Source organism: Xenorhabdus thuongxuanensis (genome assembly GCF_001908095.1).
In the GTDB taxonomy this organism is placed as follows: domain Bacteria; phylum Pseudomonadota; class Gammaproteobacteria; order Enterobacterales; family Enterobacteriaceae; genus Xenorhabdus; species Xenorhabdus thuongxuanensis.
The window spans coordinates 1-54,153 of sequence record NZ_MKGR01000020.1 but is presented as its reverse complement, the minus strand read 5'-3'; the positions used below and the strand labels follow the sequence as shown (position 1 = coordinate 54,153).

Here is a 54,153-nt window from a genome sequence, read left to right as displayed (position 1 = left end):
TTAGCTTGAACGAAGAGAAAGCCGCGTCATTTAGGCGCAGTCGGTAACATGCCCTTATAGGGCTAGAGCAAACCACCCGCTATGCGGGTGGTTCTGATTTACCAATTACTTATTCTACTCTGTTTTCCCGAAATGGTACGTTTTTTGCATGATTTTTGGGTGATTAGATGCGTTTTTCTTAACTAAACGTTTTATAATTATGAGTCAGGATGTCTTGTTTTGTTAACATGAAGCTTATGGATTTGGTGTCAAGTGGGACATCCATAAGTATATGAATAATAGATGCCCCATCATTATTTTGATAGAGAGTTGTTATTGTGAATATTCCCAGTATGAGTGTCGAAATTTTTTACGTATTTATATTCTCATTTGTGTTTTTGTTTGTAGCTCGTAAAGCAGCAAAAAAAATCGGTCTGGTTGATAAACCTAATTACCGTAAACGTCATCATGGCTTAGTTCCTTTGGTGGGGGGGATATCTGTTTTTTTTGGTGTTTGTTTCGCATTTGTTATTACAAAAGAGTTTATACCTCATAAGTGGTTGTATTTAGCTTGTGCAGGAATATTAGTTCTTATCGGAGCTTTAGATGACCGTTTTGATATCAGTGTGAAGATTCGGGCAACCATCCAAGCTTTGGTTGGTATCAGCATGATCTATTTTGCTGGCTTGAAGCTTGATAGCTTGGGGCATGCATTCGGACCGTGGGAAATGACACTCGGGCCCTTCAGCTACATTGTGACGTTATTCGCTGTCTGGGCCGCTATCAACGCTTTCAATATGGTGGATGGTATTGATGGGTTGTTGGGCGGTTTATCTTGTGTTTCTTTCGGTGCGTTGGGTATTTTGTTGTACGAAAGTGGCAATACGGCATTAGCGTTTTGGTGTTTTGCGTTTATAGCAGGGATCTTGCCTTATATCCTCCTTAATCTTGGCATATTAGGGAAACGTTTTAAGGTATTTATGGGGGATGCGGGAAGTACCTTAATCGGCTTTACCATTATTTGGTTATTGACTGAAGCGACGCAAGGTGAAAATGCGTCTATTAGTCCTGTGACAGCACTATGGGTTATTGCGATCCCTCTGATGGATATGGTTGCTATTATGTACCGTCGATTGCGTAAGGGGATGAGCCCGTTTTCTCCAGATCGCCAGCATATTCATCATTTGATTATGCGTGCTGGATTTACTTCTCGTCAGGCATTTATTTTGATCACTTTGGCTGCTGCTTTGTTGGCATCGATCGGAATCATTGCTGACCGATTGATTTTTATTCCTGAATGGGTGATGTTGGCATTATTTTTGCTTGCATTTATGTTGTATGGCTATTGCATCAAAAGAGCGTGGAAAGTAGCCCGTTTTATCAAGCGGTGTAAGCGCCGCATGCGTCGGGCATCAAGCCATAATTAAAAAAATCGATAATCAAAGGGGTTTTGTGCAGTGATAAATTCAGAAACGAAATCTAAACAGGATCAGCCTGCTATAGAGCATGAACTGGATATTCGGGCACTGTGTTATGCTTTGTGGCATGGAAAGATATGGATTATCGCACTGGCAATAATTTTCGCTGCCGCCGCTCTGGGAGCATCTTATTTGATGCAGCAAAAATGGAGCGCAACCGCTATTGTGAACTTACCGACAACGAATAATTTGGGTAGCTACTATTCGCAACAACAATTCCTGCGTAATTTGGATACCCATATCAATGCTTCGCCAGAAGCGCAATTACCGACCATTCCAGACGGTGCATACAAAGAATTCATGACACAGGTCTCTGCGTATGATACCCGCCGTGAATTTTGGCTTCATTCTGAGTATTACAAACAACGCAAGGAAGGGAATGCCAAAGCGAATGCTGTATTGTTGGATAAATTGATCAACGATATTAAAATCACACGTATTGATGATAGAACATCATCAAATGACAGTATCAAATTGACAGCAGAAACCGCCGTTGATGCTAACCAACTTCTACGTCAGTATATTGCATTTGCCAACCAACGGGCGAGTTCTCACCTGAACAACGAAATTAAAGGGGCATGGGCGACACGTACCCAGTCAATGAGAGCGTTGGTGAAACGTCAAGAGATGGTGGCAAAGGCGATATATAACCGTGAATTGAATGTATTGCAGCAGTCACTGAAAGTGGCTGAGAAACAAGGTATTCACCGTAATCAAACAAATATCCCTATCGAAGAATTGTCTGAATCCAAAATGTTTATGCTGGGTACGTCATTGTTGCAGGCTCAAATTGAAACGTTGGAAGCTACAGGCCCCAACTACAGCATTGATTATGATCAAAATATCGCGATGCTGGCTACATTGAATGTCGGTCCGACTTTGCAGGACTCTTTCCTGACTTATCGCTATCTCAGAACACCGGAGGAACCCGTTAACCGAGACAGTCCTCGCCGTGCTTTCATGATGATTTTATGGGGAGCCGTAGGCATGTTGGTTGGTGCAGGTGTCGCTTTAGTAAGACGTCCTCGTTCTGACAGTTCATATTAAGTAACAGTATGTAAATATAAACGATAGGTTTTTGATCCCCCCATTCTTGGAACTATCTGCAATGATTGACAAAATAAGAGAGTCACTGTGAAAGTGTTGACTGTGTTTGGTACCCGGCCGGAGGCCATTAAAATGGCTCCGTTGGTACATGCGTTGGCTATGGATACTGCCTTTGAAGCAAAAGTGTGTGTCACAGCTCAGCATAGGGAAATGCTGGATCAGGTATTGCATCTGTTTGGGATAACGCCAGATTTTGATCTGAATATCATGCAAAAAGGACAGGATCTGACGGATATCACATGTCGTATCCTGCAAGGTATAAAGCCTGTATTAGAAGAATTCAAACCAGATGTGGTATTGGTGCACGGTGACACAACAACAACCATGGCAACGAGTCTGGCTGCTTTCTATCAGCATATTCCGGTAGGCCATGTTGAAGCTGGCTTAAGAACAGGGGATCTTTATTCACCATGGCCGGAAGAAGCCAACCGTAAGATTGCCGGACATCTGGCCATGTACCATTTTGCACCGACGGAAAATTCCCGGAATAACCTCTTAAAAGAATCCATTGCGGAAGACCACATTTTTGTTACAGGTAATACGGTGATTGATGCTCTGCTATCAGTGCGTGATCGCATTATGAATGATGAAGCCATGTATGGGCAGTTTGCTGAGCTTTATCCTTTCCTTAACCTAAATAAAAAAATGATCTTGGTGACAGGCCATCGCCGTGAAAATTTTGGTAAAGGGTTTGAGCGTATTTGTGAAGCCTTGGCACAGATTGCCAAGGCGCATCCTGATGTTCAGATAGTTTATCCGGTTCATTTGAACCCGAATGTCAGTGAACCCGTTAAGCGCATTTTGCATGACATTGATAACGTTATCCTTATCAAACCACAGGATTATCTGCCATTCGTCTATTTGATGAATCATGCCTATTTAATCTTGACCGATTCAGGGGGAATTCAGGAAGAAGCGCCTTCTCTGGGAAAACCGGTTTTGGTCATGCGAGATACTACTGAGCGACCTGAAGCGGTTGATGCAGGGACAGTACGGCTGGTTGGAACAGAAACACAAACTATCGTTGCGGAAGTTACGCGTTTATTGACGGATGTTAACGCCTACCAACAAATGAGCCATGCCCATAACCCTTATGGTGATGGTCGGGCTTGTCAGCGTATTCTTGAAGTATTAAGAAAAAATCAGGTGACATTATGAGTTTTGAAACAATTTCTGTTATCGGCCTGGGTTATATCGGTTTGCCCACCGCAGCGGCATTTGCCTCCTGTCAAAAGAGGGTTATTGGCGTGGATGTTAATCAACATGCGGTAGAAACGATTAACCGTGGTTCGATTCATATCGTTGAACCTGATTTAGATAAGGTAGTAAAAGTTGCGGTAGAAGAGGGCTTTTTGAACGCCGTGACTGTTCCACAAACTGCAGATGCTTTCTTGATTGCTGTTCCGACGCCTTTCAAAGGGGAACATGAACCCGACATGGCTTATGTGCGTTCTGCAGCAGAATCAATAGCACCTGTTCTGAAAAAAGGCGATTTGGTTATTTTGGAATCCACTTCTCCTGTTGGTGCGACAGAGCAGATGGCAGCATGGTTGGCCGCAGTACGCCCTGACCTCTCATTCCCTCAACACGAGGGTGAAAACTCAGATATCGATATCGCCTATTGTCCTGAGCGTGTTTTGCCCGGGCAAGTTATGGTGGAATTGATCAAAAATGATCGGGTTGTAGGAGGCATGACAGCTAAATCCTCTCGTAGGGCAAGCGAGTTGTACAACATTTTCCTTGAAGGTGAATGTGTTATCACCAATGCCAGAACAGCGGAAATGTGCAAGCTGACAGAGAACAGTTTCCGTGATGTTAATATCGCTTTTGCCAACGAACTTTCCTTGATCTGTGCCGAACAGGGGATCAATGTGTGGGAACTGATTAGTCTGGCAAACCGTCATCCACGTGTAAATATTCTGCAACCCGGTCCTGGTGTAGGAGGGCATTGTATTGCCGTCGATCCATGGTTCATTGTATCCCAGAATCCTGAGCAGTCCCGTTTAATTCATACTGCGCGTTTGGTAAATGATGGCAAACCTCTGTGGGTAGTGGATCAAGTGAAAGCCGCAGTCGCTGATTGTTTGGCTGAGAGTGGTAAACGGGCAAATGAGATTAAAATTGCCTGTTTTGGCTTGGCTTTCAAACCGAACATTGATGATTTGCGGGAAAGCCCTGCCGTTTATATTACAAAAATGGTTGCACAGTGGCATGCAGGGCAAACCATTGCGGTTGAACCCAATGTACATGAATTGCCTGATTCACTGAAAGATATGGTGGAATTGATAGATGTCAGCAGGGCATTAGAGCAGGCTGACGTGGTATTGATGTTGGTGGATCATAGCCAGTTTAAAGCCATTAACGGTTCCGCAATAAAACAAAAATGGGTTGTTGATACAAAAGGAGTTTGGCGTTGAAACGTATTCTTATTACAGGTGGTGCAGGTTTTATCGGTTCTGCGGTTGTTCGCCATATTATTAATCAGACTGAAGATAGTATCGTTGTCGTTGATAGCTTAACTTATGCCGGTAACCTTGAATCACTGGCTTCGGTTGCTAACCATCCCCGCTATGCGTTTGAACAGGTTGATATCCGCCTGCGTGATGCCTTAGATCGCGTATTCCAACAATATCAACCTGATGCTGTTATGCATTTGGCCGCAGAAAGTCATGTTGACCGCTCCATTGATGGGCCAGCAGCTTTTATCGAAACCAATATCATCGGCACTTATACTTTGTTGGAAGCAGCTCGTGCATTTTGGCAACAGTTGGATCAGGAAAAACAGAGCCAATTCCGCTTCCACCATATTTCAACAGACGAAGTATATGGCGATCTGCATGGTGAAGATGGTTTCTTTACTGAAACCACACCTTACGCGCCAAGTAGCCCCTATTCTGCATCAAAAGCGTCCAGTGATCATTTGGTCAGGGCATGGCACCGTACTTATGGCTTACCGACCGTGATCACCAATTGTTCGAATAACTATGGTCCTTATCATTTCCCTGAGAAACTGATCCCATTGATGATCCTGAATGGGCTGGCAGGCAAGCCTTTGCCGGTCTATGGCAAAGGAGAGCAAATCCGTGACTGGCTCTATGTGGAAGATCATGCGCGGGCGTTGTATTTGGTGGTAACCCAGGCGAAGTCCGGCAAAACTTACAATATCGGTGGACATAATGAGCGCCGAAATATCGAAGTTGTGGAAACGATTTGTGAATTGCTGGAGGAGCTGTGCCCCGAAAAACCGGCTGGGGTAGGGCATTATCGTGATCTTATTACCCATGTAACGGATCGCCCAGGACATGATATGCGTTATGCGATTGATGCGGCGAAAATTGAGCGTGAATTGGGGTGGGTCCCCGAGGAAACGTTCGAATCCGGCATTCGCAAGACTGTGCAATGGTATCTAGAAAATGAGAGTTGGTGGAGAAGAGTTCAGGATGGCTCTTATACAGGGGAACGACTTGGGTTAGGAAATGAATAAGCCCATCAGGGGGAGCAGATGAAAGGAATTATACTGGCTGGGGGCTCTGGCACCCGTTTGTATCCAATAACACGTGGCGTATCAAAGCAGTTATTACCGATTTATGACAAGCCGATGATTTACTATCCGCTGTCAGTTTTAATGCTGTCGGGCATACGCGATATCCTGATCATCTCTACACCGGAAGATTTACCTGCTTTTAAACGATTACTAGGCAGTGGTGAACAATTTGGTATCCAACTTAGCTATGCCGGACAGCCTTCACCTGATGGTCTGGCGCAGGCATTTCTGATTGGCGAAGAATTTATCGGCAATGATGTGTGTTGTCTGGTTCTGGGGGATAATATTTTCTTTGGCCAAGCATTTAGCCCAAAACTACAACATGTTGCTGGCCGAACAACAGGAGCGACAGTATTTGGTTACCAAGTAATGGACCCTGAACGATTTGGCGTAGTGGAATTTGACGAGCAGTATCGAGTACTTTCCATAGAAGAAAAACCTGTACAGCCTAAATCCAATTGGGCGGTAACGGGTCTCTATTTTTACGACAACAAAGTCGTGGATTTCGCCAAACTAGTGAAACCTTCTGTGCGTGGTGAACTGGAAATCACCAGTATCAACCAGATGTATCTGGAATGTGGTGAATTAAACGTTGAATTATTGGGGCGTGGCTTTGCTTGGTTAGATACAGGGACTCATGACAGCCTGATTGAAGCCAGTACTTTTGTCCAGACCGTCGAAAAACGGCAAGGTTTCAAGATTGCCTGTCTGGAAGAGATCGCATGGCGTAACGGTTGGCTCAGTGATGAACAATTGAAAGCGGCGGCCATGGATTTGGCGAAAACAGGTTACGGCAACTATCTGATGGACTTGCTCAATGTCTATTCACGCCAACCTTGAACCCTTGTCTTGGGATAGTCAGTTCTTTGGTTTGTCCACAGCTCGTCTGAATTTTTCGCCAGAAGCGGCAGCGTTGACGGCTGCTGATTTGGATCGATATGAATTGGTGCAGGCTAAGGTTGCTACCCAGCAAACGGGCATTATCGATGAACTTTCTGTCTTGGGCTTTTCTTTGGTTGAAGGTGAGGTAGATTTACGGTTATCGATTGAGACAGAGGATATTTCTGGCATTCATACGGAAAAGGAACTAATTTCTGCAAAACAAGAAGATATCCCCGTATTGAAGGAGGTGTCAGCCCGTGTATTTACGTCTAGCCGTTTCCGTGCACCTTGGTATCAACCGGATGACAGTGGAAAATTCTATGCTGCCTGGGTTGAAAAAGCCGTTTTGGGTACATTTGATCACCAATGCCTGCTTATCAATAATGAACGTGGTCAAATAGCGGGCTTTGTCACCTTAAGGGACATGGGTAACAATGAAGCTCGTATTGGCTTATTGGCTGCTGTACCAGGCAATCATCATCAAGGGATTGGAAAAAAATTAATGTCGGCGGCGCAACAGTGGTGCCATAACCATCAGATACAATGGCTGAGAGTGGCTACGCAAATCAGCAACATCGCTGCGTTGCGTCTTTATACACGTCGTGGTGCCATCATTGAAAGCACCGCATATTGGTTATACAGAGGACGAAATGATTCCATTTAATAAACCACCGGTAGTCGGCTCTGAACTTGAATACATGCAACAGGCGATGGCTAGCGGTAAGTTGTGTGGTGATGGAGAATTTACCAAACGTTGTGAAGCGTGGATGGAACAGCGCTTTAATTGCCCGAAGGTATTGTTGACACCATCTTGTACAGCTTCACTGGAAATGGCGGCAATGTTGTTGGATATCCAGCAGGGTGATGAAGTCATTATGCCGAGCTATACCTTTGTTTCGACCTCTAATGCCTTTGTTCTGCGTGGTGCTACCATTGTGTTCGTGGATATTCGTCCTGATACCATGAACATTGATGAGAACAAGATTGAAGCAGCTATTACGGAGAAAACCCGTGCTATTGTGCCGGTGCATTATGCGGGCGTGGCCTGTGAAATGGATACCATCATGGCACTGGCGAAAAAATATAACCTGTATGTGGTGGAAGATGCCGCACAGGGCGTCATGTCCACCTATAAAGGCCGTGCATTGGGCACAATTGGGCATATTGGTTGTTTCAGCTTTCATGAAACCAAAAATTACTCTGCCGGTGGTGAAGGAGGGGCAACATTAATCAATGATAAATCTATGATTGCCCGTGCCGAAATCATTCGAGAGAAAGGCACTAACCGCAGTCAATTCTTCCGTGGACAAGTAGACAAATACACATGGCGTGATATCGGTTCCAGCTATCTGCTATCTGATCTGCAAGCGGCTTACCTGTGGGCACAACTGGAACTTGCTGAAAAAATTAACCAATGCCGCCTGACATTGTGGGAGAACTACTATCAAGCCCTGAAACCGTTAGCAGACGCTGGACATTTAGTTTTACCCATTGTCCCAGAAGGTTTAGAACACAATGCCCACATGTTTTATATCAAGCTCAAGGATGTGGAAGCGCGTAGCGCATTCAATAGTTACATGAAAGAGAACGGTATCCTTAGTGTATTCCACTATGTGGCATTGCATACCAGTCCAGCAGGTGAGAAATGTGGCCGTTTCCACGGAGAAGATCGCTTTACCACCCGCGAAAGTGACCGCTTAGTTCGCTTACCGATGTTCTACAACATCACTGATACAGAACAGCAAATCGTTATCGATCGTATCAAGGAATTTTTCGCCTGATATGTCACTTGCTAAAGCTTCTGTTTGGACAGCAGGCTCCACACTGATCAAGATCGGTGTGGGGTTGCTGATCATTAAACTTTTGGCGGTATCTTTTGGCCCAACAGGTGTTGGGCAAGCAGGTAATTTTCGCCAACTCATTACTGTATTAGGTGTACTCTCTGGGGCAGGGATTTTTAATGGTGTCACAAAATATGTAGCGGAACATCATCAACAACCGGAAAAGCTTAGGGCGATATTGGGTACATCTTCCTTGATAATTCTGGGGTTTTCGACCTTATTGGCAGTGATCTTCCTTTTGTTCAGTGAAATCATCAGTATTAACCTATTTGGTCACACCCATTACAAAACTGTTGTGCAGGCGCTCGCATTTATTCAAATGGGTATCGCTTATGCCAACTATTTTCTGGCAATCTTGAAAGGGTTTAGTGATGCTAAGGGAAACGCGTTAGCCATTATTTTGGGTAGTCTGACAGGCATGTTGGCTTATGGCCTCTGCTATTGGTTAGGAGGCTATGAAGGGGCATTGGCAGGCTTGGCATTAGTACCGGCATTGGTGGTTTTACCTGCCGGTTTGCTGATACTGCATCGCAAGGTTATTACATTTTCTGTCTTGAAGCCTATGTGGGATCGTGCAATTGCCAGCAATCTGGGCAAATTTACCCTTATGGCGTTGCTGACTTCCATTACATTGCCCGTTGCTTATGTCATGATGCGAAATTTACTGGCAACGCGTTATAGCTGGGAAGAGGTCGGGATTTGGCAGGGGGTAAGCAGTATTTCGGATGCTTATTTACAATTTATCACCGCTTCTTTCACTGTCTATCTATTGCCGATTCTTTCTCGTCTGAAGAATAAGCAAGAAATTACTCGCGAAATTGTGAAGGCTTTGAAATTTGTCTTGCCTGCTGTAGCTGCTGCCAGTTTCTCTGTCTGGTTGTTGCGTGATTTCGTGATTTGGCTGTTGTTTTCAGACAAATTTATCGCTATGCGGGAGCTGTTTGCGTGGCAGTTAGTGGGTGACGTGTTGAAAGTTGGCGCTTATGTTTTTGGTTATCTGGTGATAGCGAAAGCTGCACTGCGTTTTTATATATTGACTGAAGTGAGCCAATTCCTTTTACTGACGGGTTTTTCCCATTGGCTGATACCGGCAAATGGGGCATTGGGGGCTGCCCAGTCATATATGGTAACTTACATTGTTTATTTCATTCTTTGTTGTAGCGTATTTATTATTTACCGCAGGCGAGCATGACAACCCTAATTCACGTTTTGGGATCGGATATCCCACATCACAATCAAACGTTACTGCATTTCTTTAATGACGTCTTGGCACAGGAAATACATTTCTCCGCCAAACCGTGTTTTATGGTGGTGTCTAAAGACCACACATGGTTATCAAATTACCCTAACTTGACTATTTCTCTTTATCACAGCAAATCTGCCTTATCGCAGGCAGTAATAGAGAAAGCGAAGGCAAACAAAACAGTCCGCTTCTTTTTCCACGGTCAGTTTAATGCTGCTTTGTGGTTGGCTTTATTAATGGGAAAAATTAAGCGGCACCAATTCTTCTGGCATGTTTGGGGAGCCGATCTCTATGAAGAATCCCGCCAACTGAAATTCCGTTTGTTCTATCTGATTCGTCGTTTGGCACAGAAGCGGGTGGGGCATATTTTTGCCACGCATGGTGATCTCCGGTACTTTTTCCAGAAGGGTTCCCAATATGGTGCCTTGTGTTCAAATCCGGCCAAACCCGATGTGCCATCATCACTGCTCTATTTCCCTACTCGGATGGAGCCTGCGCTGACGGTGACGGAGAAAAAATTCTCATCGGAAGGAATTACCATCTTACTGGGGAATTCGGGGGATCAATCAAACCGTCATATTGAAGCCTTGCAGAATATCCACAACCAATTTGGCGATGAGGCAAGGGTGCTAATTCCAATGGGCTATCCTGATAATAATCAAGCCTATATCCAGAGCGTGGAGCAAACTGCCTTGTCGTTATTTCCAGCGCAAAATGTTCGTATCTTAAAAGATCAAATAGCCTTTGATGAATACTTATCATTGTTGCGCCAATGCGATTTGGGTTATTTCATTTTCAATCGTCAGCAGGGTATTGGAACACTCTGTCTGCTGATTCAATTTGGTATTCCATTTGTTCTGAGCCGTCAAAATCCATTCTGGCATGATTTAACGGAACAGCAGATCCCTGTTCTGTTTGACGGTGATGAGCTTAATAAACACTGGGTGCAGGAAGCACAGCGCCAGATGCTGTCCCTCGATAAAAAGGCGATTGCTTTTTTTGATCCCAATTTCATGGAGGGGTGGAAAACCGCCCTGTCGGAAGCATCTGGAGAGTAGCAATGACCTTGACACAATTCGGTGGGCTTTTTGTTGTTTACGTGATTTCGGTGGCTTTTATCCTGGCCTTGACGTATCAGGAATTTCGACGTGTCCGCTTTAACTTTAATGTCTTTTTCTCATTGTTGTATCTGCTGACATTCTATTTTGGTTTTCCATTGACCAGCCTGCTGGTATTTCAGTTTGATGTGGCAGTGGTGCCTGTAGATTCATTGTTACATGCGATGTTGGCGTCTGGCTGTTTTTATGCCATTTACTATGTGGCTTATAAAACACGACTTACTTACAAAATACGGTCCAACGATAATATAAGACGTGAAAACTTAACGGTGACTGCGCCGCGTAAGCCCCTATTTACGATGAATCGGGTGGAAACTAATCTGACATGGTTACTGCTTGCCGGCATTGCTATTGTTACGGTAGGTTCGTTCTTTATGCAGAACGGATTTTTGCTGTTTAAATTACAGTCTTATAACCAGATATTTTCCAGCCAGGTTTCCGGTGTGGCGCTCAAGCGATTTTTCTATTTCTTTATTCCTGCCATGCTGGTCGTTTTTTTCTTAAAACCGACCAAAGTACGATGGTTGTGCTTTTTGGTAGGAACGGTGGGATTTGGCATCCTGACGTATGTGATCGTTGGGGGAACGCGAGCTAATATCATTATCGCATTTGCATTGTTCCTGTTTATCGGGATTGTTCGTGGTTGGATCACGCTGTGGGTGTTGTTTATTGCGGGTGCGATGGGAATTGTCGGCATGTTCTGGCTAGCGTTGAAGCGCTATAGTCTGGAAGTCAGTGGGGCAGAAGCATTTTATACTTTCCTGTATCTCACGCGGGATACTTTCTCGCCGTGGGAAAATTTGGCTCTGCTGTTGGATAATTACAGCAAAATAGATTTTCAGGGTCTGGCGCCGATTATCCGTGATTTTTATGTTTTCATTCCTGGTTGGGTATGGCCGGACAGACCCAACTTCGTCTGGAATACAGCTAACTATTTCACCTGGGATGTACTGAATAACCGCTCTGGTCTTGCGATTTCCCCAACACTGATTGGCTCTCTTGTGGTGATGGGGGGGGTATTCTTTATCCCTCTGGGGGCGATTGCAGTCGGTTTTATTATTAAGTGGTTTGACTGGATTTATGAAGCAGGAAAACAGGAAAGCAATCGCTATAAAGCAGCAATTTTGCAGGCTTTCTGCTTTGGCGCCATTTTTAACATGATTGTGCTTGCCCGTGAAGGTGTAGATTCTTTTGTTTCTAGGGTGGTGTTCTTTTGTATTGTCTTTGGTCTATGTCTGGTTGCGGCGAAATTGCTGTATTGGCTGTTTGAAAGTGCTGGGCTGATTCGAAAGCTTGTGGTCAGTAATTTGCCTACTTCGCGAAAAACATCTGTTATTTTGGATGTAAGGAAAAAAAATGGTGTTGAATAACATTCCCAAATACCATATTCGTGGTTTCGATATCTGGGGATTCCGCGGTATGTCGCATTTCCTCGACCACCTTTTCCTGAATGGACAGGTAAAAGTAGGTACGTTGGTTGCGATTAACGCAGAAAAAGTACTCACGGCAGAGAAAGACAATACACTGAATACATTGCTGGGTGAGGCTGAATATTTATACGCAGATGGTATTAGTATCGTACGTGCCATTCGCCGTAAGTACCCTGATGCGGATGTATCGCGTATTGCGGGAGCTGATTTGTGGGAAGCCTTGATGGAACGGGCTGGGCGTGAGGGTACTCCGGTCTTTTTAATCGGCGGAAAACCCGATATCTTGACTCAGACTGAGAACAAACTACGTATCCAGTGGAATGTCAATATCGTGGGCAGCCAAGATGGGTATTTTACACCAGAAACGCGTGATGATGTATTTGAGCGGATTCATGCCAGTGGTGCGGCAATTATTACTGTAGCAATGGGATCGCCTAAACAGGAAGTTTTTATGCGTGACTGCCGTAAGGTACATCCAGATGCACTGTATATGGGCGTTGGAGGAACCTATGATGCCTTTACTGGTCATGTTAAACGAGCACCAAAAGTCTGGCAGGATCTAGGGTTGGAGTGGTTGTATCGCTTGCTCTCTCAGCCAAGCCGTATCCGTAGGCAAATAAAGCTATTGAAATTCCTTGGCTATTATTACGGTGGCAAACTTTAGTCCCGAAATTTCTCTGTTTCTACCTGTTGCATTGAGCATATGCAGCAGGTTTTTGCTTTATTTTATTTCTGTCTTTAGGTTTACCAATAGCTTGTTGTTTGAGCTGCTTATTTTCAAATCCACTCTTGCAAGCCTTATTTTTATAATTTTTTTATTTCACTGATCGGCAAAACGTGTTTTGATCCCAGCCTTTTTTACAACGATTGATTATCAATTCCTGTATTTTTCTGTTTGCAAGTATAGACATCATAAAAGTGGATAGGGAGTTTTATGAGTGATTCAAAACAGAGCCTGCAAAGGGGACTTGAGGCACGTCATATTGAGCTGATTGCGCTAGGTGGCACAATCGGCGTAGGGTTGTTCATGGGATCAGCCAGTACCTTGAAATGGGCCGGTCCTTCTGTTCTGCTGGCTTACATTATTGCTGGGCTTTTTGTTTTTTTCATTATGCGTTCCATGGGAGAAATGTTGTTCCTTGAACCTGTAACAGGTTCATTTGCTGCTTTTGGGCATAAGTACCTAAGTCCTTATTGGGGGTGCCTGACCGCATGGGGTTATTGGTTCATGTGGGTTTCTGTCGGGATCTCAGAGATTACTGCTGTTGGCGTCTATGCTGAATTCTGGTTTCCGGAATTGCCTCAATGGGTTTCGGCACTGGTAGCGGTTGGATTGGTTGCCTTAGCTAACTTGGCGGCAGTGAGGCTGTATGGTGAGCTGGAGTTTTGGTTTGCCATGATCAAAGTCACAACGATTATTGTGATGATCCTGATTGGCGTTGGTTTGATTTTCTTCGGTTTGGGCAATGACTGGCAACCTATTGGTTTGGATAACCTGACCTCACATGGTGGTTTCTTCTCCGGTGGATGGAAAGGCTTCTTATTTGCCCTTTGTATTGTGGTCGCTTCCTATCAGGGGGTAGAGCTGGTTGGTATTACTGCCGGTGAAGCAAAAAAACCACAAGTAACCCTTAAAAAAGCGATCAACAATATCTTGTGGCGTATCCTGATTTTTTATGTTGGTGCCATTTTTATTGTTGTAACGTTGTTCCCGTGGACAGAAGTTGGTGCACATGGTAGCCCGTTTGTGATGACTTTTTCTAAAGTTGGTATTGCTTCCGCGGCCGCGGTGATTAACTTTGTTGTGCTAACTGCTGCGTTATCAGGATGTAATAGCGGAATGTACAGCGGTGGCAGAATGCTGTATGCCTTGGCGCAAAACCGTCAATTGCCTGCTTCATTGCTGAAGCTGTCGAAAAATGGTGTGCCGGTAAGATGTATTGCAATTACAATTGGTTGCTTGATTGCAGGTTCCAGCCTGAATTATATGATACCAAATCCGCAGTCAGTATTTGTTTACGTTTATAGTGCCAGTGTATTGCCTGGCATGGTTCCATGGTTTGTGATTCTAGTCAGCCAATTGCGTTTCCGTAAGCATCATGAGGAAGCCATAAAACAGCATCGGTTTAAATCGATTCTGTTCCCTTATGTCAATTACCTGACATTGATTTTCCTGTGCTGTGTATTAGTGGGGATGGCAATTAACACGGATACACGTTTCTCACTGATAGTGGGGGGAATATTTTTGTCGGTAGTGTCATTAATTTATTGGTTGATGAAATTTTATTCATCTAAAAAATCGATATAATTTTATCGATTGGTTTTTAATTTAAAAAACGATTTATGGTAATACTGCGGTGGGAAAGTGCTGGCTTTATCAGCTAAATGAGCAAAGCATAATCAAACGCATCATTTCTTTTAAAAAAGCACTGGACAGTACGACGTTAAATCCGTACTATCCTCCACCGCAACGGCGTTAAGCGCCCGTAGCTCAGCTGGATAGAGCGCTGCCCTCCGGAGGCAGAGGTCTCAGGTTCGAATCCTGTCGGGCGCGCCATTTAAAGCGTGCAAGAGCAGTGGTAATGGGTTATCGTGGTTTGGCGTTTGTTGTAATGTAGCGCTGTATGAATTAGCGCTATGTAAAAAGATAGCTGTTATGGTGGCTATAGCTCAGTTGGTAGAGCCCTGGATTGTGATTCCAGTTGTCGCGAGTTCGAGTCTCGTTAGCCACCCCATCTTTTTTATGAAACGCGAGGGTGGCGGAATTGGTAGACGCGCTAGCTTCAGGTGTTAGTGTCCTTACGGACGTGGGGGTTCAAGTCCCCCCCTTCGCACCATAAGAAAGATAAAAAATATATTTCGGCGAGTAGCGCAGCTTGGTAGCGCAACTGGTTTGGGACCAGTGGGTCGGAGGTTCGAATCCTCTCTCGCCGACCAAATTCTGAGAAAATCCCACTATCACGGGGTTTTTCCATTCTAGCTACTTCTTAATTACTTTCTTTTCTTCCTATTTTTCCTGCTGATAAAAAATTTTCCCTTTTTATTTCCTCTTAATTTCTGTTTGATATTTAATCAAGAAATCGAATGCTATTGTTGTTATTAATGCATTAACATGATGTTTTAAAATATATTTTTGTATTAGTGTTGTATTTCAACGACAAACAGTATCACTTAATGTCTCAAATAGGAGACGCTTAACTATATGATTTATATTTACTATGTGTAAATGGTTCGAAAGGCGTCTCAAATGAGAGACGGTATTTTTAACGATATTTGGTGAAAATTAGGTTATCTATTATGGAAAGCCGGTCAAACCTTGGGTAAGAAAAATCTATCCTGATTGAAAAAGTTGGCACGTAAAATGCAAAAATTAAAATCGTAGATGCTCATCCCACTCCTTATGACAGCATATGACTTCATAAATCTCGGGATGATGTAGAGCTGATTGTCGGTGCCTATGGTCCACGTTATAGATGAGTAAGCATCTGCCTTTTCATCGCAAACCGGACACAACGTTGAGTGAGGCACTATCCGTCTGTAGACCTGATTATATTTATACACCTGTCTCCTTTGATAGGTGTTTTTTTTGTCTGTAGAAAAGTAAGGATAGGCTTCAGGCAGTTTGCCATGAGCTCTAATGGTGAATGCACCTCGGTTAACGACTCAATTGCATTCCATATATTTCATCGTTAACTGAGGCGTGCCTCCGCGCTTTTATACTTCGACTTCGCTATCACGCTTCAAGGTCAGCATAAAGCCTTTATTGCGGGTTTGGGTGGCTTCTTCACGTTTTTGCAATTTGTCCAGTGCATCGGCAAGCCATGCATAATCATGAGCATCTGGTCGCTGTGCAAGCGCTGCTTTAAATGCTGACTCAGCATTCGCCCATTCACCATGGCGCAAGGCAACTTGTCCCAGTGTACTATTGAGCAATGGAGTTGCACCATGTTGCTTTAACAGGTGAGAGAGGATCTTCTGTATGGCTTCAGAATCACTTGTCTTAAGGTGGGGAATTAATAGTAGCAGACGTTCATCGTAGTGCTGTTTTAATCCGTCCAAAATGATTTGCTGGGCAGTCTCGTGATCATTGCATTCAATCAAATGCTCGGCTATGGCGACTTGCAGCACAATGTCATTGCGAATTTTGCGGCTTTGATCTTTCCACCATATTTTCAGCCCCGTACCGCCTTTCTCTGCCATAACCTGATTCATTAATCCGATATAGGCTTGCTGACGCAATTTAAGAATTTCTTCTTCACTGTGCAGATTAGCTTTCAGCATGGAAGGAAAAATATCAATCAGGGATTGATAATCACCTGAAAGAGAGTAAGCCTGTTCCGCCAATCGCAACACTTCAGGGTGACGAGGGACATAATTCAACAGCTTGTCCACGCCAACGCGTGCGGCATGAATTTCACCTTGTGCCAATTGGACACGGACACGGGTAATATCGACGGGGAGCAGATCCTTATCAGCAACTTCTGCTGCTTGTTCAATATATTGGTTGGTGCGGAAATAATCACCGCGCCGTTGGGCTGCCTCTGCCGCCAGCAGATAATTCACGACAGGAAGTTCTGCATGGTCAGCATTGCGAGCCATCAGGAGTTCAACTTGCTTGAAGTCCCCTTCAGCGAATTTCAGCAGCGCCTGTTTGGTTTGTGAACGAGCACGATTACGTTTATATCCACCAAAGATCCAGCTATGAGTGAATGTACTGGTACGTTTTAAGCGGCGATAACACCAGCCGATAAAAATCAGCAGGAATTGCAGCAGAAGGAAGATAATCACCAGACCGGTGATACTGGTGGTGATATTGGATCTGTCCGTCTGGATCAAAACATATCCTTGATGACCTGACATCAAGGGGCCAACTACTATCCCCACAATAAGGATAATGAACAGTAAGAATATCTTCAGCATGTTCAGTTCTCCTTAACGGGGGTTTTTGCCTGATCGGTGGTTTCTGCCGTCGACCGTGATTGTGCCTCAGGCTGAATTTCAGGTTGGGAACCTGTTTGGAGTTGCTTAGCATGCGGTAAGTTATAGATACGTTTACGAACCAGCTCTGCCAATATTGGTTGGCTGTTTAGTTGTTCAGGAATATCGATGGATAACGGTCTCTTTTGCAGTGAAGCAACGTTTGTTAAAAAGCTCTCTGCCTCAGGGTAAGAGGTATCAAAATAGGCATTCACCCAGGATTGAACATCTTCCAATGCGTCCTGATAAATTTTAACCTGATGACGAGGAACCGCCTGCGCAGCAATCAGTAATTTGGAACGAATATTCTCGCGTAGGTAAACACCTTGGTTAGGTGCCAGCAGCGGCTCTTTGCTGTTATCACGTGGAGTAATGGTAACGAAGTTATCCATAAAGCTGTGCCAGCTATTGCTCAGGTTCTGGCGCCAATCAGAGAGGGAAGCAGTGATCCCATGATCGTTTTCCTTCTCCGATGTGGCTTGTTCAACTTTATTGGCAAGGTGTAAGTGATCGACTTGGTTTGATAGCTGATTCAGCATCAGGATAATACCGTCTAAATCAATCTGTTTGATTTTGGTCAGGGAATCGATATCTGCCATAATAGCTTTACGGGCATAGAACAGGCTGGGATCATCCATTTCGGCCAGGTTCTGGTCGGCATCTTTCAGCAAGGCGAGGGCAGTAGTAATATCCTGTTCGCTCCATACTTTTCGGCCCGCCATTTTAACGAAAGAGCTTGCCTGCGCCAGTCGCCAGTTTTCGATGTCAGTATTTGAAAATGCTGAAACTCGGTTTTGAAGCTCTGCAATGCTACCATCCAGCCGCTGGTTTTGTGAATTGGCTTGTTGTAAGGAATCTTCCAGCTCTTGGAGTTTGGAGTCAAAGTTTTGCTTATTGGCAGACTGCTGTTGTGTCAGAGAGGCAATCTCTTGTTGAAGAGCGAGATTTTCGGCTTTTAATGCTGCATTCTGTTGTTGACCATGATAATAAATATAAAGACCACCAACGCCTATCGCCAAAGAAATGGCAATTGAGAGCGTATTACCCACCCATCCATAACTCTTGGGTTTATGGGGAGCCGTTGCAGGCTGCTGAGGGCGTTTTGTCTCAACCGCATCGGTAGATTGTTTTTGTTCCGTCATAGTGGACATCCCATATTAATTTATTCCAGTGCCTGGATTAAGGCGTCATTATCTGCACTCTTGGCTACTTTTATTGTTTGCCAGCCCAAAGTTCGGGCGATATCAGCAAGACGTTTGCTGACTACAATCAGCTTGCAATTCAGTAACCATGCTTTTCCATTGCTATCAGTTACTAAGTTATATAACAGTTGCAGTATTTCGCCACTTGTAACAACGATGGTTTTTATACCACATTGCTGCCATTGACGACTGAAATAGGCTATATCGTATTTGACTGGCTGGCGTGAATAACATTCACAGTAATCTACTTCACCTCCACGGAGTCTTAATGTGGAGGCAATCACTTCACGGCCACCATTGCCTCGTAGCAATAAAATCTTTTTATTGCCCATTGTCTGTAAAGTGGGGAGTTGAAGTAGATCTTCACTGGTTTCCCCCTGCTTAGAGTAGGCGATTTCTAATCCAGTTAATTGCTGAAACATCAGGGAAGTTGATTTGCCAATCCCATAATAAGATAACTGTTCAGGCCATGACTGGCCTGCTTGAATAAGCTGTTCATTGGCATAATGAACGGCATTTTTTGATAATAGAAAAACCAGATCTTCCGCAGACAGCCATTGCAGTTTTTGTGGCAGTAATGGCAAATCTGCCCCCGGATGAATTTCGATGAGGGGGGCGCTGAAGGCTGATTTTCCAATAGACCGCAGTCGCTTGACCAATTCCTCTCCTGCGGGGACAGGGCGGGTGATCAAAATACTCATTTCGGTAGGTTCCTCTGGTATACGCTAGCCAGAATCTGGCGTGCGCCCTTCTCCAATAACTCTTCCGCCAATGCGATACCCGCTTGATGAGCTTCTTTGGGTGATACTACTCTTTCACCGCGTACGATCACTGTGCCATCAGGGGAACCTACTAGCGCGCGTAGCCAAATATTCTCTCCCTGCCAGATGGCATAACTGCCAATTGGTACCTGGCAGCCCCCTTCAAGGCGGGTGTTCATCGCTCTTTCAGCAAGAACACAAACTTCTGTTCTTGCGTGGTTCAAGGGTGACAACAGTTCACGGGTTTGACGATCATCGAGCCGACATTCAATACCTACCGCTCCTTGGCCGACGGCTGGCAGCAATAACTCAGGCTCTAATGGCATACGAATGCGTTCTTCCAGCCCCAATCGTTTCAGACCCGCTGTTGCAAGAATAATGGCATCATAATCGCCGTTATCGAGCTTGTTCAGGCGGGTACCGACATTACCACGCAAGTCACGAACAGTAAGATCAGGGCGTAGCTGACGGATTTGGCATTGGCGGCGTAAACTGGATGTACCAACAACACTTCCAGCAGGTAGGTCATCGAGCGAGGTGTATTTTACTGAAACAAAAGCATCCCGTGGATCATCCCGTTCGCAGATTGTGACCAATCCCAAACCATCAGGAAATTCGACAGGGACATCTTTCATGGAGTGGACGGCAATATCAGCCCGCTTTTCAAGCAGAGCCAGCTCTAATTCCTTCACAAATAACCCCTTACCTCCCACTTTTGCCAATGGGGTATCGAGAATAATATCGCCGCGTGTAACCATTGGAACCAGCTCTACTTGCAGTTCTGGATGGAAGTGTTTCAGTTGCTTTTGAACATATTGCGCTTGCCACATAGCTAATGGGCTTTGGCGGGTAGCGATGCGAATGGTTTTCATTGTCATGGATAAATATATTAGGTAAGTATATTGGGTAACTGTATTAACTAATGGCTTCCATATTCTTCATCTTACAAATTTGTTGCTTTATTGACCGCTGTATTGACTGCTGTGCAATTTGAATCGATGGGAAATAATGATTTTTAGCTATCAGTTAGTGAGAAAATAGTGCCAGTTTTAACATCTCAATGATTTTTTTTCCAGTTACGAAAAAGCCAGAGAAAATCAAAATAGTATATGGATATACAGGTTATAAAATAAAAATAATTTTAAATATTAAAATAATATTTTATTTTAATGAAGAAAATAAACAAAGAGATTGATTTAAAAGCAAATTGAAATTTGTGCTTAGCTTAATGATAAAAAGTGGTGAAAATATTTAACAATAAGAAAAATATTATTCAGTTAAATATTTATGAAATAGTGATGTATTTACAATGCTTTACAACTGAGATATGAAAAATAATCAACGATAATAGTTATGCTAAAAAAGCATATTATAGTGTCTATTTTGTGATTAACTTAATATTTTACAAAGAGTTAATTATATTTCGGCTATTGCAGGCGAAGAGAAAAGATGGTATTGCGTACTTTACGCTTTGATTGCAAGGTGTTAAATTGATCACGTTTCCGACAATAAGTTTGTAAAAATAATTTTAAATAATCTTGTAATACCATGCGTTATCGGAAACAGGGGACTACTTTAGGCACTGGAACTGATATCAGGCGAAACTCTTGTATCTCTATATTGAAACGCTGAAGCAGCGACTGGATGCAATTAACCAACTTAGATTAGAACGCGCCACTAGCTTAATGAGTGATGCTTTCAAGCAAGTTTATAGTTTAATTCCAGTATTATTACATTATCATCATCCAATGATGCCAGGTTATATCAAAAGCGATGTTCCTCATGGTGTTTGCTTTTTTATGCCTGATGAAGCACAGCAGTTTTGGATTAATGATCTGGATTGCCTGCTTACCGGTATCCTGCCAGATGTATCGTCACATGCATCTAATGGTGAATTACCGATAACGGGAATTTACTCCATGGGCAGTACCTCTTCTATCGGGCAAAGTTGTTCTTCTGATTTGGATATTTGGGTTTGCCATCAATCCTGGTTGGATAGTGACGAAAAAGCTTTATTGGAACAAAAATGTACCTTGATAGAACAGTGGGCGGCTTCACTGGGTACTGAGGTTACTTTTTTTCTGATTGATGAAAACCGTTTTCGGCATAATGCCTCTGGCAGTTTGAACGGTGAAGATTGTGGTTCTACCCAACATATCCTTCTGCTTGATGAATTTTATCGCACAGCGGTTTGTATGGCTGGCAAACGCTTATTATGGGCAATGGTTCCGGTGGAAGAGGAAGTTCATTATGATGAGTACGTCCTTTCTCTCTATGCCCAAGGTGTGTTGACGCCAAATGAATGGTTGGATCTGGGCGGCTTGGGTGAATTATCCGCAGAAGAATATTTTGGGGCGAGTCTCTGGCAACTTTACAAGAGCGTGGACTCTCCTTATAAGGCTGTATTGAAAAGCCTGCTGTTGGAAGCTTATTCATGGGAGTATCCCAATGGAAAACTTCTGGCGATGGAAATGAAGCAATATTTTCATGATGGTGCGATTGTTTCTTTTGGCCTCGATGCTTATAGCATGATGCTGGAGCGTGTAACCCGCTATCTGACTGCCACTAATGACCTTGCGCGCCTTGATTTAGCGCGTCGTTGTTTTTATCTGAAGGTATGCGAGAAATTATTGGTAGGCCAGAATGACAAAGGCTGTACAGGATGGCGTCGTCAGGTTATGTCCCAGTTGGTGCGTGAATGGGGTTGGGATGAAAATAAACTGGTCATGTTAGATAACCGTAATTCATGGAAAATTGAGCAGGTACGTGATGCCCATAATGAATTGCTTGATACCATGATGCAGAGTTATCGCAACTTAATACGCTTTGCCCGCCGCAATAATTTAAGTGTGAGTGCCAGCCCGCAAGATATTGGTGTATTGACCCGAAAATTGTATGCGGCTTTTGAAGCATTGCCCGGTAAAGTGACTTTGGTGAATCCCCAGATATCACCAGATCTGTCAGAAAAGGATTTGACCTTCATTTATGTCCCTCCGGGACGGGTAAACCGCAGTGGTTGGTATCTTTACAACCATGCCCCCACGATTGAATCGATCATTGGTCATCAACCATTGGAATACAATCGCTATCTGAATAAATTAGTTTCCTGGACCTATTTCAATGGCCTGCTAACGAAAGAAACTCGACTCCATATTCATCACGGGGGATCTCAGTGTGACAGGCAGAAATTATGTAATTTGGTGGATGACATTGCCGTTCATTTCCCAATCCGTTTACCTGCCCCCGCCCCAAAAGCACTATACAGCCCTTGTGAAATCCGCCACTTGGCGATCGTTGTCAATTTAGAGCAAGATCCAACGGCTGCATTTTCTGAGCAAGTCGTTCATTTTGATTTAAGGAACCTGAATGTTTTTAGTTTTGGCGAGTTGCAGCAATGTTTGGTAGGTAGCATTGATTTGCTTTACCGCAATTCATGGAATGAAGTGAGAACCTTGCATTTCAGTGGCGAACAATCGGTATTGGAAGCATTGAAGACTATATTGGGCAAAATGCATCGAGATGCCGCACCGCCATCTGATGTTGAAGTATTCTGTTATAGCAAGCACTTGCATGGATTGATCCGCACACGTATTCAGCAATTAGTTTCGGAATGTATAGAGTTACGCCTGTCCAGCAACCGACAAGATCCAAACCGTTTCAAGGCATTACGGATTGCAGGGCAAACATGGGGGTTATTCTTTGAACGGCTAAACGTTTCGGTGCAAAAATTGGAAAATGCAGTGGAATTCTATGGTGCGATTTCCAATACCAAATTGCATGGTTTGCCAGTCAAAATTGACACCAAAGAAAAACACTTACCGTCGGTAATAGACGGTTTTGCCTGCGAAGGAATTATCCAGTTTTTTTTCGAAGATATTGAAAACAAACAAGGGTTCAATATTTATATTCTTGATGAATCCAATCGGGTGGAAATTTATTCCCATTGTGAAGGCAGTAAAGAAGAGTTGGTGCGAGATATCAGCCGATTTTATTCATCATCGCATGATCGTTTTACTTATGGCTCTAGTTTTATCAATTTCAACTTGCCGCAGTTCTATCAAATTGTTAAGAAAGGTGAGCGTATCCATGTCACTCCATTTATAGAGGGAGTGTACCCAGTGGATGATATAGAAGCGAATGATACAAGGCTCTATGCTGACGAGTGCCTTGATAAAACATGTGGGGCACATGATCCTTATCGTTCGCTGTATCACTATTGATATTGTCAACTACCCTAAGCGCCTGTTTTATCAGGCGCTTTTATTAGATATCTTTCGTTGACTAATTGTTTTTATTGGGTTTTGATGAAATAAAGCTGTTTTTGATGAAATATAGTCACGCAAATTGGAATGGCTCACCGCTTTGCTCAGTAATAGCTTGTGCCAGCATAGAGATAAAACCATTACCACTGCGGTCACAAATCCACTGGCTATCCCGATAATTGAAATGGTAGCCTCCATTCTTGGTTGCCAGCCATATCTGATGGAAAGGCTCTTGGCGGTTAATAATGATTTTGCTGCCGTTTTCAAAACTTAGCGTCATCACTCCGCCGTTTGTTTCATAGTCGATATACGCATCACCATCGTAATTATCCAGTTGCTCTTCAAGATGAAGCATCAATTGATCAGCTAATTGATGAAATTCGCTATCTTTCATGTTTATTTCCTATTTGCTTTTCAGGGCCTAGCTGCGATTATAGAGAGTATTGGCGCATGAATCACAGGCATTAATATAATGAAAAAACAACTTCGTTGGTCACTGGCTATCATAACATTACTTTCTCTGGCGGGTTGTGGCTTGAAAGGTCCCCTTTATTTTCCTCCTGCGGAAACATCTGCAACACAAGTACCTATGCACAAAATGGATAAGGTTAAGCCAGAAAAATTATTTAAAAACAGCTTATTAAAAGACAATATATCGATGAATGTTTAATGATAGTGATTCGGTAATGTGATTTCTCTTGGAGCCGTACATATATGCAGTTCTCCAAAATGCATGGTCTTGGCAATGACTTTATGGTCGTTGATGCAGTGACCCAAAATGTTTATTTTTCTCCAGAGTTAATTTGCCGTCTGGCTAACCGGAATACTGGGGTGGGCTTTGATCAACTTTTGGTTGTTGAAGCTCCCTATGATCCTGACTTAGACTTTCACTACCGCATTTTTAATGCTGATGGCAGTGAAGTTTCCCAGTGTGGTAATGGGGCACGTTGCTTTGCCCGTTTTGTTCGTCTCAAGGGGTTGACCAATAAACGTGATATCAAAGTCAGCACGCAAGCGGGTCGAATGATATTAAGCATCACAAATGATGATCAAGTTTGTGTCAACATGGGAGAGCCGGACTTTGAGCCGCAGCATATTCCTTTTCGTGCCAATAAGGCTGAGAAAACCTATATCATCCGTGCAATCGAACGTACGGTGCTTTGTGGGGTTGTGTCGATGGGAAATCCCCATTGTGTCATACAGGTTGAGGATGTGGACACTGCCGAAGTGGGAATATTGGGACCCGTGTTGGAAAGCCATGAGCGTTTTCCTGAACGAGCCAATATTGGTTTCATGCAGGTAATAAATCGGGGTCATATTCGCTTGCGTGTCTATGAGCGTGGCGCTGGTGAAACTCGGGCATGTGGCAGTGGTGCATGTGCCGCAGTAGCTATCGGTATCCAGCAAGATCTGCTGGATAATCAGGTTCGGGTTGATCTTCCGGGTGGGACACTGCAAATTCGCTGGGATGGGCCGGGCAAACCACTTTTTATGACTGGGCCTGCAACCCATGTTTATGATGGTACGATTCATTTGTGATTGATTCTGTGTTTGTTGAGTCTCTCTTGAAATATGGGGCATTGGAAAATGGGTGAAAAAGACGATCCATTGCACAACGGAAACAAGCTGGATGATCAAGCAGTTGTAGATTATTTGTTGAATAATCCAGATTTTTTTATCCGTAATGCCAATATGGTCGATAAGATAAGAGTTCCTCATCCAGTACGGGAATGTGTCTCTCTAATGGAATGGCATATGAACCGCCAGAGGAAACGTATCTGTTATTTGGAAGACGATCTGAACCATTTGATAGAGCAGGCGAAACAGAATGAAGTGCTGTTCATCTGCTTATTGCAACTACTGTCAGATCTCTCTGGTGCCAAGAGCTTACAGGACTTTCTTTCCTGCTTAAGTTTATGGTCGAAAACATTGGGATTGAGTAACAGTTATATTCGGTTATTCAGTGATAAATGGCATCTTGGCGCACCATTGAATGTGCCGGAGCTGGCTATTTCTCGCCAAGCTTTTGAATCCGTTCGCATTAAGCGATTTGGGGAAAAAAATCATTATCTTGGCCGATTGCATGGCCCGGAGATTTTATTATTGATGCCACAGGCACGCCATGTTGGCTCAGTGGCGATTTCCCTTTTAGGATCACGGGGGGATTTGGGCATGGTCATTTTCAATAGCCATGATAAACAGCACTATCACGAAGACATGGGAACTGACATTCTCGACCATTTGGCGAAGCTGTTGCCAGGCTTGTTGTCCCGTTGGGTTGAACGCGCATGACTCAGCCGATAGATTTACTGTTAGCGCCCGTGGAAGGTTTTTTGCACTATTTGCGGGTTGAGAGACGTTTAAGTCCTGTTACGATAACTAACTATCGACGCCATTTGACAGTCTTGGCGGAAATGTCACTGGAAATGGGGATACGTGAATGGCAGGAGTTAGATCCGGCTAAAGTCAGAATGTTTGCCTCCCGCAGTCGTCGGGCAGGATTGCAGTCTGCCAGCATTGCGTTGCGTTTTTCTTCTTTGCGTAGTTTTCTTGACTGGATGGTAATGCAAAATAAGTTGGCAGCTAATCCGGCTAAAACCGTCAGTACCCCCCGTAAAAAACGCCACTTACCTAAAAACATGGATGTAGATGAAGTTAACCAACTGCTCAATATTAATCTGAACGATCCGTTGTCAGTGCGTGACAGAACCATGCTGGAAGTGATGTACGGAGCGGGATTGCGTTTGTCTGAACTGGTAGGTTTGGATTATCGCCATTTGGATTTGGAAGGAGGGGAAGTTTGGGTACAAGGGAAGGGTAGCAAAGAACGTAAAGTACCGTTCGGCCGTATGGCGCAGGAATGGCTCCAGCGTTGGCTGGAAATGCGGGAATTACTTGAGCCGGAAGATGATGCGGTTTTCATTTCCACCAAAAGCGGAAAACGTCTCTCTGCCCGTAACGTACAGAAACGATTTGAACAGTGGGGGATTCGGCAAGGTGTTAGCAGCCATATTAACCCTCATAAATTGCGTCACTCTTTTGCCACACATATTCTGGAGTCCAGTGGCGATCTGCGAGCAGTGCAGGAATTACTTGGTCACGCGAACCTGTCGACCACCCAGATCTATACCCATTTGGACTTTCAGCATTTGACCAAAGTCTATGATGTGGCCCACCCCAGAGCCAAACGAGGGAAATCATAATGCGTTTTTATCGGCCTATCGCGCCGTTTGCTGCGATGACATTCGATCTGGATGATACGCTTTACGATAACCATCCTGTAATCGATAAAACCGAAAAAGAAGTGTTGTGTTTTATCAGGCAGTACGATGCCAAATTCGGTCACTTTGGGCATGAAGATCTGCATGTATACCGCCAGGCGGTTCTTGAACAGGAACCCGATATTTATCATGATGTAACTTCATGGCGCCGGCAATCCGCAGAACTCATGTTTACCCAACAGGGCTTCAATGATGAAGAGGCCGTACGTGGTACGAATGAAATAATGTCTTGTTTTATGTACTGGCGTAACCAAATCACTGTTCCAGAATCTACCCATAAGACTTTGTCCATACTGGCGGAAAAAATGCCGTTAGTGGCAATTACTAATGGGAACGCTGAACCTTCTGCATGTGGGCTTGCTCCTTATTTTGAATTTGTATTGAAAGCGGGCATAGATGGGCGCTCCAAACCTTACCCTGATATGTATCAGCTTGCAGCAGAGCGGCTCAACCTACCGATAAATCAGCTCCTGCATGTGGGGGATAATCTGCATACCGATGTAGAAGGAGCACTTTGCAGTGGTATGCAAGCCTGTTGGATCAACATCGAAAATAAAAACTTGATGCAGGAGTCTGAGGGGCGTCTGGTGCCACATATTGAGATTTCTGATTTGGCTTCTTTGGTAGCACTGATATAATTTCAAATTGAAATCTATATAAAAATATTAACAACTGACGGTAATTATGGACGTTTCTTATCTGCTCGAAAGCCTCAATGATAAACAACGTGAAGCGGTCGCAGCTCCCCGTAGTAATATGTTAGTGCTGGCTGGCGCTGGCAGTGGTAAAACGCGCGTACTGGTTCATCGGATTGCCTGGTTACTGTCAGTTGAAAATGCCTCGCCGTTTTCCATCATGGCGGTCACGTTTACTAATAAAGCTGCTGCTGAGATGCGGCACCGGATTGAAAACCTGATTGGCACCAGTCAGGGCGGAATGTGGATCGGCACATTCCATAGTCTTGCTCATCGCTTGTTGCGCGCCCATCACCTTGATGCAAATTTACCGCAGGATTTCCAGATCCTTGATAGCGAAGATCAGCACCGCCTCATCAAACGCATTATTAAAGCGATGAATCTGGATGACAAACAGTGGCCAGCTCGTCAGGGGATGTGGTACATCAATGGCAAAAAAGATGAAGGATTGCGTCCACAGCACATTGAAAGTTATGGCAATCCGGTAGAGGCAATCTGGCTGAAAATCTACCAGGCTTATCAGGAAGCGTGTGACCGTGCAGGGCTGGTGGATTTTGCGGAATTATTGCTACGCGCCCATGAACTTTGGCTGAACAAGCCGCAGATCCTGCAACACTATCGTGAACGTTTCACCAATATTTTGGTGGATGAATTTCAGGATACCAACAGCATTCAATACGCCTGGATTCGCCTCCTGGCTGGCGATAGCGGCAAGGTCATGATTGTCGGGGACGATGACCAGTCCATTTATGGCTGGCGTGGTGCGCAGGTAGAAAATATCCAGCGTTTTCTCAAGGATTTTCAGGGAGCGGAAACGCTCCGTTTGGAACAGAATTACCGTTCGACCAGTAATATCCTTAAAGCTGCCAATGCCCTGATTGCCCATAATAGTGATCGTTTAGGTAAGAACTTGTGGACAGAAGGGCGCGAGGGAGAGCCAATTTCACTTTATTGCGCCTTCAATGAATTGGATGAGTCCCGTTATGTTGTCGGCCGTATCAAGCATTGGTTGGATAATGGCGGAGCACTGAAAGAGTGTGCGATCCTGTATCGAAGCAATGCCCAATCCCGAGTCTTAGAAGAAGCCTTGTTACAGGCTTCCATGCCTTACCGAATTTATGGTGGCCAGCGTTTCTTCGAACGTCAGGAAATCAAAGATGCCTTGTCCTACTTGCGTTTGGTAGCAAACCGTCACGACGATGCCGCTTTTGAGCGTGTGGTGAATACACCAACACGTGGCATTGGCGACAGGACACTTGATGTTGTGCGCCAAGCGGCGCGGGATCAACAAAAAACCTTGTGGGAAAGTAGCCTGGTATTGATACAGGAAAAAGTGCTGGCTGGCCGTGCGGCATCTGCGTTGCAACGCTTCATCGAATTGGTGGATGCGCTGGAAACAGAAACGCAGGAAATGCCATTGCATGTGCAGACCGATCGCATTATCCGTGATTCTGGCCTATGGGCGATGTATCAACAGGAAAAAGGCGAAAAGGCGCAGGCACGTATCGAAAACCTTGAAGAACTGGTCACAGCAACCCGCCAATTCAGCTATCAGAACGAAGATGAAAACCTGCTGCCATTGCAAGCCTTTCTTTCCCACGCCGTGCTTGAATCGGGAGAAAGTCAGGCGGATGCCTATCAGGATGCGGTGCAACTGATGACCTTGCATTCGGCGAAGGGTCTGGAATTCCCGCAAGTCTTTATTGTGGGTATGGAAGAGGGCATGTTTCCGAGTCAGATGTCCATTGACGAAGGCGGTCGGCTGGAAGAAGAGCGTCGTTTGGCTTATGTAGGCGTTACTAGGGCGATGGAAAAACTGACACTGACTTATGCGGAAAGCCGTCGTTTATATGGCAAGGAAGTGCATCACCGCCCATCTCGTTTTATTGGAGAATTACCGACAGAATGCGTGGCAGAAGTTCGCTTGCGGGCAACGGTATCTCGTCCGGTCAGCCACAAACGGCTGGGCACGCCTATCAGTGCTAATGATAGTGGTTATGCTCTTGGACAGCGTGTGCGCCATCCTAAATTTGGTGAAGGGACGATTATCAATATAGAAGGCAGTGGGGAACATTGCCGCTTGCAAATCGCGTTTCAGGGTGAAGGTATTAAGTGGCTGGTGGCCGCTTATGCCAGACTTGAAACAGGCCAATAATCCGGTTGAATGTTGACAGGCTTTTTCTTCTAAGCGTAACATTCGCGCCTTACGATAAATGTAGGGAGTATAAGGAGACTTATGGTACATGCTGAACGCATTTAAATTAGAGAATAATCGCCTGCTCCGTCTTGAATTTGAAGAAGGTGATAAGTTATCTGACTCTATGTGGGTAGATTTAGTTGGTCTGGGGGATGATGATCGCCTCCGAGTCCAGAATGAGCTGGGACAAGTCTTGGCGACTCGCACCGAATTGGATGACATTGAGGCATCAGCCCGTTTTTTTGAAGATGAAGATGGTATGCACGTCCATTCATTCTTCTACTTTGAAGATGCCGAAGACCATGCTGGCAACTCGACAGTCGCATTTACCATTCGTGACGGTCGTCTCTACACATTGCGAGAGCGTGAACTCCCTGCATTTCGATTATACCGAATGCGTGCCCGTAACCAGACGATGGTTGATGGGAATGCTTATGAATTGTTGATGGATTTGTTCGAAACCAAAATCGAACAATTGGCTGATGTTATTGAAAACATCTATAGCGTGCTGGAATCCCTGAGTCGGGTCATTATGAACGGTAAACAGGGCGATGAATTTGATTCTGCTTTGTCTAACCTTGCTGAACAGGAAGATATTGGCTGGAAAGTTCGGTTGTGCCTGATGGATAGCCAGCGCGCGCTGAACTTCCTTGTGCGCCGTGCCCGCTTGCCTGCTAATCAATTGGAACAGGCTCGCGAAATTCTACGAGATATTGAATCTTTGCTGCCGCACAATGAATCCTTGTTCCAAAAAGTGAACTTCTTGATGCAAGCTGCGATGGGCTTTATCAACATCGAGCAGAGCCGCATTATCAAAATTTTCTCCGTTGTTTCCGTAGTATTCCTGCCACCGACGCTGGTAGCATCCAGCTACGGTATGAACTTCGAATTTATGCCGGAGTTGCATTGGACATTCGGCTATCCTGCGGCCATTGGGTTGATGATAGCCGCGGGTTTGGCTCCTTATCTCTACTTCAAACGCAAAAATTGGCTGTAGTTATTTCACCAGCTATCTATCTTCTTATTTTCTAATTAGTTGCTTTGTCCGCTGTTTCCACTAACCCAGAAACATAGTTACCTATGTTTCTGGGGAGAACCTCTTATTCAGCTACGACGACTTTAGTCTGGAGTTTCAAACAACCCTTTCCGGATGGGTGAAAATATTTCCAAATCTGACTGGTAACGAGACTTTCCCTCAAGTGCCAATTCAACCAAAACTCGACCGAACAAAGGTGCGTACTTGAAGGCACGACCGGACTCCATAATACACATTGACGCGCCCGGGTAGAATGACTGGGAGCATGGCTCGGTCGGAATACGACCTATGACAAGCTTACCGTCCGGACTCATGGAATAGAGGCAGGTTCCTACATTTTCGAAGTTTGCGGAATCAATGACTTCGGCGTCGAGAAGGTGCCCAAGATGCTGTGAGAGCTCCTTCATCAGACGGTCATTCACACCTGGACGGATTGCCGACGGCGCGTCAAAGATATCGTAGGTATAGTCCGCACTCATCTTCACCATGTTCTGCATCTCTGGTGAGAAGTTCAATGGAGGAAAACCGTAGAACGTACCGTTGTCACTTGCATCAATGTTGCCAAACTCAAACCAGACGGGAATCCTGGGACGATGTTTCTTTAACGGCCAGTAAGCATAGTTCATCTGCCAGATTTTCCAGCTTCGCGTCTGTTGCAGCCCCAGAGGGGTCAGAACTGAATCTGCCCACACTCCCGGACACACAATCAGGTGCCTCCCATGTACACTGATCGCTTTGTTTTCTCCTTGTATATGAAGGGAATAGCGATGATTTGTCAGTGTGTTTCTGTGGAAATCAATACCTGTTACTGAATGTTTATCCAGAACGTGGAGGCGCCCCGTTTGCTTGGCTGCATAAAAGAATGCTTTTGCAGCGCTTTGTACGTTGATGGATGCGCTGGTAGCCTGAACAAGTCCGACGTAATCGTCAGCTAGGGCCGCACGATTGAACACTGGAAAGCGTCGGTGAATGGCGTCAGGTGAATCAAGATATTCATAGGGCATTCCCATACGATCCATAGTCTTCTTGACTTGCTGGACGTTACCTTCGGTCGTCATGGGAGCGTCCCGATGTCCGAAAAAGATCAGGTCGTCCATCGCAAGTAGTCGTTCGCCGGTTGCCAGCTGTAGTTCCATCCAGAGGGCCAATGAGGTTTCGGCTAGACGCGCTTCGGATTCGTTGTCCTGCATCAGCCGGAACATTCTTTCGATGCCCTTGGAACTGTTGACATCGTTGCGTATTCCGTATTGGTCAATGACCAGAGTACGAAGCCCTCTGAATGTGGCGTAATAGGCACTGGCGAGTCCGATAATCCCGCCACCAATTATAACTATATCAAAGTCATCCCTAGGGTTGACTGATTGCATCATATTCTCCTTTCGAACTCATATCGTTTTGTATGCCGTTGATAATTCTGGCTCAACCGATTTTGAGGGTCAGCCATCCTGTCATGGTGTTTTTGTTGCCGATGCTGTTGTATCCAGGTTAAGCCAGTAACCTGGCTGGTAAGGAATCGGCAGAAAGCGCTTGTGCAATTCTCGGAAAGTCTCTTCCGGATCCAAGTCTGCGAAACGCGTCGGATGCAGCCATTTCGCAATACGTTGAAGTGCGATAAAGTTGTAAGGGTTGTCGTAGAAAGCATGCCAGATCGCGTACACCTGCCCAGTACGAACAGCACGTAATGTCCTATATGCAGGTCGTGACATCAAGTGTCTAAGGCGGTCTCGCCCCTCAATAGGATCTGCTCCGGGTCCCAGATTGACCCAGTTCCCTGCTGGTGTATAGAGGGACCAGTTGGCACCTGTCACAATTACAACGTCTGGATCCGACGTGATGATTTGTTCGGGGAGAAGAGTTCCAAAGTTGTTATGAATAAAAGTGGAACCCAGATTCTTCCCACCAGCCATGCCTACCAGCTCGCCGAAGTTGCCGGGTCCGTAACTCATGCAGCAATTTTCATACATACCTGCAGCCCGTTCTATCACTACGAGAGGGCGATGGCCGACATCCTGAAGTCGTTTCGTCACGCGAGCAATCTGCTCCTCGCGAAATTGAAGAAAGGCGTTTGCACGTTCTTGAGATCCCAGCAGCTCACCGATCAATTGAATACTGCGAGTAGCGTTCGTAAACATGTGTGTACGGAAATCGACAAAAATAAAAGGAATGCCTGCTCGCTCAAGACGTTCCATCAAACCAGATGATTGTGCGAGTGGGAGGGAACTGAGGTTCATGAGCACCAAATCTGGAGCTAAAGAAATGGCTAGCTCCGCGTTAATAATGTCCATGGTTGTAGCCGGAAATGTCGGGATCGTCGCAATCCTGGGAAAGCGTTTTAGGTAGGCACTGTACCCGTTAAGATCAGAGAGGCGAAAGTTTTCTCCCCAACCGACAATATTGTCGAATGGGGCATCGGGTTTTAGTAAGGGTAATACGTAGGCTAATGCACCATCTCCCACCAACAGGCGATGTACAGGGCGCGGTAGCGGCACAGTGCGGCCTGCCATATCTGTGATCGATATGCTCATGCTTGCGAACGTACGATTACATGTGAAAAGAGTGAAAAATGTTGCTGCAAGCATGCCGCGTAGCATAGTTCGTCGTGTCAAGAAAATATCAGTCAATTGGTACTCTCACTTGTTACGTGTACAATCACTCCCCGGACAGCGCCAGAGTGTCATTTGTTCAGGACAGCTAACAGGTTATTTAGCCCTCGCTATCTCTGAACACGAGTGGGAACAAATGAAAGGAAGGGCATTGAGGCAAAGCGGTATCGTGTGATTTATCTCTATGCTCACACTCTTCCTCCCAGCGGGATCCAACTGATACGTTTTACTGCGACAGAAGTGTATGAATGTCGCAGCCGAGCAGTTGCGAACGCCTGAGTAACTCTTCGGTTCTAGTTCCGATGAGGATCGAGGTGTATTCATTGGCCTGATCTTGGGTTAACGTCCGGAAAAATTCAGGAAATGTTCGCTCGATGCTGTCGCAGATGACCGCTCCCGCGTTGCTGACGTAATCGGGTAGGTAGTTGATACCTTTTTTACTCAGGCGCTTCTGGGCTTCAGGGCTTTTGAATGGTGAGTTTGAACTACTGATGACCCACCGTGTGCTAATCCTGTCTACGGTGGGAATATCCAGAACCCCAGAGAGAGATGCAATACATAGAGCATCAGTTTCAACGGACCAAAACTCGTTTTCGCCCAGCATGCATACTTGTTCCGGAATCTCCGTATCCGGTCGTACATCAAAGCCGATCACGTCATAGCCGTGCGCAAGACACTGCCGAGCCACTTCCCTCCCCACCTTTCCCATGCCGTGAATCGCTACTAAGGGAGTGGTATTGTCTTCGGGCAAGGATTTCATCACTGAGTACAGAGAGCTCCAGACTCCGTATCCCGTTGAGATTGAGGTATTGACTTGTGCGCTTTCTAGCGCATCAAGGATCCAGGGAGTGGATTTCCTGAGATACGCCATATGAGCACTGTTCGTATTGATATCGCAGCCAGTGTACATTGTTCCGGCATAACGATTAAGCACCTGTGCGATAGCATCAAAAACGTGTGGTGCCTCATCAGGCCCCACCTTGCTGTTGACAACAATCTTTCCGCCACTGAAGCCTGTTTGGTAAAGGTTATGTTTCAGATCCATAGTATAGGCAAGCATAATAGCTTCATCTTTTTGTTTGGACAGTGAATCATACTGATGCCATCGGATTCCACCGTTACTGGGCAACGTATGTCTGCGCGGGGAGCACGCAATGGTAAATGAACTTTGGTCGTCCACGACGATGGTTTCAATTTCGTATTCACCGAATTCAGGGTGGTTAACTATAGGCATGGTCAAATGTCCTTCTTTTATTGTTTTTTCCGAATAATATTTGCAGCCCCGGCTGCAGTAAGGCAGGCATACAGGCCGTTGGGAGTAGGTTCGCGCATGAAGTCTGATATATTTACCTTGATACCCAGTTCTGCATCTGCGAGCACGACCAGTTGAATAGCCGCAAGCGAGTCGCCACCATCATCGCTGAATGAGCGATAAGGGTCGGAGGGTGAGACCCCTATAGCCATCTCCCAGAGGCCAGTTACAGCTGCTTCCAGAGTTTCATATATGCGCTTCGATGCACGATGAAGTGGTATATCGTCAATCTGAAGATGTCTGTAATTGTCACCACCAGCGGCAATACCATGGTGTTGCCTGTCAAAAGGGTAAAGAGGTAATGGAATTCGAGAGCCGGGTTTGTCCCATGATGGCCGCCAGTCAGGAGTCACACCAGATAGCCACAGTCGTTGCAGTGCCGTGTGCCAGACTTCGTGTTCCGGTGATTTATCTCGTTCACCACGCATCGTACGAATGGCAAAATCTTTCGGACGTCGCGCTTTCGTCAATGCGGTGAGTGTTGTACCCGGACCTACCTCGACAAATACTGTTCTTTCACGAACGGGTAACGAATCCAGCGCATTGAGAAACCGTACTGGTTCCCTGGCATGCCGTGCCCAGTAGGCTGGGTCAAGTTGCGTTGTCGTGTCCAGTACAGAACCTAGCAGCGTTGAACAGAACCTGATGTGCGAATTCTGGTCCGATGGAACAGGAGCAGCCAGTTTCAGATCCTGAAGAATCGGATCCATCATTGAGGAGTGAAATGCGTGCGATACGGTCAGTTCGCGGGAACGGATCCCCTTGTCAAATAAAGCGGCCTGCACACGGCGGATAGAATTTGAGGTTCCGGAAAGTACATTTGCTTCCACGCCGTTGACGGCGGCCAGAGAAACATCGTCCGACAGCCATGGAATGCATGATGTTTCGCTCAGGGCTACTGCGAGCATGGATCCAGATGGCAGTGCCGCCATCAGTTGTCCTCGCCGGGCAGCAAATCGGAGTGCCTGTTCTTCGCTGAATACGCCTGCTACGCAGGCTGCCGCAATTTCTCCCAGACTATGACCAATTACCATGTCGGGCATGATGCCGTGTTGCATGAGAAACTGTGCCATTGCAATCTGGACAGCGATCAGAGCTGGTTGTGCTACCGAAGTATCTGTTAGCTTTGAAGGAGGTCGATTACCATGCAACAGGAATGAGATATCAGTGTTTGTCGACTCATGCAACAGATCAATTATTCCCTTCAGGAGAGCGGCGAAATGGAGATTGTTCTTAGCAAGCTCTGTCGCCATGCCGATAAACTGGCTCCCTTGCCCCGGAAATTGGAATACGATATGTGGGCGACGTTGTCCTCCATCTGAGATGTCTCCGAACTTCTGGAGAATGCCCTGCGCATCGGGCAACAAGATTGCGCGATAACGCTGAGCACGTCGGGTGGTTTGTGCACTCCAGGCAAGGGCGTCAGCAGCGCTTTTGGGGTAATTCTTTCGATACGCCTGCATCAGTCGGTAGCAGACTGCTTCGCTTTTTCCCGATATCGGGATAGCCGCAGGATAAATGTTTGGTAACTGCTGTGCTTCGTAATCTGGGATGTGCGGACGGACAAGCACGATATGGGCATTGGTACCACCTATACCAAATGCACTTATTCCAATTGCGGTTCGTGAGTCAGATTTGTCCCAGGGTTCAGCAGATAGTGGGAAATAAAAGGGGCTGGCGTTAATGTTGATGGAGGCGTTGACTTCTTCGATATGGATCTGAGGTGCTATCCAGCCATGCTGGATCTCAAGTACCGCTTTGATCAGTCCTGCCATACCTGCGCAGGTTTCGAGATGTCCAACATTAGCCTTGACCGCTCCAAGCGCGCATCGGCTAGGGGCGACCTCAGCCTTCGAAAACAAGGTGCTTAACGTATTGAACTCGATGGGATCACCAGCAATCGTGCCAGTCCCATGAGCTTCCACCGCCCGTATATCTGCTGGGGTAAGTGCAGCATCCTTCAGAGCGAGATCGACAAGTCGACGCTGTCCATCAGCACTAGTGGTCGTGAAGCCAACTTTGCGGGCTCCATCATTGTTGACAGCGCAGCCTTTAATTACCGCCAGAATGTTGTCGCCATCAGTCAGTGCTGACACAAGTGGTTTAAGTACAACTACTGCAACTCCATTCCCAAAAACCGTACCACTTGCACCCCTAGCGAATGGCATGCAATGACCATTTCGGGAATAAATCATTCCCTGCTGCGCTTGGTACGGGACATGTTGAGGAAATCGTACGGTACAACCGCCTGCCATTGCCAAGCGACAACGGCCAGCACGAAGTGCTTCCACAGCTTCGGCGACGGCGACCAATGATGTTGCGCAGGCCGCTTGTACGTTAAGCACAGGGCCTTCAATACCAAGGTGCCAAGCTGTACGAGTAACGAGATAATCCTTGTCGTTCGTAATCTGCAGGTCAAAATCGGAGGGCTTAAATTTCTCCATGAGTTCCGATCTGAGTAGTTGCGGCAGATATGCAGAACTACTGCATCCGGCGAAAAGGCCCATTTCTTCTAGCCGTCCTGGCTGGATGCCAGCATGTTCCAGCGCATGCCAGGCACACTCGAGAAATAGGCGGTGCTGAGGGTCCATCAGTGCTGCATCCCGGGGTCCCACGCCGAAAAAAGCTGCATCGAAGGACAAAATGTCGCCATTCAACGGCGCTGCGAACGGAACCGTCTGCTTGTCAACGGGAGCTTGGTCGAGTTCCACGATTGATTCAACACCATTGATCAAGTTATGCCAGTATTCTTCCGGATCATTGGCACCGGGAAATCTGCAAGCCATCCCAATAATGGCAATGTCGCGACTTGAAGGCTGGATATCCATAGCACCTCCACCTTACTCAGTCACATAGCCGCAGCGGATGAGATTCTGTAATGATTCATCTGCAGTTTTGAGCGGAATAAGTAGCACAAACGCACGGTAGCGTTGGCGAGGTACTTCCTGAAAAAGCTGGCGAACCCCGAACATGCCAGCTACTTCGCCTGAAACCCCAGTGGCAAACAATGACTGCCACTGTTTCTGCCAGATAGCAGAGGAATTCCAGATGCCTGAAATTTCGATCCGACCCAGTTTCGTTTCTGCCGTTTCCCTGTAATAGGAAATGATATCCTCACCAAAACGAGCTATCTTCCAGCCTTCACCACATATGATCCCAACTTCGTTACCGTCGTCATCAATCCATCGATCGGTATGTGAGTTAACATCTCCAACACTCGGGCGATCATCAGCTTTCGCTTGGAATTTGATGTCACTCAGCTCAAGCATCGAGATGATGACAGCTCTGTCATGGCCAAGGCATCTGGCTATGGCTTCTCGGGCTTTTTCAGGTGCACTGGATGTTTCCAACTCGGTTCTTGCGAGATTGGCAAGTTGGACAAGACCCGACATCATATCGTTCTTAAGCATTGGCATTCGATACGCTCCTATTGACTTTTCGTTCACTGTTCAGCAACTGTCGGCCTCGTTCCCGATCAGCATTGCTTCCTGCGTCAGCAAATACCGTCACAACAGTGGCATCCTTGCCAAACTTGGCAGCAACATTATATGCAACCACCCAATTAGCTGCTGCCGATCCACCAATAGGAATGCCGGTTTCTTCGAAGAACCGGTACATCGCTTTCAGCGATTCATCGTTTGATACGTTCTGGAAAGTGACAGATGAAGGAATTAACGAAACAAAAGGCTGTTTGAAGCCAAAGCCAAATCCTCCGGAGCCGGCAAACCGAGATAGGCCATTTGGTGGTTCCATAGTGCCGAATGGCATTTCACTAGGGGTGCATCCGACCACGCGCAACTGGGGATTCTGCTGCGAAAGTGCCGCGTATACTCCGGCAAGGGTTCCCCCTGTGCCTACTGCAGAAATCCAGGCATCGGCATGGCTTCCGTCAAGCTGACGACATATTTCAGCGCCGGTGTGATACTGATGCATTGCCGTGTTGACAAGATTCAGATGCTGAGACAGTAGTGTCCAGCCAGGTTCTTCACGTGCGATCTGTTGACTTTTCGCGATGATGCCGAGAAGGAAATGCTTTCGATCGACTTTCGTGACAATTGCCTTGCTGTTGCTCAATGATTGTAGCAATTCATCCGACGCTGAATCCGGAATGACGACATGTACAGGAATACTGCACAGATGCCCTAGGTGTGCGAGAGCTCTAGCCATATTGCCACCCGATGAGTCGAGCAACTTGAGAGGACCGCTATCGAAGTCATGATTGTTGACAGCATCACAGAAAAGACCAAATGCGACGCGATCCTTGATCGAACCCGAGGGATTTCTTGATTCTAGTTTTGCCAGTATCCGGGCACCATTCCGAGGTCCAGGAACTTCAATAAGTGGGGTATTACCCAATGCCTCGCTGTACTGTCTGAGTTGAGGAAAGATTTGTAGCGCTTTATCAGGGGAGGGTGCTACTGTTTGCGCGTTGAACAGGGAAAAATCCATGATGAAACTCCTGTTACATATCAGTATTTGTTGTTGATGATGTGGGGTTCATCCGACCTTGGCGTAGGATAGCGTCAAGCACGGATTGAACCTGATCACAAAAGTAAAAGTGACCGCCTGGGAAAGTTTCTGGGGCTGTATTCCTCGACAGAAAACAACTCCATTCTTTGAGATTCGATAGCCCGATCATCGGGTCTTCTTCACCCCCAAAAATGCGTGTTGTTGGCAATTCACCCACTGGGAGAACCGCAAGTTGTCGCAGTAGTACAAGATCTTGGCGTATCAACATCCCGAGGAAGTTTTGGGTAGAATCGTCAAGCGTGTTCATGCCTGCGACTTCACCAAGTACTAGGGCTCTGTCTTTGAGGCAATCGACGTCGTTATCGGTTTTCAAGAGCCCCTGTAAGGAAGAAGGTGTATGCTGGGACGAGACGATGAGTTGTTCAATACGAAATCTTGATTCTGCCATGGCACTCGCAACATGCAATGCCAGAAGTGCTCCCATGCTGTGACCAAAGAGTGTGACGGGTGCAATACCCAGAAGGCTGGACAGACTTCTGGTACAACGCCTAATTGCAGCAAGTGGGTCATGCCAGTCAGTGATAGTTTCATCCTGAGGCACCTGCGGGTACTGCATGACGATCAGATCCACATCTGGTGGTAGACAATCCCGCCAGGAGCGGTAGAAATCAACGCTTCCTCCAGCATGGGGAAATATCACCAGCTGGTGCCTGACTGGTGCGGTGGAAGTCATACTGAGTCTGACTGCGCCTTCGTTACGGGTCTCAAAATTCTTCATACTTGCTCTACTTTCTTTCCTGATTCGTTGGAAAGGATTGCGTTGCATACTTTGGTGCGCAGCAACACACGGTCAACTTTTCCAATGCCCTTTCGTGGGATCTCATCGATGAAAATGAGTTTTTCCGGTAACTTGAACTGAGCGACTCCAGCTTTTTCAAGGTACTGTCGAATTACTGGAAGAGAAATTTGTTCGCCTTCAGTAAGAGCTAGGAACAGGCAGGCCACTTCTCCAAAGCGGTGATCCGGAATGCCGATGCACGCGGCATCCTTGACTACGGAATGTCCTTTGCTTAGTTCTTCAATCTCTTCGGGATTGAACTTTTCCCCACCCCGATTGATAGCATCCCTAACCCGCCCATCAATATATACATTTCCGGCAGTATCGAGATGAGCAAGATCTCCTGTACGGTAATATCCGGCAGGAGTGAATGACCGCGCGGAGGCTTCTGGATCATTGAAATACGTCGTTATTGTGTATGGTCCGCGTGTGACCAACTCACCCGATCTACCGTAGGGCAATGACGTGCCCATTTCATCAACGATCAGGACTTCATCTCGGTCTGATAGCGGCCGTCCCTGCGAATTGTGGCGAATCTCTGCGTTATCCGTGCTATGGGTAAAACAAAGTAGACCCTCACTCATTCCATAGCATTGCTGAATACGCATACCAAGCCTCGATTCTGCCCGCACGGCGAGATCTGTGGACAGTCGGGCTCCACCCACCTGGATAAGCCGGAGTGTATTCGTCTCAATTTGCAGGTCATCAATACGTTCGAGCCATTGATTCAGTAACGCTGGAACCAGAGTAGTGTGGGTAATACCGTGATTTACGATGAGTTCCAGAGCCGTTTGGGCCGATGTATCTTGAGCCAGAACCACGCACCCGCCTGAACTCAGAGTACCGAGGATACCGGGGCAATTGATCACAAAACCATGAGAGATGGGCAGAACTGCGAGATAAACAGAATCACGGCTCAGTTCAAACACTTTACAACCCTCTGCTATCATGTAGCTGTAACCCCCGTTTAACCGGGCGATAGGTTTAGGTAACCCTGTCGTGCCGCTGGACAACAACATCATCGCTGTATCTTCGGCATACATTTCAGTTACGCTTTGATCATCTACGTGCATAATGCTGACGTTCGAAGAGCAGAATTCCCTGAGGTTGTTCCAGTTTGAAGATGGTGTTCCTGATGTGTCATCGACCAACTTGAACGTGACAGGTAAGTTCTCCTCGCGAAGCAAATCATCGACGACTCGAAGTGTGCTGAATCGTCGGTTTCCCTTGGTCACCGCAACAATAGTTGGAAGAGTCTTCTTCAAGATGTGCCGTAGTTCCCGCTCTCGGTAGGTGAGAAGGATTGGGACTGGAACTGCACCTATGATCAGTGAGGCAAACATCAGTACGACACCCTCGGCACAATTGGGTAGTTGGAAAGCAATGCGATCTCCTTTCTTGATCTGCATGGCCCGAAGCCTTGCCACAGTACTGAAGACACGTGACATTAATTGTTGGTATGAAATAACCTCTCCTGCGGAAACCAGAGCAGGTGCACTGCCTCCTGTTCGCAATGTGTTGGCGAGTCGTTGGTTTAGGCAAATCGAAAAGTTATCCATTGTACGTCTCGCTGTTATTGATTGTGGGCACATTACCTAAAGTCGGCACCTCAGGCACTGTATCGATTAACTGCTCTAGTTCTTCCAGAGAGTGATCGTGTGTGTCCCATAGCGAGAATCCGGTGCATCTAAGATCCTCTAGTAATATTTGCAGGTGTAATGTCTCGGCAGAATTGAGACCTAGATCATCACGAAGCCGCCAGTCATTGCCAGCAGACTTGAGTAGATCGTCCGGTAGGCCTACTGCCGCCAGCAAGCCAATGATGCGTTTTGTGTTCATGCTCTTCGCCTTTGTCTTTGTTGTAATTTCACTTTTCATTAAAATGATAATGATTATTATTACTACTAGACCGTCGGTCAGTCAATATGCTTTTAGTGAAGAGGATATTTATTACAAAAAGACGAGAAAATTGGCTCCCAGTACAGCTTACCAACACAGCTGATAACGCTCACGTTGGCGCTTCTACACTCATTTGCCTTTCTATTGGAAATGGTTATCATTACCATTGACCGTTGGTCGGTCGATTTTTTATGTTCCTTGTCCTTCTTAGGGAACCTGAAAAATCTTCCATATACGCCTGCGTTAGAGGATGCGACACGGCCTGGGCGAATTGATCGTCCTTACTTATCCGTAATCGAATGGATAAACAGACATACAACAGTGCTTCAAAGGGTTACTTAATGAAATACATAGAAGAAATTCCCAAGCCCGGTCAGATCTATTTACATCGTCGCCTAGTTCTATCTCTCGTACTGGTAACGAGTGCTGCATGCGCTCAGGGGCAGGAGACACAACGTCAGGAATCACCTAGAGGGGGAACAGCAAATATGATTGTATTGCCTACAATTACGGTCTCGAGCCAACTCCCAGGCCAAGAAAATGGACCAGTGCACGGTTATGTTGCCGAGGAAGTAACTGTTGGTAGCAAGATAAGAACGCCTGTTATGAAGGTACCTGCGTCTGTCTCAATTGTGACCCGTGAACAAATGGAAATCCAGTCGTCAAATAGCACAAGTCAAGCCCTGCGTTATACAGCAGGTGCCAATGGTGAGCGTTTTGGCGGTTTTGGCTCGCAATTAGACATTACCCGAATCCGTGGAATTGACGCTGACTATTACTTGGATGGTTTACGAGTCGTAGGAAATCCAGGTAGTTGGCTTCCACAAATTGATCCATGGACACTAGAGCGTGTCGAGGTACTGAGAGGTCCTTCGTCTGCTGTGTACGGGCAAGGCACTGGCGGTGGCATTATTAACCAAGTTAGCAAACGTCCGATGGATGAAATGGAACGTGAACTATTCGTGCAATATGGGAGCTTTAATCGAAAGCAAATTGGCTTCGACATCACGGGCTCTCTGGATGAGGACAACAAACTATTGTACCGTTTTACGGTAAGTGGTCTGGATAGCCGTGAACAGGTTGAGGCAATGCAACATCGCAGGCTCTACGTCGCTCCCTCACTAACTTGGCGTATTACACCGGACACATCATGGACTATATTGACCACGTATTCCCGCGAACCCTCAATACCAGATTACAACAGCCTGCCTGTGGTTGTACTGGGTCTGGATCACAGCTCTTATCCGCAAGTGGATAGACAACGTAATTTCACCGATACGGACTTCTCGGATTCTTCACGCAGCCAAAATTCCGTTACCTCCCTTTTTGAACACAACTTCGGCGATGGCTGGAGCTTTGTGAGCAATGCTCGCCATATGTATGTCTCGTCTGATTTGCAACGGGGGGTCGTATATGGCTATCAGGTAGTATATGATCAGCCTTGGCTGAAAGGATATGACGAAATTACCCCGTCTAAAGTGAACAGTTTTTCGATGGATAACCACATTAGCGGAAAACTTTCAACAGGAATACTTGAACACACACTACTGGGTGGCGTGGACTACACATTTGGCCGACTCGACAGTGCTCTCTATAGCGTTGGACCTGTTCTTTTCAATCCGTATGGGGAGGACTATCGCCCACATATCAGACGCGATTTTTCAGCTAGTCAAGCTGCACCGTGGAAGTCGCATCAGGAGTTCTCGCGAGTGGGGGCTTACTTGCAGGATCAGCTTGCTTACGATAATTGGCTGTTGACTCTTAGTGCACGCCATGATTGGTCTGACACGGAAGATGAGACGCAAAGTTATTCTCCAGTTGTACGTAGTACCAAACAGAAGAACCGGAAATGGAGTGGACGCGCAGGACTAGGATACCAGTTCACCCAAGATTTCATGGCATACGTAAGTTATGCGACGTCATTTGATCCGTTAATCGGTACAGACTATAAGGGAAACCCCTTTATTCCAGTTGAAGCTAACCAAATGGAAGTAGGCGTTAAGTTTCATCCCACTGGTTCAGGCTCTCTGATCAGTGCCGCGGTATTCAATCTTGAACAGACAAATGTCAAAACAACGGATACTCAGCATCTTGGGTTTAACAACCAGACGGGAAAAATTAGGAATCGCGGTTTTGACATTGCCGCAACAGTGGAATTAATGCCTAATTTGAACCTCGTTGCGAACTACACTTGGCTGGACAGCCGCGTCGTCAGTGATCCGTTATACCAGAATAAATCACCTGCACAGGCACCACGCCATTCTGCCAGCACCTGGCTTGATTATCGTTTCACAGGGCTCCTAGCCGGATTACGCTTTGGCGGAGGCATGCGATATCTTGGTTCAACTTGGGGTGATCCCGGTAACACATTCAAGGTTCCGTCCGTAACATTGTTCGACCTTACAGCTAGCTACGATCTACACTATCTCACTGGTCATGATGTAACGCTTTCGGTCAACGCAAGCAATCTTACTGACAGAAAGTACTTAGCCAGTTGCACCTCGGAGATGTATTGCTTCATTGGTCAGGATCGGGTCGTCACCGCAACACTGAGGTATTGGTGGTGACATGAGACGCAGCAATCTGCTACACAAAATAATTGTTGTGTCGGCATTATCGAGTCTCTTGCAAATTGAGTCGATAGCGGGCAACGCCCGCTTGTATCTATCGCATAGGCACTGGTACGTGATCTCCAGACTTGCTACTTGATGAATTGACCAGTGCGCTCGATTTGCAAAGACAAGAACTACTAAATATTACTCCAACAACTGACCCATGAGTACAGGTTGTGTGTGCTCATGGACAGCCATGATATCAAATACTCCGATTCGTAGATCACATTGCAGTATTGCATGAAGGCCGCATGTTGGTCTTTGAGCTACTCGTATCTGATTGTTCAGAACCGTTAAGCGCGTTCTTGAGACGCGGCGCTTTCATCTTGGCAAGGTTGCTTCTCTACGATACGGCCAGCCAAATTGTGTTTCATATTCTGAGGACACTCCAGCAACAATTATCCTTGGTAGCCCACAGGATACAGATCTTGCAATCAGTAAGAATGGCTACAGAGTGTGCTATCGTCAACAATAGCAACCATGCGTAGACAGTTGGCGATGACAGCCTTGATAAAGACTTCTCGATTGGATTGTGATGATACGATGACATCATCGGTGGCACCATGAACGCCTGCATAAATCAGCAATGCAGTAATACGTGGTTGATCTACTTGCCACGCTTTGGCTTGCGTACCACTTTCGAGAATAGTCTGTAGCTGTTCCAGAATCGTATTTTTCTCCTGGTTGTTTCGATTGTGATGATGGTGGTTGGTATAAACAATATCGTGTGTTCGATACGTTTCGACGTAGATTTCAATGCTCACTCTAATCCATGTACAAAGCCGCCCAAGCCAGTCGTCGGGTTTGCAAGTATTGACAGCCTCCTCAAGCCGCATTAAAAACTGCGCAGTATAGCGCTCCCCCATCGCCTCCAGGAGCTTGTTCTTGGAGGCAAAGTAATGATAAAAGGTTCCCTTGGCTACCTGTGCCAGCTCGACAATTTCGTTAATCGTCGTCGCATCAACTCCTTGTGCTAGGAAGAGCTGTTCAGCTGCCGCCATCAGTTCGTCAAGGCGTACTTCAGCAGGTTTGGTGCGTGGAGCCTTTGGGGCATCCAGTTCGCGCCGGTTTATCTTGTATCTCATTGTGCTATGTCAATCTTACGTGCTGAAAACAACGTTCCAGGTTTAGGTTGTATTCATAGAACCATACCACAAATGCCTGGCTACGTAATGGAGTAGCGATGGCATATGAGTGCCATGCTTGTTTATAGCCTACATGCTTTGATGCGAACAGCAAAGTGATGCTGCTGCAAATACGTCAGGTCCGCTTGTCACAAGGAATCACAAACCACTTAGATACCGTTCATCAATGGTGAGTACGCTCATTTTGCAAGTGTCCGAATTATCCAGCTAGAACAAAGTAGCGTACTGTGTGGTGTTCACGTAGTTACCTCATCTCTACATAAAATATTGACCGACCGTCGGTCAGTTATTATCATAGCAATTCGAATTCTTGGATACTTGGTGGACTGCTATGCAAAGATTCCGTCTTCATGCCCTAATCGCTGCCGCGTATTTGGGGACATTTCTTGCAACACTTGATATCAGCATCGTCAATGTTGCCCTTCCTACATTGCAGGAGGCTCTCCAAACAAACCTTGGTGGGCTGCAATGGGTCGTCAATGCCTACGCGATCGCACTGTCGGCGCTGATGCTATCGGCTGGTCCGCTGGGAGACAAATATGGTCACAAGCGCATGTGGGTGGGTAGCGTCGTACTTTTCGTTGTAGGTTCTATTGTCTGTGCCTGCGCAACCCAGCTTGATTCCCTGTTGTGGGGGAGAACTATTCAGGGTGTTGCCGGCGCACTGCTGATCCCTGGGGCGATGCCAATTATCACGCACGCCTTTCCCGATCCCAAACAAAGGGCCCGGGCGATTGGAGGGTGGTCTGCATTCAGTGCACTGGCTTTAATCTCCGGCCCACTTCTTGGCGGTCTTCTCATCGAACACATCGGATGGGAAAGTATCTTTATCGTGAACGTACCACTCGGGATCCTGACCATCTTACTGGGTATGTGGGGTATTCCTGAGCGAAAGCATCCCGAACATGCCGCATTTGACCCGATGGGTCAGATACTAAGTATACTGTGGCTCGGAATGCTCAGCTATGGCCTTATCGAGATCGGTGAGTACAGCGCGTCACCCAAGAAGGTGTTGCTTCCTTTTGGTATTGCTGCCGTGGCGTTCTCAGTCTTTATCTGGGTTGAACTGCACGTACAGCGTCCTTTGTTCCCAGTAGAGTTATTTCGTAATCGGTCGTTGGCCTTGGCAAACGTGGCTTCGTTTGTTCTGGGATTTACCGGTTACGCCAGCCTGTTTTTCTTATCACTATTTCTGCAGCAAGCACAGGCAGATTCGCCGGCACTGGCAGGGTGGCATCTCATGCCACAGTTCGTTACCACAACGGCTGTATCACTGCTCTTTGGGCGCTTGACTGCACGCATTCCTCTCAAACTCCTGATGGTTGGGGGTTACAGCTTGATTGGTTTGTCCATGTGTATGATGTTGGCCTTTGGTCCATACACGCCGTACATTGTTATTGGGGTAGACCTTGCGTTATTGGGGCTCGGAATGGGACTGGCGGTTCCGGCAACTGGCATGATGGTCATGAATTATGCACCTCCTGAACGGGCAGGCATTGCTTCGGCCACAATGAATGCTCTTCGACAGACAGGTATGACTCTGGGGATCGCAGTATTGGGCAGTGTAATGGGTATAAGTGCCATCCATGACATGACCATGGCCATCAATGCATCCGGGGTGGCAGGGGCAAGTGACCTTGCCCATCGTGCGGTCGTTAATCATGTCCTGCCTGTAGGCCAGGACTGGCTGAGTGATATTTACCGGGTTGCAATGGCGAGTGGGTTTGGGCTGGCAATGCTGTGTGCTGGCTTGGTTGGCTTGTTAGTGGCATTCTTGTTACTGTTTTTCAGCACTGATCTTGTTACATCGCATACAAATTCTGTGAAGAAAGCAGTTCGTAAAAGAGGTGATCTCTAAAAACATGCAGGAATGTTGTGGTCAAAAAATACCGGATACTAATGAGTCACTGTCTTTCATCTTAAACCGCGTGGAATGATTCGTCCCACAGTTTATTTGTTTTTACCATTGCATCGAAAATGACCAGTAATTTACGCATGCAAAAAATGATGGTGACTTTATTGGGTTTACCTGCAACTATAGCCTCTTGTAGAAAGCACAAGGTACGGAATTAAATCTAATTGCTGTATATACAGCATTCGACGCGCCATTGTTTTTTCTCCGAAGATTGATATCGATGGTTGATCCGAATATCGAGTCCGGCGATAGAAAAAGGATTGAAGAAAGGCGTATTAATTTATGAAAAAACTGACCCAAATTTTCTATAATGCCCGTTGGGTCAGTTTAGAAATGTCATAGAGATTGATGCTCGTTGAAAGAATGTGACTACTTCCGTAAACGACGCTGCGTATAGAGCGCATCCAGTATAAACAGAATTAAGGCAGCCCAAATAAAGCCAAAAGTGATCAAACGATCTGATCCAATTTTCTCACCATAAACTAGTGTTGCCAGCAAGAACATCAATGTTGGGCCAAGATACTGGAAGAAGCCCAGCGTAGACAAACGCAGATGTGCAGCGGCTGCGGTGAAGAACAGCAGTGGCACTGTCGTAATAATACCGGCAGCAATCAACATGAGGTTCAAAGAGTAAGTATTATCCAACATATTACTTGTTGGGCTATGGGTGAAAAACAGTAGGTAAGTTAGGGCGACAGGGAATACCCAGGTTGTCTCAATCAACATACCTGTCTGTGCATCAACTCCCATTTTTTTGCGGATCAGTCCATAGACGGCAAATGTCGTCGCTAAGTACAAACCAATCACCGGTACAGAACCAAACTGCCATAGCTGGATCAATACACCAGTAAAGGCTAATCCCACAGCAACCCACTGCATACGGCGGAAACGTTCACCAAGAAATATCATACCAAACAGAACATTAACCAGTGGGCTAATAAAATACCCCAGACTCGCTTCCAGTAAATGCCCATTATTGACTGCCCAGATATAGGTAAGCCAGTTACTGGTAATGGTGAAAGCAGTGATGCCTAGTAGCAGCAGTATTTTCGGCTGGCGAACAACAGCCCAAACCTGGCGCCAGTGGCGAGTCACTGTCAGCATCAGCACCATAAAGAAAACCGACCATATAACACGATGTGACACAATTTCATCGGGGGGCACATATTGTATGGTCTTGAAGTAGATGGGTGCTAATCCCCAAATAAGATAAGCCCCTAAGGCATACAAGATACCTTTGGCAGTCTGTTGGTTACTCATAATATCCTTGAATGTTGAGAGAATGTTCAGAAAATCAGAAGAGCTTGTTAAGGTGATAGCTCATAGAACTATACAATGTGTCATTGGGATGAATGATTTACAAGTAGTTAATGGCATGAATAATAAATTAAATTTTTCCACTTAGTTAAATAGCACTTTATGCTAAATTGTTATGTTTGGATAACATAGATATCTGTATTTATACAGTCTGAGAATGATTACGAAGGTGTGAGAGGCAAAAAGTGAGATTATGTATTTCCCGTCAGCACCTTCAATTTGTAAGATCAAAAGCATAAAGCCGAAAATAAAAGTCCCCAAATTCTAGCCAACCAAATAAGTCCCCATTGCACTGGCGATATGTATTTGTTTTTCATTATGCAATTCAATTCTGGCGACAGAAACTTTATTGCCGGAGCGGATCAGATTGCAACTGGCAGTAAATATTTCACCACGTCCGGGGCGCAGGTAATCCACACGCAAATCAATAGTGCCCAATGTGGTTAGACGTTTTTGGATCTCTGCGATGGTAATCGTTTCAATTGATGTCAATGCATTGCCTGCACAAACCAGCCCTCCTGCAACATCTAATATGGAAGCGATCGCACCACCGTGTAGAATTTTATGAATCATATTGCCGATCAATTTTTCTTGGTAGCAAAATTGCAGTTCTGCGTAGTCTGGTTCGAAGCGGAGTAGTTCGAGCCCCAACAGACGATTGAATGGCATATGATAAACAAAGATTTCACCTATAAATTTACGGACTTCTTCTGGGGTTAATATGGTGTCTACTGGCGGAATATTTTCCATGGTGATTTTCCTGATAACCTGATAATGAAAAGTAAAATCAACGGGTGTTAAATGGATGCATATAGTTAATATCTTGTTAATCTTATGCTTTCATTATCGACTTTGCCAGTTTGTGAAGCGCTTCGAGAAACAATTCATGAGGAAAAAATGGATTACAAAAAATAACCATATAGCATGTAGAATAAGTGGTAATTTTTTAGTATGAAATTATTACAAACAGGAAAGCCAGAAATGTGTTTGTTACGTTATATGCTGTAATTGCCTTACAGTGAAATAACACAATATACAGGCGATTGGATCGCGACTGTATTTTTATAGCCTGTTTTTAGGTTTTTTCAGGGATTAAGCTTCTAACGATCGAGGAAAAGCGTGTCTACCGCAGAACTCATCAGCACGGCATCGCTGGCTGAACAAGCATTACGAAAAACATTCGGATACCAGCAATTTCGTCCGGGACAGCAGCAAGTTATTGACGCTGTTCTTGACGGGCGCGACTGTCTGGTGGTTATGCCAACGGGAGGCGGTAAGTCATTGTGCTACCAGATCCCCGCATTGGTTAAAAATGGGCTGACTTTGGTTGTGTCGCCACTCATTTCATTGATGAAAGACCAGGTTGATCAGCTACGTGCGAATGGCGTTGAAGCGGAATGCCTGAACTCAACTCAAAATCGTGAACAGCAATTTGATATCATTCAACGTTGTCGTAAAGGGGGTATTAAGCTGCTCTATATCGCCCCTGAACGGCTGGTAACGGATAACTTTCTTGACCAACTTCACGACTGGCAGCCTATGTTATTGGCTGTCGATGAAGCTCACTGTATTTCTCAATGGGGGCATGATTTTCGCCCAGAATATCGAGCACTAGGGCAACTTCGTCGCCGTTTCCCCAATCTTCCGGTGATCGCACTAACAGCTACGGCAGATAAAGCTACTCGTCAGGATATCGTACGTTTATTGGAATTGCGTGAGCCAATTATCCATATCAGCAGCTTTGATCGTCCCAATATTCGCTATACCTTGGTTGAGAAATACAAACCGCTTGATCAACTCTGGTCATTTGTCCGTGGCCAGCAAGGAAAAAGCGGAATTATCTATTGCAATAGTCGCACTAAAGTAGAAGAGACAGCAGAGCGTCTGCAAAAGCGAGGGTTAAGTGTTGCGCCTTATCATGCGGGGCTGGAAAACAGCCAACGGGCATGGGTACAAGATGCTTTCCAGCGAGATGATTTGCAGGTCGTTGTGGCAACAGTTGCATTTGGTATGGGGATTAATAAGCCTAATGTGCGTTTTGTCGTGCACTTTGATATTCCCCGCAATATCGAATCTTATTATCAAGAAACTGGCCGGGCTGGGCGAGATGGCTTACCTGCGGAAGCTGTGCTGTTTTACGATCCTGCGGATATGGTATGGCTGCGTCGCTGTTTAGAAGAAAAACCTGCAAGTGAACAACAGGATATTGAGCGGCATAAACTCAATGCCATGGGCGCATTTGCACAGGCGCAGACCTGTCGGCGTCTGGTATTGTTGAATTATTTCGGGGAAAGCCGCCAAACAGCGTGCGATAACTGTGATATTTGTCTTGATCCTCCCAAACGTTACGACGGTCTGGTGGAAGCACAGAAAGCACTATCCTGCATCTATCGCGTTGGACAACGTTTTGGGATTGGCTATATTGTAGAAGTGCTACGTGGTGCAAATAATCAACGCATTAGAGATTTTGGGCACGACAAGCTGCCTGTTTATGGCATTGGTAAAGAACAGAGCCAGGAACATTGGATGAGTGTCTTGCGTCAGCTTATCCACTTGGGGCTGATCAGCCAAAACATTGCCAATTATTCTGCTCTGCAATTGACAGAGGCTGCGCGGCCTATATTACGTAGCGAAGTGCCTCTACAACTTGCCGTACCGCGTATCCAAAACTTGAAAAGCCGCAATCAGCAAAACAAATCGTACAGTGGCAACTATGATCGCAAATTATTTGCTAAGTTGCGCAAATTACGTAAATCCATCGCGGATGAAAACAATATTCCGCCCTTTGTTGTTTTCAATGATGTTACGTTAATTGAGATGGCAGAACAGTGCCCAATAACACCGGATGAACTTTTACTGATTAATGGTGTTGGTCAGCGGAAATTGGAGCGTTTTGGTGATGCATTTATGACATTAATCCGAGAGCATTTTGAAGAATTTGAGTAACTGAAATGTTTGCATAACTAAAGGACAATGAACCGAGGATTAGAGAACAGAGGATGACGAATGGTGCCTGAGATATTGAAAGCTAGCTGGTTAAACCGTGAACCTCAGTTCTCAGCCTTTACGAATGGACTATTACTGGATTTTTGGCGAACAAGAGAAGAGCGGCAATTTATAGGAATAGATGATATTTCCATCCATTATGTTTCCTTTTGTTCTCCCTATCATGACAAAACACTCATCATTTTGCCTGGCCGTAGTGAAAGTTACGTGAAATACCCTGAAGTGGCCTATGATTTTTATCATCTAGGTTACGATATTTTCATTATTGATCATCGTGGACAAGGCCGTTCAGGGCGAATATTGGACGATCGACAAAAAGGCCATGTTGAAGAGTTCGATCATTATGTGGATGACTTAGCTAAATTTATTGAGCTTGAAGTGGCACCTCGTCAGTCTCATCGCTGTTATGCTCTGGCCCATTCAATGGGAGGAGCAATTTTGAGTCGTTTTCTGGTGCGTTACCAAGAGTCTATTTTTCATGCTGTGGCGTTATGTGCGCCGATGTTTGGTATCAATTTACCAATGCCCCGTTGGTTGGCGAATTTTCTGGTTAACCAGGCGGAACCCAATGTCAAAAGACGAAATGCTTATGCCCTATCAACGGGGCAATGGAGGCCATTACCCTATTTTATCAACCTATTAACGCACAGTTATGCACGTTATCAGCGTTATTTGCGCTACTATGCTGATTATCCTGAATTGCGCCTTGGGGGGCCAACTTACCATTGGATGCGTGAAAGTATGCTAATGGGAGATAATCTGATTGAAAATGCGGGCAAAATTCAAACTCCACTCATAGTATTACAAGCAAGTGAAGATAAGATAGTAAGTAATCGGAAGTTATTGGCTTTTTGTGCATCTCACCAAAATCCCCTGATTATCCAGGGAGCTCATCACGAAATCCTGTTCGAAAAAGATATATTGCGGGCACAGGCTCTCAATGCAATTTGTGATTTTTTTGACCAGAATTGATTTAGTTTAGGAACCATAACCATGTATCATGTTGTTGCTTCAGATTTAGATGGCACTTTGTTATCTCCCGACCATAAATTAACCCCATATACCAAGGAAACGCTGAACTTATTAACGGAACAAGGGATTCATTTTGTTTTTGCGACAGGGCGCCATCATATTGATGTGGGACAGATCCGTGATGGATTGGGCATTGATGCTTATATGATTACTTCCAACGGTGCAAGGGTTCACAATACCCGGGATGAACTGGTATTTAGTCATAACTTAGATCCTGAAATTGCCCGTGATTTGTGTTTATTGGAGTTTGATAATCCTAATATCCTGACCAATTACTTCAATAACGATGATTGGCTAATGAATAGAGAAGATCCTGAACAAGAAGAGTTTTTTCAGGAGTCAGTTTTCCATTACCAACTTTTTCAACGTGATAATTTTCCCACAGATGGTGTATGCAAGGTTTACTACACCAGTGAAGATCATGATTATTTGGTGGATTTAGAAGAGAGGATTAAAGCGCGTTGGGGGGAAAGGGTTAATGTCAGTTTTTCATTGAGAAATTGTTTGGAAGTGATGGCTGGAGGTGTTTCTAAAGGTCATGCATTAGAGCAAGTTTGTCAATTGATCGGATACCAATTAAACGACAGCATTGCTTTCGGCGACGGGATGAACGATCGGGAAATGTTAAGTGTGGCAGGTAAAGGCTGCATCATGCAGGGAGCGCACCAGCGCTTAAAAGACATTTTACCTGATATGGAAGTCATTGGTTCCAATGCGGATGATGCCGTTTCCTGTTATTTACGGAAAATATATCAGGTTTGAAGCTAATGGCCTAACGAAGTTAACTGTTTGACAACAGCATCCGATGTGATGCTGTTTTCTTATATTGATAAGTCATTTTTCCAATCAAATAACCGGTTGTGATATCAATTTAGGGTCTGTTGATGTTTTAAGGTCATAATTCATTCAGCCCACATGGGCAACCAGACAATGATAAACGCCAGAGCCAACATACTGGCGTAATTCCGTTC

The 54,153-nt window shown here is 45.6% G+C and carries 44 protein-coding genes, 4 tRNA genes and 2 pseudogenes; 31 read left to right on the top strand and 19 right to left on the bottom strand.

What is annotated here, in order from left to right:
- The first annotated feature begins 317 nt into the window (after positions 1 to 317).
- The 17 genes from wecA (at position 318) to Xentx_RS13040 (ending at position 15,559) form a co-directional block, all read left to right on the top strand.
- A complete protein-coding gene (gene wecA, locus Xentx_RS13120) occupies positions 318 to 1,406 on the top strand; it encodes a UDP-N-acetylglucosamine--undecaprenyl-phosphate N-acetylglucosaminephosphotransferase (RefSeq protein WP_074020679.1) in 1,089 nt (362 codons plus the stop codon).
- 30 nt (positions 1,407 to 1,436) lie between these two features.
- Positions 1,437 to 2,504 (top strand): ECA polysaccharide chain length modulation protein, encoded by a 1,068-nt coding sequence (gene wzzE, locus Xentx_RS13115; RefSeq protein ID WP_074020678.1) that lies wholly within the window; start codon positions 1,437 to 1,439, stop codon positions 2,502 to 2,504.
- A gap of 87 nt (positions 2,505 to 2,591) precedes the next feature.
- On the top strand, positions 2,592 to 3,722 hold the full coding sequence (wecB, locus tag Xentx_RS13110) for a non-hydrolyzing UDP-N-acetylglucosamine 2-epimerase (protein WP_074020677.1): 1,131 nt from the start codon (positions 2,592 to 2,594) through the stop codon (positions 3,720 to 3,722).
- Positions 3,719 to 4,981: a UDP-N-acetyl-D-mannosamine dehydrogenase gene (gene wecC / locus Xentx_RS13105; RefSeq protein ID WP_074020676.1), complete on the top strand. Its 1,263-nt coding sequence runs from the start codon at positions 3,719 to 3,721 to the stop codon at positions 4,979 to 4,981. The genes wecB and wecC overlap by 4 nt, the downstream gene beginning before the upstream one ends.
- The gene (rffG, locus tag Xentx_RS13100; RefSeq protein ID WP_074020675.1) at positions 4,978 to 6,048 is read left to right on the top strand and encodes a dTDP-glucose 4,6-dehydratase; all 1,071 of its coding nucleotides are present in this window, start codon (positions 4,978 to 4,980) and stop codon (positions 6,046 to 6,048) included. Before wecC ends, rffG begins: the two co-directional genes overlap by 4 nt.
- Positions 6,049 to 6,066: 18 nt before the next feature.
- Positions 6,067 to 6,948 carry a glucose-1-phosphate thymidylyltransferase RfbA gene (gene rfbA / locus Xentx_RS13095; protein ID WP_074020674.1) on the top strand — a complete coding sequence of 294 codons (882 nt, stop codon included), beginning with the start codon at positions 6,067 to 6,069 and terminating at the stop codon, positions 6,946 to 6,948.
- On the top strand, positions 6,926 to 7,654 hold the full coding sequence (rffC, locus tag Xentx_RS13090) for a dTDP-4-amino-4,6-dideoxy-D-galactose acyltransferase (RefSeq protein ID WP_074020673.1): 729 nt from the start codon (positions 6,926 to 6,928) through the stop codon (positions 7,652 to 7,654). The genes rfbA and rffC overlap by 23 nt, the downstream gene beginning before the upstream one ends.
- Positions 7,641 to 8,771: a dTDP-4-amino-4,6-dideoxygalactose transaminase gene (gene rffA, locus Xentx_RS13085; RefSeq protein ID WP_074020672.1), complete on the top strand. Its 1,131-nt coding sequence runs from the start codon at positions 7,641 to 7,643 to the stop codon at positions 8,769 to 8,771. The genes rffC and rffA overlap by 14 nt, the downstream gene beginning before the upstream one ends.
- Before the next feature lies 1 nt (position 8,772).
- Complete coding sequence (gene wzxE, locus Xentx_RS13080; protein ID WP_074020671.1) at positions 8,773 to 10,023, top strand: lipid III flippase WzxE; 1,251 nt, start codon at positions 8,773 to 8,775, stop codon at positions 10,021 to 10,023.
- On the top strand, positions 10,020 to 11,132 hold the full coding sequence (locus tag Xentx_RS13075; RefSeq protein WP_074020670.1) for a TDP-N-acetylfucosamine:lipid II N-acetylfucosaminyltransferase: 1,113 nt from the start codon (positions 10,020 to 10,022) through the stop codon (positions 11,130 to 11,132). Before wzxE ends, Xentx_RS13075 begins: the two co-directional genes overlap by 4 nt.
- 2 nt (positions 11,133 to 11,134) lie before the next feature.
- Positions 11,135 to 12,562 carry an ECA oligosaccharide polymerase gene (wzyE, locus tag Xentx_RS13070; RefSeq protein WP_074020669.1) on the top strand — a complete coding sequence of 476 codons (1,428 nt, stop codon included), beginning with the start codon at positions 11,135 to 11,137 and terminating at the stop codon, positions 12,560 to 12,562.
- On the top strand, positions 12,549 to 13,286 hold the full coding sequence (gene wecG / locus Xentx_RS13065) for a lipopolysaccharide N-acetylmannosaminouronosyltransferase (RefSeq protein ID WP_074020668.1): 738 nt from the start codon (positions 12,549 to 12,551) through the stop codon (positions 13,284 to 13,286). Before wzyE ends, wecG begins: the two co-directional genes overlap by 14 nt.
- 270 nt (positions 13,287 to 13,556) lie before the next feature.
- A complete protein-coding gene (thrP, locus tag Xentx_RS13060) occupies positions 13,557 to 14,930 on the top strand; it encodes a bifunctional threonine/serine APC transporter ThrP (RefSeq protein ID WP_074020667.1) in 1,374 nt (457 codons plus the stop codon).
- A gap of 172 nt (positions 14,931 to 15,102) precedes the next feature.
- Positions 15,103 to 15,179: transfer RNA gene (locus Xentx_RS13055), tRNA-Arg, on the top strand.
- Positions 15,180 to 15,281: 102 nt separating this feature from the next.
- A tRNA-His gene (locus tag Xentx_RS13050) sits at positions 15,282 to 15,357 on the top strand.
- Positions 15,358 to 15,372: 15 nt separating this feature from the next.
- Positions 15,373 to 15,459, top strand: a tRNA-Leu gene (locus Xentx_RS13045).
- Between the two features lie 23 nt (positions 15,460 to 15,482).
- Positions 15,483 to 15,559 (top strand) — tRNA-Pro (locus Xentx_RS13040).
- Between the two features lie 777 nt (positions 15,560 to 16,336).
- On the opposite strand, the gene hemY is transcribed toward Xentx_RS13040, so the two are convergent.
- The 4 genes from hemY to hemC are packed head-to-tail and all read right to left on the bottom strand — an operon-like array spanning position 16,337 to position 20,440.
- The gene (gene hemY / locus Xentx_RS13035) at positions 16,337 to 17,542 is read right to left on the bottom strand and encodes a protoheme IX biogenesis protein HemY (RefSeq protein ID WP_074020666.1); all 1,206 of its coding nucleotides are present in this window, start codon (positions 17,540 to 17,542) and stop codon (positions 16,337 to 16,339) included.
- A gap of 2 nt (positions 17,543 to 17,544) precedes the next feature.
- Positions 17,545 to 18,741, bottom strand: a complete 1,197-nt coding sequence (gene hemX, locus Xentx_RS13030; protein ID WP_074020665.1) for a uroporphyrinogen-III C-methyltransferase — start codon at positions 18,739 to 18,741, stop codon at positions 17,545 to 17,547.
- Between the two features lie 20 nt (positions 18,742 to 18,761).
- Complete coding sequence (hemD, locus tag Xentx_RS13025; RefSeq protein WP_074020664.1) at positions 18,762 to 19,502, bottom strand: uroporphyrinogen-III synthase; 741 nt, start codon at positions 19,500 to 19,502, stop codon at positions 18,762 to 18,764.
- Positions 19,499 to 20,440 carry a hydroxymethylbilane synthase gene (gene hemC, locus Xentx_RS13020; RefSeq protein WP_074020663.1) on the bottom strand — a complete coding sequence of 314 codons (942 nt, stop codon included), beginning with the start codon at positions 20,438 to 20,440 and terminating at the stop codon, positions 19,499 to 19,501. Before hemC ends, hemD begins: the two co-directional genes overlap by 4 nt.
- A gap of 729 nt (positions 20,441 to 21,169) precedes the next feature.
- Between hemC and Xentx_RS13015 the strand changes: the two genes are divergently transcribed.
- Positions 21,170 to 23,782: a class I adenylate cyclase gene (locus Xentx_RS13015; RefSeq protein ID WP_074020662.1), complete on the top strand. Its 2,613-nt coding sequence runs from the start codon at positions 21,170 to 21,172 to the stop codon at positions 23,780 to 23,782.
- Positions 23,783 to 23,897: 115 nt separating this feature from the next.
- On the opposite strand, the gene cyaY is transcribed toward Xentx_RS13015, so the two are convergent.
- A complete protein-coding gene (cyaY, locus tag Xentx_RS13010) occupies positions 23,898 to 24,218 on the bottom strand; it encodes an iron donor protein CyaY (protein WP_074020661.1) in 321 nt (106 codons plus the stop codon).
- Between the two features lie 78 nt (positions 24,219 to 24,296).
- On the opposite strand from cyaY, the gene lptM reads away from it, so the two are divergent.
- From lptM to corA, 7 genes are all read left to right on the top strand, one after another.
- Complete coding sequence (gene lptM, locus Xentx_RS13005; RefSeq protein ID WP_074020660.1) at positions 24,297 to 24,494, top strand: LPS translocon maturation chaperone LptM; 198 nt, start codon at positions 24,297 to 24,299, stop codon at positions 24,492 to 24,494.
- 44 nt (positions 24,495 to 24,538) lie between these two features.
- Entirely contained in the window at positions 24,539 to 25,363 is an 825-nt protein-coding gene (gene dapF / locus Xentx_RS13000) for a diaminopimelate epimerase (RefSeq protein WP_074020659.1), read from the top strand.
- 48 nt (positions 25,364 to 25,411) lie between these two features.
- Positions 25,412 to 26,116 carry a DUF484 domain-containing protein gene (locus Xentx_RS12995; protein WP_074020658.1) on the top strand — a complete coding sequence of 235 codons (705 nt, stop codon included), beginning with the start codon at positions 25,412 to 25,414 and terminating at the stop codon, positions 26,114 to 26,116.
- Entirely contained in the window at positions 26,113 to 27,027 is a 915-nt protein-coding gene (gene xerC, locus Xentx_RS12990; protein WP_074020657.1) for a tyrosine recombinase XerC, read from the top strand. The genes Xentx_RS12995 and xerC overlap by 4 nt, the downstream gene beginning before the upstream one ends.
- Positions 27,027 to 27,743, top strand: a complete 717-nt coding sequence (yigB, locus tag Xentx_RS12985; protein ID WP_074020656.1) for a 5-amino-6-(5-phospho-D-ribitylamino)uracil phosphatase YigB — start codon at positions 27,027 to 27,029, stop codon at positions 27,741 to 27,743. The genes xerC and yigB overlap by 1 nt, the downstream gene beginning before the upstream one ends.
- A 46-nt stretch (positions 27,744 to 27,789) precedes the next feature.
- Positions 27,790 to 29,955: a DNA helicase II gene (gene uvrD, locus Xentx_RS12980; RefSeq protein ID WP_074020655.1), complete on the top strand. Its 2,166-nt coding sequence runs from the start codon at positions 27,790 to 27,792 to the stop codon at positions 29,953 to 29,955.
- Between the two features lie 88 nt (positions 29,956 to 30,043).
- Positions 30,044 to 30,994 (top strand): magnesium/cobalt transporter CorA, encoded by a 951-nt coding sequence (gene corA, locus Xentx_RS12975; RefSeq protein ID WP_074020654.1) that lies wholly within the window; start codon positions 30,044 to 30,046, stop codon positions 30,992 to 30,994.
- A 122-nt stretch (positions 30,995 to 31,116) separates the two neighbouring features.
- Here the strand turns inward: corA and Xentx_RS12970 are convergent, their stop codons facing one another.
- Together Xentx_RS12970 and Xentx_RS12965 are read right to left on the bottom strand one after the other, a co-directional pair.
- On the bottom strand, positions 31,117 to 32,403 hold the full coding sequence (locus Xentx_RS12970; protein ID WP_208607585.1) for an FAD-dependent oxidoreductase: 1,287 nt from the start codon (positions 32,401 to 32,403) through the stop codon (positions 31,117 to 31,119).
- A 78-nt stretch (positions 32,404 to 32,481) separates the two neighbouring features.
- Positions 32,482 to 33,537, bottom strand: a complete 1,056-nt coding sequence (locus tag Xentx_RS12965; RefSeq protein ID WP_208607584.1) for an ABC transporter substrate-binding protein — start codon at positions 33,535 to 33,537, stop codon at positions 32,482 to 32,484.
- A 52-nt stretch (positions 33,538 to 33,589) separates the two neighbouring features.
- On the opposite strand from Xentx_RS12965, the gene Xentx_RS18875 reads away from it, so the two are divergent.
- Positions 33,590 to 33,811, top strand: a complete 222-nt coding sequence (locus Xentx_RS18875; protein WP_208607583.1) for a hypothetical protein — start codon at positions 33,590 to 33,592, stop codon at positions 33,809 to 33,811.
- A gap of 51 nt (positions 33,812 to 33,862) precedes the next feature.
- On the opposite strand, the gene Xentx_RS12960 is transcribed toward Xentx_RS18875, so the two are convergent.
- From Xentx_RS12960 to Xentx_RS12930, 7 genes are read right to left on the bottom strand one after another with little or no spacing between them, the layout of a single operon-like run.
- On the bottom strand, positions 33,863 to 34,870 hold the full coding sequence (locus Xentx_RS12960) for a Glu/Leu/Phe/Val dehydrogenase dimerization domain-containing protein (protein ID WP_074020652.1): 1,008 nt from the start codon (positions 34,868 to 34,870) through the stop codon (positions 33,863 to 33,865).
- 17 nt (positions 34,871 to 34,887) lie between these two features.
- Positions 34,888 to 37,776: a type I polyketide synthase gene (locus Xentx_RS12955; RefSeq protein ID WP_074020651.1), complete on the bottom strand. Its 2,889-nt coding sequence runs from the start codon at positions 37,774 to 37,776 to the stop codon at positions 34,888 to 34,890.
- 12 nt (positions 37,777 to 37,788) lie between these two features.
- Positions 37,789 to 38,343: an allene oxide cyclase barrel-like domain-containing protein gene (locus tag Xentx_RS12950; protein ID WP_208607582.1), complete on the bottom strand. Its 555-nt coding sequence runs from the start codon at positions 38,341 to 38,343 to the stop codon at positions 37,789 to 37,791.
- A 7-nt stretch (positions 38,344 to 38,350) separates the two neighbouring features.
- A complete protein-coding gene (locus Xentx_RS12945) occupies positions 38,351 to 39,397 on the bottom strand; it encodes a pyridoxal-phosphate dependent enzyme (protein WP_074020649.1) in 1,047 nt (348 codons plus the stop codon).
- Positions 39,398 to 39,410: 13 nt separating this feature from the next.
- The gene (locus Xentx_RS12940; RefSeq protein WP_074020648.1) at positions 39,411 to 40,196 is read right to left on the bottom strand and encodes a thioesterase II family protein; all 786 of its coding nucleotides are present in this window, start codon (positions 40,194 to 40,196) and stop codon (positions 39,411 to 39,413) included.
- A complete protein-coding gene (locus Xentx_RS12935) occupies positions 40,193 to 41,815 on the bottom strand; it encodes an AMP-binding protein (protein ID WP_074020647.1) in 1,623 nt (540 codons plus the stop codon). The genes Xentx_RS12940 and Xentx_RS12935 overlap by 4 nt, the downstream gene beginning before the upstream one ends.
- Entirely contained in the window at positions 41,808 to 42,095 is a 288-nt protein-coding gene (locus Xentx_RS12930) for a hypothetical protein (RefSeq protein ID WP_074020646.1), read from the bottom strand. Before Xentx_RS12930 ends, Xentx_RS12935 begins: the two co-directional genes overlap by 8 nt.
- A 401-nt stretch (positions 42,096 to 42,496) precedes the next feature.
- On the opposite strand from Xentx_RS12930, the gene Xentx_RS12925 reads away from it, so the two are divergent.
- Positions 42,497 to 44,722 carry a TonB-dependent siderophore receptor gene (locus Xentx_RS12925; RefSeq protein ID WP_208607581.1) on the top strand — a complete coding sequence of 742 codons (2,226 nt, stop codon included), beginning with the start codon at positions 42,497 to 42,499 and terminating at the stop codon, positions 44,720 to 44,722.
- 479 nt (positions 44,723 to 45,201) lie between these two features.
- Here the strand turns inward: Xentx_RS12925 and Xentx_RS12920 are convergent, their stop codons facing one another.
- Both Xentx_RS12920 and Xentx_RS20160 read right to left on the bottom strand, forming a co-directional pair.
- Positions 45,202 to 45,633 (bottom strand): hypothetical protein, encoded by a 432-nt coding sequence (locus Xentx_RS12920; RefSeq protein ID WP_244149866.1) that lies wholly within the window; start codon positions 45,631 to 45,633, stop codon positions 45,202 to 45,204.
- A gap of 9 nt (positions 45,634 to 45,642) precedes the next feature.
- Positions 45,643 to 45,768: pseudogene (locus tag Xentx_RS20160) on the bottom strand (helix-turn-helix domain-containing protein); the annotation flags it as partial.
- Positions 45,769 to 46,243: 475 nt separating this feature from the next.
- Between Xentx_RS20160 and Xentx_RS12915 the strand changes: the two are divergent.
- Positions 46,244 to 47,770 carry an MFS transporter gene (locus tag Xentx_RS12915; protein ID WP_074020644.1) on the top strand — a complete coding sequence of 509 codons (1,527 nt, stop codon included), beginning with the start codon at positions 46,244 to 46,246 and terminating at the stop codon, positions 47,768 to 47,770.
- A 61-nt stretch (positions 47,771 to 47,831) separates the two neighbouring features.
- Here Xentx_RS12915 and Xentx_RS19610 read toward each other — a convergent pair.
- The 3 genes and pseudogenes from Xentx_RS19610 to Xentx_RS12905 form a co-directional block, all read right to left on the bottom strand.
- Positions 47,832 to 48,042: pseudogene (locus tag Xentx_RS19610) on the bottom strand (IS110 family transposase); the annotation flags it as partial.
- A gap of 154 nt (positions 48,043 to 48,196) precedes the next feature.
- Positions 48,197 to 49,087, bottom strand: a complete 891-nt coding sequence (rarD, locus tag Xentx_RS12910) for an EamA family transporter RarD (RefSeq protein ID WP_074020643.1) — start codon at positions 49,085 to 49,087, stop codon at positions 48,197 to 48,199.
- Positions 49,088 to 49,408: 321 nt separating this feature from the next.
- Positions 49,409 to 49,894 carry a thioesterase family protein gene (locus Xentx_RS12905; RefSeq protein WP_074020642.1) on the bottom strand — a complete coding sequence of 162 codons (486 nt, stop codon included), beginning with the start codon at positions 49,892 to 49,894 and terminating at the stop codon, positions 49,409 to 49,411.
- Between the two features lie 369 nt (positions 49,895 to 50,263).
- Here Xentx_RS12905 and recQ point away from each other — a divergent pair, with 369 nt between their 5' ends.
- The 3 genes from recQ to yigL are packed head-to-tail and all read left to right on the top strand — an operon-like array spanning position 50,264 to position 53,944.
- Positions 50,264 to 52,090, top strand: coding sequence for an ATP-dependent DNA helicase RecQ (gene recQ, locus Xentx_RS12900; RefSeq protein WP_074020641.1), 1,827 nt, complete (start codon positions 50,264 to 50,266; stop codon positions 52,088 to 52,090).
- Positions 52,091 to 52,150: 60 nt separating this feature from the next.
- On the top strand, positions 52,151 to 53,122 hold the full coding sequence (gene pldB / locus Xentx_RS12895; protein WP_074020640.1) for a lysophospholipase L2: 972 nt from the start codon (positions 52,151 to 52,153) through the stop codon (positions 53,120 to 53,122).
- A 21-nt stretch (positions 53,123 to 53,143) separates the two neighbouring features.
- The gene (yigL, locus tag Xentx_RS12890; protein WP_074020639.1) at positions 53,144 to 53,944 is read left to right on the top strand and encodes a sugar/pyridoxal phosphate phosphatase YigL; all 801 of its coding nucleotides are present in this window, start codon (positions 53,144 to 53,146) and stop codon (positions 53,942 to 53,944) included.
- Positions 53,945 to 54,153: the final 209 nt, after the last annotated feature.

Bases quoted from the DNA above. Each gene is read 5' to 3' on its own strand.
- hemX (WP_074020665.1), bottom strand. From the start codon at position 18,741: ATGACGGAACAAAAACAATCTACCGATGCGGTTGAGACAAAACGCCCT.
- xerC (WP_074020657.1), top strand. From the start codon at position 26,113: ATGACTCAGCCGATAGATTTACTGTTAGCGCCCGTGGAAGGTTTTTTG.
- yigL (WP_074020639.1), top strand. From the start codon at position 53,144: ATGTATCATGTTGTTGCTTCAGATTTAGATGGCACTTTGTTATCTCCC.
- Xentx_RS12995 (WP_074020658.1), top strand. From the start codon at position 25,412: ATGGGTGAAAAAGACGATCCATTGCACAACGGAAACAAGCTGGATGAT.
- uvrD (WP_074020655.1), top strand. From the start codon at position 27,790: ATGGACGTTTCTTATCTGCTCGAAAGCCTCAATGATAAACAACGTGAA.
- Xentx_RS12965 (WP_208607584.1), bottom strand. From the start codon at position 33,537: ATGGCAGGCCGCACTGTGCCGCTACCGCGCCCTGTACATCGCCTGTTG.
- dapF (WP_074020659.1), top strand. From the start codon at position 24,539: ATGCAGTTCTCCAAAATGCATGGTCTTGGCAATGACTTTATGGTCGTT.
- Xentx_RS12925 (WP_208607581.1), top strand. From the start codon at position 42,497: ATGAAATACATAGAAGAAATTCCCAAGCCCGGTCAGATCTATTTACAT.
- corA (WP_074020654.1), top strand. From the start codon at position 30,044: ATGCTGAACGCATTTAAATTAGAGAATAATCGCCTGCTCCGTCTTGAA.
- Xentx_RS12945 (WP_074020649.1), bottom strand. From the start codon at position 39,397: ATGGATTTTTCCCTGTTCAACGCGCAAACAGTAGCACCCTCCCCTGAT.
- pldB (WP_074020640.1), top strand. From the start codon at position 52,151: ATGGTGCCTGAGATATTGAAAGCTAGCTGGTTAAACCGTGAACCTCAG.
- Xentx_RS12930 (WP_074020646.1), bottom strand. From the start codon at position 42,095: ATGAACACAAAACGCATCATTGGCTTGCTGGCGGCAGTAGGCCTACCG.
- yigB (WP_074020656.1), top strand. From the start codon at position 27,027: ATGCGTTTTTATCGGCCTATCGCGCCGTTTGCTGCGATGACATTCGAT.
- wecG (WP_074020668.1), top strand. From the start codon at position 12,549: ATGGTGTTGAATAACATTCCCAAATACCATATTCGTGGTTTCGATATC.
- Xentx_RS12920 (WP_244149866.1), bottom strand. From the start codon at position 45,633: ATGGGGGAGCGCTATACTGCGCAGTTTTTAATGCGGCTTGAGGAGGCT.
- wzxE (WP_074020671.1), top strand. From the start codon at position 8,773: ATGTCACTTGCTAAAGCTTCTGTTTGGACAGCAGGCTCCACACTGATC.
- Xentx_RS13075 (WP_074020670.1), top strand. From the start codon at position 10,020: ATGACAACCCTAATTCACGTTTTGGGATCGGATATCCCACATCACAAT.
- Xentx_RS12935 (WP_074020647.1), bottom strand. From the start codon at position 41,815: ATGGATAACTTTTCGATTTGCCTAAACCAACGACTCGCCAACACATTG.
- hemY (WP_074020666.1), bottom strand. From the start codon at position 17,542: ATGCTGAAGATATTCTTACTGTTCATTATCCTTATTGTGGGGATAGTA.
- Xentx_RS12970 (WP_208607585.1), bottom strand. From the start codon at position 32,403: ATGATGCAATCAGTCAACCCTAGGGATGACTTTGATATAGTTATAATT.
- Xentx_RS12905 (WP_074020642.1), bottom strand. From the start codon at position 49,894: ATGGAAAATATTCCGCCAGTAGACACCATATTAACCCCAGAAGAAGTC.
- Xentx_RS12940 (WP_074020648.1), bottom strand. From the start codon at position 40,196: ATGAAGAATTTTGAGACCCGTAACGAAGGCGCAGTCAGACTCAGTATG.
- Xentx_RS12950 (WP_208607582.1), bottom strand. From the start codon at position 38,343: ATGATGTCGGGTCTTGTCCAACTTGCCAATCTCGCAAGAACCGAGTTG.
- rffA (WP_074020672.1), top strand. From the start codon at position 7,641: ATGATTCCATTTAATAAACCACCGGTAGTCGGCTCTGAACTTGAATAC.
- wecC (WP_074020676.1), top strand. From the start codon at position 3,719: ATGAGTTTTGAAACAATTTCTGTTATCGGCCTGGGTTATATCGGTTTG.
- rffC (WP_074020673.1), top strand. From the start codon at position 6,926: ATGTCTATTCACGCCAACCTTGAACCCTTGTCTTGGGATAGTCAGTTC.
- lptM (WP_074020660.1), top strand. From the start codon at position 24,297: ATGAAAAAACAACTTCGTTGGTCACTGGCTATCATAACATTACTTTCT.
- Xentx_RS12955 (WP_074020651.1), bottom strand. From the start codon at position 37,776: ATGGATATCCAGCCTTCAAGTCGCGACATTGCCATTATTGGGATGGCT.
- cyaY (WP_074020661.1), bottom strand. From the start codon at position 24,218: ATGAAAGATAGCGAATTTCATCAATTAGCTGATCAATTGATGCTTCAT.
- Xentx_RS12915 (WP_074020644.1), top strand. From the start codon at position 46,244: ATGCAAAGATTCCGTCTTCATGCCCTAATCGCTGCCGCGTATTTGGGG.
- thrP (WP_074020667.1), top strand. From the start codon at position 13,557: ATGAGTGATTCAAAACAGAGCCTGCAAAGGGGACTTGAGGCACGTCAT.
- wzyE (WP_074020669.1), top strand. From the start codon at position 11,135: ATGACCTTGACACAATTCGGTGGGCTTTTTGTTGTTTACGTGATTTCG.
- hemD (WP_074020664.1), bottom strand. From the start codon at position 19,502: ATGAGTATTTTGATCACCCGCCCTGTCCCCGCAGGAGAGGAATTGGTC.
- rarD (WP_074020643.1), bottom strand. From the start codon at position 49,087: ATGAGTAACCAACAGACTGCCAAAGGTATCTTGTATGCCTTAGGGGCT.
- Xentx_RS12960 (WP_074020652.1), bottom strand. From the start codon at position 34,870: ATGCCTATAGTTAACCACCCTGAATTCGGTGAATACGAAATTGAAACC.
- hemC (WP_074020663.1), bottom strand. From the start codon at position 20,440: ATGACAATGAAAACCATTCGCATCGCTACCCGCCAAAGCCCATTAGCT.
- rfbA (WP_074020674.1), top strand. From the start codon at position 6,067: ATGAAAGGAATTATACTGGCTGGGGGCTCTGGCACCCGTTTGTATCCA.